Source organism: Pseudomonas sp. DE0010 (genome assembly GCF_007680745.1).
GTDB classification, from domain to species: domain Bacteria; phylum Pseudomonadota; class Gammaproteobacteria; order Pseudomonadales; family Pseudomonadaceae; genus Aquipseudomonas; species Aquipseudomonas parafulva_B.
Genome location: NZ_VEJQ01000017.1, coordinates 57,672 through 112,715, shown reverse-complemented (window position 1 = coordinate 112,715; position 55,044 = coordinate 57,672). Strand labels below are relative to the sequence as shown.

The window sequence follows — 55,044 nt, the reverse complement described above, 5'->3', positions numbered from 1 at the left end:
CATGCAGTTCAATCCGCTGCCGACGGTCACCGTTCTATCGATGATCACCATGAACAACGTCGCAGCCGGCGGCAAGGCCTTGGCAATTCGCGCAGGCATGGCGCAAGTGGCAGGCATGCTTACGGCTTGCGTCTTGCTGGGGGCGGGATTTCAACCCGACGCCACCGCCTTTCAGGTCTATGCTTGCCTGCCGATGCTGACGTTGTACCCGGCGGCGCTAGGGTGGGTTTGCTATCGACTGGCGATCAAGCTGGCCGAGCACAAACGCCGACTCAACACCCTCAGCCTGACCGATAGCCTGACCGGGCTGCTCAACCACGGCGCCTGGAAAGACCTTCTGGCGAGGCGTTTTCACGGCTGCAGGAAACAGCGCGGTGAAGCGGTAGTTGCCCTGATCGACATTGATCATTTCAAGACCATCAACGACACCTTCGGCCATGTAGTGGGCGATCAGGTGCTGCGCCAGGTGAGCATCGAGTTGCGCGGCGCCCTGCGCGAAGGCGACAAGGCCGGTCGCTACGGGGGCGACGAATTTTGCGTGATACTGCCGAGCACCACCGAAGCCCAGGCCTGCCAGGCCATGGAGCGCCTGCGCGAGCGCGTGGCGGCCTACCGCGACCCGCAGACGCCGCACCTGCGCATCAGCTTGAGCATTGGCCTGTGCCCGTTCGACCCCTCGCTGGAGACGCCGGACGGCTGGTTACGCCAGGCGGACACCGCTTTGTATGTAGCCAAGCGCAACGGTCGGGATCGCGTCATGGCCACTCATCAAGCCGATACCAGCATGACGCCTCCTGCCGAGCCCCCCGTCTTCATATCGCTGGCGCGATGACACCTGCCGGGTGCAAGCGCCGCTCGGCCACAATCTCCGGCAGGTCGTGCCGACGAAGGTAGGCCCTGAGCGGCTCACTCACATTCAACCGTTCATCCATGCGTTGCTCCAGCAACAGGCCCAGCCGCTCGCGACACAAGGCCATGCGATGCCCCTGTTCGGGTCGCCATACGAACTCGCTGCAGGGGATGATGCTGTCGTCGGCGATATCCATGCCAAAGGCATCCTCGGAGAAACGCACGATATAAAGGCCGCGTTTACCGTGAAAGCCGACGAAGCCCTTGAGCTGCTCGGCTGCATTGCAGATATCCTGGGATGTAATGGTCATGCCCCACCTCACGATGAATGGAACGTGCTGCGCAGCCATCAAACGGGAATGCTTGCCGCTGCCAGCCACGCCCGCGGGTATCGGCCCACGTCGCCGGAACAAATGCCAGGCAAAAAAATGGGCGACCGAAGTCGCCCTAAATGCCTTGCGTGCTCATGGATCGGGAAGATCAAGGACGCTTGCGCTTGCTCGAGTCCTTCCAGATGAAAATGCCTAGACCGGCGAAGAAAGCCACCATCAACCCCACCGTTACCACCCCTGCGATAACCACGTTGTCGAAGAACATGCCGACCTCTCCATTTGTTTGCCGTTGTCCGATGGGAGAACAGTAACCAATGCCAGGCGGGAGAAAATTGACCAGGGTCAATGACGCCCGGGGACGGGCGCGTGGGGCGGGTGCAGGGTTGACCTGCGTCAAGCATCAGCGCTTCTTGGGCTTGCGCTTGGACTTCTTCTTGACAGCATTCAAGGGCAGTGCCTGCTCGAAGGCATCGCGCATCTCGTTCAGGCGCTTCTCCTTGATGTCATGCACACGGCGTGCACGTTCGGCATCGAAATCAATGAGATTGTCTTGGCTCATACTGGGCTCTACACACTACGGATACTGCATGATGGGGCCAGAACCAGACGCTTGCCAGTCCCGTTTCATACTTCGATGTCCACCAGCAGCCCCTGGCGCACGGGCTCATCCATCAAGGGCACCACTGGCACGGTATTGTCGGCGTTGACCTCATGGCCCGGCAACGCGTCGAATCGCTCATCGTTACCTTTGCCTTTACCCTCGCGTTGCTGCTGTCGGCGCTGCTCCTCGCGCAGCAGCAACTGCTGGTCCTGCGGGTCACGCTGGCGCTTGAGGTCGATTGCACTTTCACCGGACGCAGGCTGCGCCGGCACTACCGGCTTTATATCCGGGGTCGGTTTGACCGGGTCCTGCTGCGAGGTGACCGGGGCAGCGCTGAGCGGAATGATCGGTGGCAGCATGGCGGTTCTCCTGTACCCCTGTATCGGCAGCCCTGCTGCTGCCTTGAAGTCATGGACAACATTTAGCCCGGTTCGTCCGCCGCCTCATCCTGGTCCTGCAAGGCGGTTTCGCTCCAGGGACGCTGGTAGACCTGCTGCCACACTGCATCCATATGGGCCCGAACCCAGGCCGGGGCGGCCTTGAGCGAGGCACTGTCCTGGCGCTCGCCGCCGATCGGGTCTTCGCCTGCCGGGGTGATCAGCGACTGGCCCGTGATGCTGTAGACCCTTTGCCCGTCCCGCATCTCGATGGCGATGTCATGGGGCTCGACACCTCCTCCGCAGAAGGCATGGCTGGCCACCGTCACCTCGGCCGTACCGTTCTGGTCGAGGTCGGCCACGCCGCTGACATCGGTGTAGAAGTCCACATCCAGGTCCAAACCCGGACACGTGGTTTGCTGATCGATCTGCCAGCGCGCCTGGAAGGCTTCCTGCGCTTTGCTTCGGCCGTACAAGGTGGCCTTGAGCACGACCTTGTCCACTTCCTGCTCACTTTCAGGGTCGCTGGCCTGGCCATCGACACGGCTCAAGACCAACAGCCCTTCGCCGTCCCTGTCCCGGTAGTGCACACTCTTGAGCGGTGCCTGCACGCCCAGCACCTCCAGCTGCTCCATGGGGATAGGCGGCAACATTTCGAAGGTCTTCGGCTTGCATCCTGCCAGGAGCAGACCGCCGACCGTGAGGCTCAAGATAACGCAAAGAGGCTTGGCAGGCATGGGATGCATAACCCTCGTCGGCACGGCAGGAAGCGACGAAACGGCTAGACTGATGCACCGGCCGAGACCGTTCGGCACCCTCAGGTGCACTCGGCACTTTGGTCTGCCCGGCCGATCCGTTAACATAATCGGCTTTTTCATCGCGGGAGTGCAGGCAGTATGGCGCAGCAGTATCAACCGGGGCAACGCTGGATCAGCGACAGCGAGGCAGAGCTCGGCCTGGGTACCATCCTGGCGCAGGATGGCCGCCTCCTGACCGTCCTCTACCCGGCCACTGGCGATACCCGCCAATATTCCCTGCGCAATGCGCCGCTGACACGCGTGCGCTTCTCGCCAGGTGACCAGATCACTCATTTCGAAGGCTGGAAACTGACCGTGCGGGAAGTCGAGGACATCGACGGCCTGATGGTCTATCACGGGCTCGACGGGCAGAATCAGCCCCGCACGATGCCGGAGACCCAGCTGTCGAACTTCATCCAGTTCCGCCTGGCCAGCGACCGCCTGTTCGCCGGCCAGATCGACCCGCTGTCCTGGTTCAGCCTGCGCTATAACACCCTGCAGCATACCAGCAAGCAGATGCAGTCCACGCTGTGGGGCCTGGGCGGCTGCCGTGCCCAGCCCATCGCCCACCAGTTGCACATCGCCCGCGAAGTAGCCGACCGCAGCGCACCTCGCGTACTGCTCGCCGACGAAGTGGGCCTGGGCAAGACCATCGAGGCAGGCCTGGTGATTCATCGCCAACTGCTGACCGGCCGCGCCAGCCGGGTGCTGATCCTGGTGCCCGAGAACCTCCAGCATCAATGGCTGGTGGAGATGCGCCGGCGCTTCAACCTGCAGGTCGCCCTGTTCGATGCCGAACGGTTCATTGAAAGTGATGCCAGCAACCCCTTCGAGGACGCCCAGCTCGCGCTGGTCGCGCTGGAGTGGCTGGTCGACGACGAGAAAGCCCAGGATGCGCTGTTCGCGGCGGGCTGGGACCTGATGGTGGTCGATGAGGCGCACCACCTGGTCTGGCACGAGGAACACGCCAGTGCCGAATATGCACTGGTCGAACAGCTGGCCCAGGTCATTCCCGGCGTGCTGCTGCTCACTGCAACCCCTGAACAATTGGGCCAGGACAGCCATTTCGCGCGTCTGCGCCTGCTCGATCCCAACCGTTTCCATGACCTGGCGGCCTTCCGCGCCGAAAGCGAGCATTACCGCCCGGTGGCCGAGGCGGTGCAAGAGCTGCTGGACGAGGGACGCTTGTCGCCAAAGGCCCACGCCACCATCCAGGGTTTCCTCGGGGCCGAGGGCGACGCACTGCTCGCGGCGGTCAACGACGGGGACAGCCAGGCCAGCGCCCGACTGATCCGCGAACTGCTCGATCGCCATGGCACCGGACGCGTGCTGTTCCGCAACACCCGCGCCGCCATCCAGGGGTTCCCTGAGCGGCAGTTGCACCCTCACCCACTGCCCAACCCAGAGCAGTACGCCAGCTTGCCCGAGGGCGAACACGCCGAGCTTTACCCTGAGGTGGCGTTCCAGTCCCAGGCGGACCAGGCGCAGGAAGAGCGCTGGTGGCGCTTCGACCCGCGGGTCGACTGGCTGATCGACACCTTGAAAATGCTCAAGCGTACCAAAGTGCTGGTCATTTGCGCCCATGCCGAGACCGCCATGGACCTGGAGGACGCCCTGCGCGTACGTTCCGGGATTCCGGCTTCGGTCTTCCACGAGGGCATGAGCATCCTGGAGCGCGACCGCGCGGCGGCCTACTTCGCCGATGAAGAATTCGGCGCCCAGGTGCTGATCTGCTCGGAAATCGGCAGCGAGGGGCGCAACTTCCAGTTCGCTCATCACCTGGTGATGTTCGACTTGCCTGCCCATCCCGACCTGCTCGAACAACGTATCGGCCGTCTGGACCGTATCGGCCAGAAGCACACCATCGAGTTGCACGTGCCGTACCTGCAAGGCACGCCGCAAGCGCACCTGTTCCAGTGGTACCACGAAGGTCTCAACGCCTTCCTCAACACCTGCCCCACCGGTAACGCCCTGCAGCATCAGTTCGGCCCCCGCCTGCTGGCACTGCTCGACAGCGATGACAGCAAGGCCTGGGACAGCCTGGTCAACGAAGCGCGTAGCGAACGTGAGCGGCTCGAAGCCGAGTTGCATACCGGCCGTGACCGCTTGCTCGAACTCAATTCCGGTGGTGCCGGCGAAGGTGAAGCGCTGGTCGAGGCCATCCTCGAGCAGGACGATCAGTTCGCCCTGCCGATCTACATGGAAACCCTGTTCGATGCGTTCGGTATCGACAGTGAAGACCATTCGGAAAACGCGCTGATCCTAAAGCCCAGCGAGAAGATGCTCGACGCCAGCTTCCCCTTGGGCGATGACGAAGGTGTGACCATCACCTATGACCGCGGCCAGGCGCTGTCGCGTGAAGACATGCAGTTCCTGACCTGGGAGCACCCGATGGTGCAAGGCGGCATGGACCTGGTGCTGTCCGGCTCGATGGGCAATACCGCCGTGGCGCTGATCAAGAACAAGGCGCTCAAGCCTGGGACCGTGCTGCTCGAGTTGCTGTTCGTCAGCGAGGTGGTCGCGCCGCGCAGCTTGCAACTGGGCCGGTACCTGCCGCCAGCCGCCCTGCGCTGCCTGCTTGATGCCAACGGCAATGACCTGGCGTCGCGGGTCGCATTCGAGACCCTGAACGATCAGCTCGAAAGCGTACCCCGTGCCAGTGCCAACAAGTTCGTCCAGGCTCAGCGCGACGTACTTGCAAAGCGCATCGGCAGCGGCGAAGAAAAGATCGTCCCGCTACACGAGCAACGGGTGGCCGAAGCCCAACGGCGCCTGGCCGCCGAGGCCGACGAAGAGCTCGCCCGCCTGGTGGCACTGCAAGCGGTCAACCCAAGCGTGAGGGACAGTGAAATCGACGCGTTGCGCAAGCAGCGCGAAGAAGGCCTGGCCATGTTGGCCAAAGCAGCGCTGCGCCTTGAAGCGATCCGCGTGCTGGTCGCAGGCTGACCGCAGTGGGCCCGCCTGACCTGCAGCGCCCTTACCCGTCCTGGGATGAGGCCGCTGCAGGTCAGACCGTCCCAACCTCGCGCGGTTTCCCTACCGCGCGCTTGGTCAGCACCTAGTCCTGGCGTTTGACTCGATACTGCTCGACCAAGGTCGAAGGGTCCTGGTCCAGGTAACCCTGACTGCCGTGCAAGCGCATCAATTGGGCAGCCAGACCCGTCAGCGGCGTCGCCGCGCCCTGTTCGCGTGAAAACTTAACGGCACCATCCAGGTCCTTGAGCAGCGTTCGTACATGCCACTTGATGGGAGCGAAACGGCTTTCTGCCATCTGCGGGGCCAATATCTGCAAAGGCTTGGAATCGGCAAATCCGCCTGCCAGGGCCTGGGCGATCAACCCGGCGTCCACCCCGGAACGCTCGGCCAGCGCGATGACCTCGGCAATGACCAGGGCGTTGCACGCCACGATCATCTGATTGCAGGCCTTGGTCACCTGGCCAGCGCCAACGCCTCCCATGTGCGTCACCCGCTGACCAAGCACCTCCAGCACTGGGCGAGCACGCGCCAAGTCAGCTTCCTCTCCGCCCACCATGATAGCCAGGGTACCTGCCTGCGCGCCCACCGTGCCTCCGGACACCGGGGCATCCAGCCAGGCCATCCCACACAAGGCGCCCAGTTGGGCTGCCATTTCCCGGGTAGCGCCAGGCTCCAGGCTGGAAAAATCCACCAGTAGCTGGCCCTGCTGCGCGCCTGCAGCAACGCCCTGATCGCCAAATACCACCTCGCGCACCACGGCGGTATCGGCCAGGCATAGCAATACCATGTCCACCTGCCGTGCAAGCTCGGCGGGGCTTGCGGCCAGTCGTGCGCCTGCGGCAACCAGCGCCTGGCATTTTTCCGGGCTGCGGTTCCATACCCACAACCGATAGCCGGCCGCCAGCAGGCGCTTGCACATCGGCAGGCCCATCAGACCGACACCAGCGAAACCAAGCGAAGGTAATGCGTTGCTCATCAGGTACTCCTGGCTAAAAAGGGGCTGGGGCAACGCCGCGCTGCGTGACTGCGGCGATGACCACCTTTACGCATGCCGTAAACTGTTACCGCCACGCCGAATTGTTACTTACCTCTACCTCAATTGAGCAATCACGAGCACCCAAAAGAGGCGCCTGCGCGTTTTCGCGCACCAAAAAAGCACAAGGCTGCTATTCACTGCCTGACTTGAATGACGATGAACGGCGACACGACCACCGCCCAGATCTCTGGATCGCGGGTTTGCAGTTCACTGGCTTGCTCGGCCGTAACCGGGCCGACAGTGCCATCAGTGCGCCACTTATCGAAGATATCACTGCGGTTTTCGGCCATTGCCGTGGCCACGGTGATCAGATCCAGGGCGGGATCGACCCAAATCAGGTCACCTTTTGCCCAGAACCTTTCCAGGGCTTTCCACTCGATGGTGGCGGTTTCTCCGAGCAGTTTGGCATAGAGGGTGCTTGTTCGATCAGTCATGGGAATATCCGCTGGAAATCTGGCTTTGAAAGGGCCGGCATTTTTGCAGAAAAACCTGGTTTCAAATATGCAATTGGCTGGCAGGCCGCGTCTTTTCGAAGTGCGACTGCCAAGATAGGCCATCTGATGGCGCCTTTTTGTACTTTAGTGTCAAGCAAGCGACAACCGTGAAACCAGGCGCTTTTTGCCCGCTTTTCAAGCGCGCAGACAGCGCTCTACACTGTACCGGTACAGTTCCGGGACATGTTCCGGGGGAAGGTGGGCTTGCGCGTTGGCATGACCACGCCGCAACCCGCCTGGTCTGTAGCCCTGGCCGCCAGGACTATAAGAATTACAACAGAATGAGTGGAGCACTATGATCAAGATTTCCAAGCTGTTCGCCGCAATGGTTCTGGCCGGGGTAGCCAGCCATTCGTTTGCCGCCGATACCATCAAGATCGGGATCGCCGGGCCCAAGACCGGCCCCGTGACCCAGTATGGCGACATGCAGTTCATCGGTGCCAAGCAAGCCATCAAGGACATCAACGCCGCAGGCGGTGTCGATGGCAAGATGCTCGAAGCCAAGGAATACGACGACGCCTGCGACCCTAAACAGGCCGTGGCCGTCGCCAACAAAGTGGTCAACGACGGCGTCAAGTTCGTCATCGGCCACCTGTGCTCCAGCTCCACCCAGCCAGCGTCCGACATCTACGAAGACGAAGGCGTGATCATGATCACCCCGGCGGCAACGTCCCCGGAAATCACCTCCCGCGGCTACAAGCTGATCTTCCGCACTATCGGCCTGGACAGCGCCCAAGGCCCTGCCGCCGGCAACTACATCGCCGACCACGTCAAGCCCAAGGTGGTCGCGGTACTGCACGACAAACAGCAGTACGGTGAAGGCATCGCTACGGCCGTCAAGCAGACCCTAGAGCAAAAAGGCACCAAGGTTGCCGTGTTCGAAGGCCTTAACGCCGGCGACAAGGACTTCTCGTCCATTATCCAGAAGCTCAAGCAGAACAACGTCGATTTCGTGTACTACGGCGGCTACCACCCAGAGCTGGGCCTGATCCTGCGTCAAGCGCAGGAAAAAGGCCTGAAAGCCAAGTTCATGGGCCCGGAAGGCGTGGGTAACGACTCCATTTCGCAAATCGCCCAGAACGCCTCCGAAGGCCTGCTGGTCACCCTGCCCAAGTCGTTCGATGCCGACCCTGAGAACAAGAAGATCGTCGACGCGATCAAGGCTGACGGCAAGGACCCGAGCGGCCCGTTCGTCTTCCCTGCCTACTCGGCCGTCGAGCTGATCGCCCAAGGCATCAAGGCCGCGAAATCCGAGGACACCGATAAGGTGGCCGAGGCCATCCACAGTGGCTCGTTCAAGACCCCTACCGGCACCCTGACCTATGACGACAAGGGTGACCTCAAAGACTTCAAGTTCGTGGTTTACGAATGGCACTTCGGCAAACCGAAGACTGAAGTCTCCCCTCAGTAACAAGCGTGACTAATAGCTGACCGAGAAGCCCACTGTGCGAGCAGTGGGCTTTGTTTTACGAGGTTCATGGGCCCGCCCCCGCGATCCGGGGACGGGCTCACCTGAAAATCTTAAAACCGTCACCCGCGGTTTCCTGGCCGTACCCCGGCCAGCGAAATGCAAATCAGGTTTTTAGGAGCGCTGTAATGCCTGAGATCTACCATTTCTTCCAACAACTGGTTAATGGATTGACCATCGGCAGCACCTATGCCTTGATCGCCATCGGCTACACGATGGTGTACGGCATCATCGGCATGATCAACTTCGCCCATGGCGAGGTCTACATGATCGGCTCGTATGTGGCGTTCATCGCCTTGGCGGGTCTGGCCATGATGGGTATTCATTCGCTGCCGATCCTGATGACCGTTGCCTTCGTCGCGACTATTTTCGTGACCAGTGCCTATGGCTACAGCATCGAACGGGTTGCCTACCGCCCACTGCGCAACAGTAACCGGCTGATTCCGCTGATTTCTGCCATCGGTATGTCGATTTTCCTGCAGAACACCGTGCTGTTGTCCCAAGACTCCAAGGACAAGTCCATTCCCAACCTGATTCCGGGCAGCTTCTCGTTCGGACCAGGCGGCGCAGAAGAAGTCCTGGTGTCCTACATGCAAGTGCTGGTGTTCGTGGTAACACTGGTGGCCATGACCCTGCTGACCCTGTTCATCTCCCGTTCGCGACTGGGCCGCGCATGTCGCGCCTGCGCCGAGGACATCAAGATGGCCAACTTGCTGGGCATCAACACCAACAACATCATCGCCCTCACCTTCGTCATCGGTGCTGCCCTGGCGGCTGTCGCGGCCGTGCTGCTGAGCATGCAATACGGGGTCATCAACCCCAACGCCGGCTTCCTGGTTGGCCTGAAGGCCTTTACCGCCGCGGTGCTAGGCGGTATCGGCAGCATTCCGGGCGCCATGCTCGGTGGGCTGGTGCTGGGTGTGGCCGAAGCGTTCGGCGCCGACATCTTCGGCGACCAGTACAAGGACGTCGTGGCATTCGGCTTGTTGGTTCTCGTCCTGTTGTTCCGGCCGACCGGCATCCTGGGCCGCCCGGAGGTTGAAAAAGTATGAACAAGAATCTCAAACCGGCGTTTTTCAGCGCCTTGCTGGTATGGGCCGTGGCCTTCCCGGTGCTGGGCCTGAAGCTGAGCATCGACGGCATCAGCCTGGTGGTGCATAGCCAGGGCTCGTTCACTATCAGCATCATCGCCGTGTGCTCGGTGCTGATGTTCCTGCGCGTGCTGTTCGACCGGCAGTGGAGCTCGGTGATGGGCCGACGCTCGGACCGCAAGCTGATTCCACCTGCGCTGAGCAACTACCTGACCCTTCCCAAAACCCAGCGCTGGGTGATTCTTGGGCTGGTCGTGGTGGCCCTGATCTGGCCCTTCTTCGGCTCGCGCGGCGCGGTCGACATCGCCACCCTGATCCTGATCTACGTGTTGCTCGGCCTTGGCCTGAACATCGTGGTCGGCCTGGCCGGGTTGCTGGACCTGGGATATGTGGGCTTCTACGCCGTGGGTGCCTACAGCTACGCCATGCTGTCGCACTATCTGGGGTGGAGTTTCTGGGTCTGTCTGCCGATTGCCGGACTGATGGCCGCCACCTTCGGCTTCCTGCTCGGTTTTCCGGTGTTGCGCCTGCGGGGTGACTACCTGGCGATCGTGACGCTGGGCTTCGGCGAGATCATTCGCCTGTTCCTGCGTAACCTCACCGACTGGACCGGTGGCCCCAACGGCATCAGCAACATTCCCAAGCCCGAATTCTTCGGCCTTACCTTCGAGCGACGCGCCGCCGAGGGCATGCAAACGTTCCACGAGTATTTCGGCCTGCCCTACAACTCGATCAACAAGGTCATCTTCCTGTACCTGGTTGCACTGTTGCTGGCACTGCTTGCGCTGTTCGTGATCAACCGCCTGTTGCGCATGCCCATCGGCCGTGCCTGGGAAGCGTTGCGCGAAGACGAGATCGCCTGCCGTGCCCTGGGCCTGAACCCCACCGTGATCAAGCTCTCGGCCTTCACCCTGGGTGCCTGCTTCGCAGGCTTTGCCGGCAGCTTCTTTGCCGCTCGCCAAGGGCTGGTGACGCCGGAATCGTTCACGTTCATCGAGTCGGCCATCATCCTGGCCATTGTGGTGCTCGGCGGCATGGGCTCGCAGCTGGGCGTGATCCTCGCCGCCATCGTCATGATCCTGCTGCCGGAGCTGATGCGCGAATTCAGTGAATACCGGATGCTGATGTTCGGTGCACTGATGGTGCTGATGATGATCTGGCGTCCGCAAGGTCTGCTGCCAATGCAACGTCCCCACATGGAGCTGCGTCGATGAGCCGCGAAATTCTGCAAGTCAGCGGCCTTAGCATGCGCTTCGGCGGCTTGTTGGCGGTCAATGGCGTTGGCCTGACCGTCAAGGAAAAACAAGTAGTGGCGCTGATCGGTCCGAACGGCGCCGGCAAGACCACGGTGTTCAACTGCCTGACCGGTTTCTACCGGCCCAGCGGCGGCACCATCCTGCTCGATGGCGAGCCCATCCAAGGCCTGGCCGGGCACCAGATCGCGCGCAAAGGGGTGGTACGCACCTTCCAGAACGTGCGCCTGTTCAAGGAAATGACGGCGCTGGAAAACCTGCTGATCGCCCAGCACCGGCACTTGAACACCAACTTCTTCGCCGGGCTGTTCAAGACCCCGGGGTTTCGCCGCAGTGAAAAGGAAGCCATGGAGCGGGCGCAGTACTGGCTGGACAAGGTCAACCTGACCGAATTCGCCAATCGCACCGCCGGCACCCTCGCCTACGGCCAGCAACGGCGCCTGGAAATCGCCCGCTGCATGATGACCCGCCCGCGGATCATCATGCTCGACGAGCCGGCTGCCGGGTTGAACCCGAAAGAGACCGAGGACCTCAAGGCATTGATTGCCTATTTGCGTGAATCACACAACGTGACCGTGTTGCTGATCGAGCATGACATGAAGCTGGTGATGAGCATTTCCGATCACATCGTGGTCATCAACCAGGGCACGCCCCTGGCCCACGGCACGCCCCAGGAAATCCGCGACAACCCTGAAGTGATCAAAGCCTACCTGGGGGAAGCGTAAATGCTGAAGTTCGAGAACGTTTCCACTTTCTACGGCAAGATCCAGGCGCTGCACAGCGTCAACGTGGAGATCAATCAGGGCGAAATCGTCACCCTGATCGGCGCCAACGGCGCGGGCAAATCCACTTTGCTCATGACCCTGTGCGGTTCACCCCAAGCCCACAGCGGCAGCATCAAGTACCTGGGCGAGGAACTGGTCGGCCAGCCCTCCTCGCACATCATGCGCAAGAGCATTGCCGTGGTGCCCGAAGGCCGCCGGGTATTCGCCCGGCTGACCGTCGAGGAGAACCTGGCCATGGGTGGGTTCTTCACCGACAAGGGTGACTATCAGGCGCAGTTGGACAAAGTGCTGCAGCTGTTTCCGCGCCTGAAGGAGCGGTATGCCCAGCGCGGCGGCACCATGTCCGGGGGCGAGCAGCAGATGCTGGCCATTGGGCGTGCGCTGATGAGCAAACCCAAGTTGCTGCTGCTCGACGAACCCTCCCTGGGCCTGGCACCGATCATCATCCAGCAGATCTTCGACATCATCGAACAGCTGCGCCGTGATGGCGTGACAGTGTTCCTGGTAGAACAGAACGCCAACCAGGCGCTGAAGATCGCCGACCGGGCCTATGTGCTGGAGAATGGGCATGTGGTGATGCAGGGTACGGGCGAAGGGCTGCTGACCGATCCAAAAGTGCGTGACGCCTATCTAGGCGGTTGATGCCAGCGGGGCCTGCCAGGGCCCCGTTATCTTGGCCCTGCACGCTTGCACCCCCGCTTCACGATCAAACAGCACTGACTGCGCGCAGGTGGCAGCCGTCTATTTATCTTCGCTGGGCTTGTGTTGCCCCTGCCTGCCTCAGTAACGTGACGGCCTCTCGAACACCGGAGCCCGTCATGCGCCTGACCCCTTCCCTGCTACTGACCGCCTTGTTGCCCCTGTTCGCGGGCTGCCAGCTCCTGGCCGAAAAACCCGCCGACCCTGATATCGGCAGCACCCGCATGCAAGGCCAGGTTCACGCTGCCGGTGGGCAGTTGCTATTCAAGCCCTGCAACGAACCACGCAGCTTCGTCATCAACGATGCCGCCGCCACGGGTATCCTGCAGGAAGCAGCGAACCTTGCAACCGGGGCCAACGACACCCTGTTCGCCGACGTGCGTGGCCGGCTTACAGGCAGCAAGCAGGCCAACACCGATGGGCAACTAGACCTGCGCCGCCTGTACCGCCTGGAACACGCCAGCACTGGGTGCATCGACCCCAACTTCAAGCAGCTCACCCTGCGAGCCGGTGGCCACAAGCCTGACTGGGACGTCAAGGCCAATAGCCGGGGCATGGTGCTCAACCGTGCCGACCAACCCCCGCTTGCCCTGCCCTTTCTGGAGGAGCAGGTACCCGGTGGCGGCTTGACGCTGACCAGCGAAGCCAATGGGCAGCGCGTAGAACTCTGGCTGGCGCCACAGCGCTGCATGGACCCGGCCACGGGCGCGTTCAACCATCTGCGCGCCGAGCTGCGCATTGATGGCACGACCCTGCAAGGCTGCGGTTATTACGGTGGCGCGCGCGATGACTGATGACCGGGCGGCTTAATCCTGCCAGTCGAGGCGGCTAAAGCTTTATACTTGGCGGTTTGTGTTAAGCCGCCGGCCGCCCATGGCCGGGATACTGGACCCTGCCATGCTACGAATCACCGAACTCAAGCTGCCCCTGGACCATCCCGATGAAGCACTGCGCGAGGCCATCGTCCAGCGCCTTGGCATCCGCGACGAGCAGCTGATCAGCTTCAACCTGTTCAAGCGCAGCTACGATGCGCGCAAGAAGAACACCGAACTGCTGTTCATCTACACCATCGACCTGCATGCCAGCAACGAAGAAGAGTTGCTGCGCAGGTTCGCCGACGACCATAACGTCGGGCCCGCGCCGGACGTGACCTACAAGTATGTCGCCCATGCCCCTGAGGGCCTGGGCGCACGCCCCATCGTGGTGGGCCTGGGCCCGTGCGGGATTTTCGCCGGTTTGCTGCTGGCGCAGATGGGCTTCAAGCCGATCATCCTCGAACGCGGCAAGGAAGTGCGCCAGCGCACCAAGGACACCTGGGGCCTGTGGCGCAAGAGCGTGCTCAACCCCGAGTCCAACGTGCAGTTCGGCGAAGGCGGCGCCGGGACCTTCTCCGACGGCAAGCTGTACAGCCAGATCAAGGACCCTCAGCATCACGGCCGCAAGGTGTTGGAGGAGTTCGTCAAGGCCGGCGCGCCTGACGAGATCTTGTACATCAACAAGCCGCACATTGGCACCTTCCGCCTCACCGGCATGGTCGAGCAGATGCGCCAGGAAATGATCGCCCTGGGGGCAGAGGTTCGTTTCGAACAAAAGGTCACCGATCTGCTGATCGAAGAAGGCCAGGTTCAGGGCGTGGTGCTTGAAAGTGGGGAGCAGCTGCTTTCACGGCATGTGGTTCTGGCATTGGGCCATAGCGCCCGGGATACCTTCCGCATGTTGCATGCGCAGGGTGTGTACATGGAAGCCAAACCGTTTTCCGTCGGTTTCCGCATCGAGCACCCGCAATCGTTGATCGACAAGGCGCGCCTGGGTAAGTATGCAGGTCACCCCAAGCTGGGTGCGGCGGACTACAAGCTGGTGTATCACGCCAAGAACGGGCGGTCGGTCTACAGCTTCTGCATGTGCCCAGGCGGCACGGTAGTGGCCGCCACCAGTGAACCCGGCCGCGTCGTCACCAATGGCATGAGCCAGTACTCACGCAACGAACGCAATGCCAACTCCGGCATCGTCGTCGGCATCGACCCGGAACGGGACTACCCCGGCGGCCCGCTGGCCGGCATCGAGTTGCAAGAGCGCCTGGAAGCGCACGCCTACGTCATGGGCGGGAGCAACTACCAGGCACCGGCTCAGCTGGTGGGCGATTTCGTGGCTGGCAAGCCTTCGACCGCACTGGGCAGTGTCGAGCCGTCCTATAAGCCTGGCGTGACCCTGGGTGACCTGGCGCCAAGCCTGCCGGCCTTCGCCATTGAGGCAATACGCGAGGCCTTGCCCGCCTTTGATCGGCAAATCAAGGGCTATAACCTGCATGACGCGGTGTTGACCGGGATCGAGACCCGCACCTCTTCGCCGCTTCGCATCACGCGGGGCGAAGATTTCCAGAGCCTGAACGTGAAGGGGCTGTTCCCTGCCGGCGAAGGGGCGGGCTATGCAGGTGGCATTCTGTCTGCAGGGGTTGATGGCATTCGGGTTGCTGAAGCGGTGGCCAAGGCCATGCTGGCCCAGTAACAAGCCCTGAAATGCCGGTACAAAAAAACCCGACCAGGCCAGAAGCCTGATCGGGTTTTTTCAGGGCGTTGATCAGTGCGAGACGCGGCTGGTGCCATCGACCGTCATGATGCGCACACGGTCGCCCACTCGGAAAATCTCGTTTTCCTGCACGGACTGCACATAGGCGCGCATGCTGCCGTCGTCTTCGCGCACCGTGATCTCCACACCCTGGGTACGGGTGATGCCCTCTTCAGCGGCCGAACCGGCCAGGCCACCGGCAACGGCACCAATCACGGCAGCGACGATGCTGCCACGCCCGCCACCGACGGCGCTGCCCGCCAGGCCACCCACTACGGCACCAGCGCCTCCGCCAATCGGCGTCTTGGTACCTTCGATCTTCACAGGGCGCAGCGATTCGATGGTGCCCATGCGCACGGTTTGCACACGGCGGGCCTCATCGCGCGAATAGCTGTCGCCGCTCAAGTTTGACGCACAGCCACCGAGTAGCAGCGCGGTGGCTGTGAAGGTCGCAACCAGCAAAGCGGATTTACGCATGGGTAGAATCTCCATAAGTCAGGTACTCATTAGACGCTGCACATTGACGGCTGTCACGGTACTCACTGCATAAAATTGCTTTCATTCAGCCAGCGTACAGCCAACGCGGTCAGGCAGGGCGCTTACCAATCAGACCAAGGATAACCATGGATTACTTCATCGTCGTGGTCGCCACCCTCGCCGGGTTGGGTTTCCACGCCTGGCTGTACGTGCGCATGCGGCAATGGATGGACCGTGACCTGGCGCTGTCACTGGCAGGTGGCGACCCGCACAAGCAGGCGTACATGCTGCAGCGGTTGCAACATGCGCGTCAGTCGAAGATGGGGCGCAAGGCACTGGCTCAGTGGCTTGCGCAGGAGGCGGCGGCGTATTCGCGCTGAAGAACAGAGCCGATGGGGCTATCTTGTAGCCCCGTGTATCAAGGCGCGAGACGCTCGCGATGCCAGCCTTGGGCCGCCTTGCGGTAGTTGAGGCGGTCATGCAGGCGACTGGCGCGCCCTTGCCAGAACTCGATGCGCTCTGGCAGCAGGCGGTAGCCACCCCAATGCTCGGGGCAGTGAGGCTGGGTGTCGGAGAAACGCGCCTCGGTCGCCTTGACCAGGGTTTCGAGCGCCTCGCGCCCAGCGATCACCTGGCTCTGGGGCGATGCCCAGGCGCCCAGACGGCTGCCCAACGGCCTGACTTGGTAGTAATCGTCCGATTCCTTGGCCGAGACCTTCTCGACACGGCCCTCGATACGCACTTGCCGTTCGAGCGCCGGCCAGAAAAAGGTCATGGCGGCGAACGGGTTGGCCTGCAGCTGCCTACCCTTGGCGCTGTCGTAGTTGGTGAAGAACGTGAAGCCCTGCTCGTCCAGCCCCTTGAGCAACAGCACACGGCAGTGCGGTCGCCCATCGGCATCCACCGTGGCCAGGGTCATGGCGTTGGCTTCCACCGGCACCTGCTCTGTTTGCACGGCATCGCCGAACCATTGGTGAAACAAGGCGAACGGCTCGGCCGGGGCCTGAGCCTCGGTCAGGCCGTCGCGGGTGTAATCGCGGCGCATATCGGCCAGGGATTGGGTCATTGCTGCGTTCCTTGACGATCAGTTGGTCTTCGCAGGGCTGTTGGCAGCTACCTTCTTGTCAGTGGCAGCTTTCTTGGCGGCAGGTTTGGCGGCCGCCGCTTTTTTGCTCGCCGTCTTGGCCGGGGACTTGGCTTTGGCGGCAGGCTTCTTGGCGGCGGTTTTGCCGGCTGGCTTGGCTGCAGCTTTGCTTGGCTGGGCCTTGGCGGCTGGAGCCTTGGTCACAGGTGCCTTGGCATCCTGCACGGCTACCATGGCAGCCGGCGACGGCGTTGGCGTGGCCTGTTGATACTTGCTCAGCAGCGCGACCATGGTGTTCTGTGGGGTCAGCAGCATTTCCACGCGGCGGTTCAGCGCACGGCCTTCGGCACTGTCGTTGGCGGCGCGGGGCATCACCGAGCCCATGCCCTTGAGGATCAGGCGATCACGTTGCAACCCGCTCAGGCGGAAGATGGCCGATACCGAGGCAGCACGCTCAAGGCTCAGCTTCTGGTTGGCAGCCACCACGCCGCTGGTGTCGGCGTGGCCCAGCACCAGCACGGCCGTCTTGGGGTCGCCTTCGACCGTCTTGGCCACGCGGGTGATGGGGCCCAGGGTGACGGGCAACAACATGTTCGGACGGTCAGGGTTGTACGCGCCGTCTACTGGCAAGGTGACTGCCAGTACGTTGTCGCGCCGCTCTAGCTCCAGCTTGCTGTCCTTGATGGCCTCGCGCAGCTTGGGTTCGTATTCGTCCAACCAGGCCTGGGTGGCCTGTTGGTCGATCTTCGGCACCACCGGCCCTTGGGCCTGCTTCTGCTCACCGCCAAATGGCCACCACCAGCGGCTGCTGCTTTCGGATTTGGCGTCGGCCTTGGCGACCTTTTCCGTGACTGCTGCCTTCACTTCCTGTTCGGCGACCTTGTCCGAGCCGAATGGCCACCAGCTTGAACTGGCGCTCTTGGCAGAACCCTCGGGATGGCTGGCGCAGCCGGTGACAGCGGTCAGGCACAGGGCGAGTGCTAAGGTTTTATGTGAAGACATCAGCGATACACCATGAATTAGAAAGAAATTTTGCCCACACTCTTGAGGCGTCGGCATTGAGGATAGTCAAAGAGGCTGGGCAATACCCGCACTAACCGATCAAAGGCATTGCCCAAGTACGCGCACCAGTTTCTGGGCACGAGGGTCCATCAGCACGTAGGGGCCCAAGGTATTGACGACAAAGCCAAAAGCCACATCTCGCTCCGGATCGGCAAACCCGACCGACCCCCCGGCACCGGGGTGACCGAAGGCGCGAGCACCCAAGCCGAAGGTGGCATTGGCTACATCAGGCTGGTCGAGCATGCAGCCCAGCCCGAAGCGCGTCTGGGTCAGCAAGGTCCGGTCCTGGCCCAGGCTGTGTTGGCGAGTGAACGCCTCCAGCAGCTCCGACTCCAGCAGGCTGCCTTCGAGCAGGCCTGCATAGAACCCAGCCAGGCTGCGGGCATTGCCATGGCCATTGGCTGCGGGTTGCTGCATGCGCCGCCATTCAGGTTTGTTGGTACTGGTCAGAATGGCGGGCGGGTTGGTAAACGCCCTTGTAGACAGCGCCTCGGGCTCACGCAGCGTCACCTGCAGCAGGCGCTGGGCAGCGGCGTCACCGGGGTTTCCTTTGCCGCGCGCGATATGGGCCACCCGATGAAACTCCTCGTCGGCCAGCCCCACATGGAAGTCCAGCCCCAGCGGCCGCGCCGTACGCGCCACGATGGAGTCGCCTGGGCCGCGCCCATCTGCGCGCCGAATCAACTCGCCGATCAGCCAACCAAAGGTGATAGCGGCGTAGCCGTGCTCGCTACCCGGTGTCCACCACGGTGTTTGCGCGGCCAGGGCATCGACCATTGCCTGCCAGTCGTAGAGGGCCTCGGCCGGCAGCAGCTCGCGAATCGCAGGCAGACCGGCACGGTGGCTGAGTAATTGTCGAAGCGTGATAGCCGCTTTGCCCGCCTGACCGAACTCAGGCCAATAACGCGCCACCGGGGCATCCAGTTCGAGTTTGCCCTCGCCCACCAGTTGCAAGGCGGTGACGGCGGCAAAGGGTTTGGTGCAGGAAAACAGGTTGGCGATGGTGTCGCTGTGCCAAGGCTGCTGGCCATCCTTGTCGGCGGTGCCCGCCCACAGGTCCACTACCGTTTCACCGCCCACCTGAATGCACAGCGCAGCCCCGCGTTCCTGGGGATCATCGAACAGCGCCGCGAAGGCTTCGCGCACTGCTTCGAATTTCAGCTCAAAATGACCCTGAATCTGCACCCTGTGTTCTCCATGCGGCATGTTGGCAAAAGGGCCTGCATTGTTTCAGTAGTTCGGCCTTTTGCCTACAGGCGCCCATCGCTCGTCACGGCGACGCTGGCGCTTGGCTGTGCGCGCGCAACTGGTCCAATGCCTCGAGATTGCTCTTGCGCACGGCCTGGACGAAGCCTGGGTAGGCGATGTCGGTGATGGCAACCAAACCCAGGTGCCCGTTCTCTGCGTCCAGCAATCGGCCGCTGGCAGGCTGGTCAAGGTACTGGAACCAATGGGCGCCGACGATCGTGGGCTGGGCAAGCGCCGCCTTGAGGAAATTGCCATAGGCAGGCCCGCGGTCTTCCTCGCGTGCGACCTCCACCGGCCCCGGCCAGAACGGCCCGCGATCGCGCGAGCCGAACTGGAACTCGGACACCAGCACCGGCTTGTCCAGCTCCGCCAGGCGCGCGAAGTCATAGCCGTCCTGAGGCTTGAGGGCATAGAAATTGAAGCTGAGCACATCGCAGAACTCGGCGCAGGCCTTGACCGCTTCGGGCGTACTCACGGCAAACCGCCCGCCCAGCAAGAGGTGATTCGGGGCATGCCACTTGAGCGAGTCGGAGAGGGTCTTGAAATAGGTCTGGGCGAACACCTGCTGGAAATACTGATAGTCGCGTTCGATTTCCGGGTGTTCCGGGCTGGGCAGTGGGGCCTCGAAACCGGGGTCTTCCATCAACTCCCAAGCCGACAGCTCGATGCCCCAGGCCTTGGACAAGCCTTCCTGATTTCGGTACTTGTCACGCAGCTGCTTGAGGAATGCGCGCTTGGCCGGTACGTCGGTGGTCAGGCGCAAGGTACCGTAGGCCAGCCCATAGCGCGCTTTCGGGTCATCGCCCGGGGCCGCCCAGGCCAGCTCGTTGTCGGCAAAATAACCGATCAGCCAAGGGTCATCGCGGTGATCGCGGGCGGCGATGGCCACGGCCCTTTCGGTGGCCATCGCAAAGCGTGGGTCGAAGGGATCGGGCATGCGGCCCCACCAGTCCATGCCGGTGCTGATGCTCGCGTAATCGCCCACGATGGACAGCGGCAAGGTGTAAGGCACGCGCTGGTGCTCGCCCAAGGCCGCATCGCTCCAGTTGCCCAATGTGTTGAAGCCCCAGGCCTGCAGCCGGTCGAGTGTATGGCGCTGCCAGCGGGCGCTGTCCAACTTGGCAGGAGGGCAATTGGCCGGCTGCGCTGGCGCCTGCGGGTCGGCCCCCTGGCACGGTGCTCCGTAGGTGCGTTCGAGATTAGCGGCATAGAAGTCGAACCACTGCCCCTTCTTGAAGGCGCGCCCCTGGGACGAGGCATTGCCGTCATCGTTATTGCCCTGGCCATAGAAGGCGGACAGGTGCTCGCCCTGTTGCGGCAGCGCCTTGAACATCCCCTCGCGCCCCGCCACATACGTGCGCCCGCCATCTGCGGCCACGGCATTGACGCCCAGGGAATAGAACGGGTGCCCCAGCGGCGTCACCAGGTACCAGCGACCCTCGCGTTTTTCGGTGCGGAAGAACCCGGTAGCCTCGAAGGGCGTGCCTGCCGTCACGCCGCCATAGGTGTCCAGCGGCTGCTTATCACGTTCGGCCAACCACCCCTTGATCTGCTGCGGTTCACGCCCGGCGCTCGCCTTGAGCTGCTCATCACTGGCCACTTTCTCAGGCCAGGTGCTGCGCGTGGACTGGCCGTAGGCGTCGATGAGTTCGCGGTAGGCCGCCTGCCACGCCTGGTCGTCATCCTGGATGCCCACGCGCTCGATCAGCAGGCTCTGGGCTGCCTTGGGACCAGGGATGCTCAGGCTGACCGCCGCGACCTGTGCCAGGTCCACCGCGCCCGTGCTGCTGCCGAGTAGCACGCGCTGGCCGCCGAAGCTCCACGGCATGGGCGGGCCTGCACGCAGCCCTTGCTGCAGGGGCGAACGCGCTGTCAACGGCACCATCACCGTTTGCGCAGGCCCTGCCGGCAAGTCGATACGGCTGGTCAGCGTACGGCCGTCACTGCCCTGCACCGTCACATCCAAGGTCAGCGCCCAGGCCATCGCGTTTTGCAGACGCAGGGTCAGGAAGCGGCCGGTGGACCAGTCCCAGGTGCCGCTTTGCGGGCTCATGCGCAAGGTCGGCCGCTCGGCGGCGTTGAACACCACGCGTCGCAACACCTCGCCCTGGGCGGTCTGCTCGGCGTTGTACTGGGGCATGCCGGCATCCACGGTTGCGACATTGACCACCGAGGCCGGGCGCACGAAGCTGAACAACGTCTGCTGCCCCGCCAGCAACGGCGGACTCAACAGCAGGGCGATGACAGCGGGCAAGGTACGGCGAACCATAGGGCGGGGTCTCTCCTTCAGGGCCCTCATGGCCCACGACTGAGGTTGGACAACGTGCCGGCGCAAGCGCTCCGGCCGTCAGGAAATCTCCCGCCGAAATGGCGGCAGCGCATTGAGAATAGCCTTGCCGTAGCGCTGGGTGACCAAGCGCCGGTCCAGCAAGGTGATGACACCGCGGTCCTGCTCGGTGCGCAACAGTCGGCCACATGCCTGGATCAGGCGCAACGAGGCATCAGGCACGGCAATTTCCATGAACGGATTGCCGCCTCGCGCTTCGATCCACTCTGCCAAGGCCGCCTCGACGGGGTCGTCAGGCACGGCGAACGGGATCTTGGCGATGACCACGTGCTCGCAATAGGCCCCCGGCAAGTCGACGCCCTCGGCGAAGCTGGCCAGGCCGAACAGCACGCTGTGCTGGCCGTCGTCGACGCGGGCCTTGTGCTTGTTCAGGGTTTCCTGCTTGGACAAGTTGCCTTGGATCAGCACCAGCTTGCGCCAATCCCGGTCCAGGCCATCAAACACGTCCTGCATCTGCTTGCGTGACGAGAACAACACCAGCGCGCCGCGGGCCTCTTCGACGATGCCCGGCAGCTCGCGAATGATGGCCGCGGTGTGGCCGGCGGCGTCACGGGGGTCGGCCTTGAGGTCGGGCACCCGCAGCAGGCCTGCATCACCGTGCACGAACGGGCTGGGCACCACGCAGGAAACCGCATCGCGGGGCAACCCAGAGCGCATGCGGAAGCGGTCGAACTTGCCCAGCGCAGTCAGGGTCGCAGAGGTGACCAATGCGCCGTGTGCCACGTTCCACAAGCTGCGCCGCAGCATCTCGGCCGCCAAAATGGGGCTGGCATTGACCTCGATGTCGAACAGTGCCCCACTCTCGGCCAAGGTCAGCCAGCGGGCCATGGGCGGGCTGTCCTCGGGGTCTTCGGCGGTGAACGCCGTCCACAATTCCCAGTTGCCCTGGGCACGGGTCTGCAGGCTACCGAACAGTGGGTACCACTCCTCGGCCTGGTGGCTGGCGATGCCAATGCTGACCTCGCCGCCCATGCCTTCCTTTAGCAAGTCGGTCAGGCGAGTGAACACATCGTTCAGGCGGGCAAAGCCTTTTTTCAGCTCGACGCCGACCTCGCGGATTTCATCGGGCACCACGCCACCTGGAAAACGGTAGCGGGGGCGTTCACGCCCTTCGTTGTCTTCGCCTGGACGAAAATCGGCCACCTGCTCGCAGAGCGTGAACATGAACTGCTGCTGGGTGCGGATTTCGCGGGCAAGCTCGGGCACCTGTTCGATCAGCTTGCCCAGATCGCCCGGCAGGGGGTGCTGGGCCAGCAGCTTGGTCAGGTTCTTGGCGGTTTGCTCTAGCCAGTCGGCCGTCGAACGCAACCGTGAATAATGGGCGAAGTGGCCGATGGCCTTGTCTGGCAGGTGATGCCCTTCGTCGAACACGTACATGGTGTCCCGGGGGGCCGGGAGCACCGCACCGCCGCCCAGCGCCAGGTCGGCCAGCACCATGTCGTGGTTGGTGACGATTACGTCTACCTTGCCCATGCCTTCACGGGCCTTGTAGAACACGCACTGCTGGAAATTGGGACAGTGGCGGCCGGTGCATTGGCTGTGGTCGGTGGTCAGCCGTGCCCAGTCCTCGTCTTCGAGGCTGTCTGGCCAACTGTCGCGATCACCGTCCCAACGGTTGCCGGCCAGCTTTTCGATCATGCTGTTGAACAGCTTCAGGCTGCGCTCGTCCACGTCGATGCGAAAACCTTCTTCCTCCAGCAACTGCGCCTGGGAGGTCTGGGCGTGGCCTTCCTGGACCAGGATGTCGAGCTTGGACAGGCACAGGTAGCGGCCCCGCCCCTTGGCCAGGGCAAAGCTGAAATTCAGCCCGCTGTTGCGCATCAGGTCAGGCAGGTCCTTGAAGACGATCTGCTCCTGCAGCGCCACGGTCGCAGTGGCGATGACCAGACGCTTGCCTGCCGCCTTGGCCGCCGGAATGGCCGCCAGGCTGTAGGCAACCGTCTTGCCGGTACCGGTGCCCGCCTCCACCGCCACGACGGCGGGCTCGCCGGCACGGCGGCCTTCGTCGTCGCAGGGAATGTCCCCGAGGACCTTGGCTACCTCGGCGATCATCAGGCGCTGGCCGTAACGCGGCTTGAGGCTCTTGGCTTCGAGAAATCGCGTATAGGCGCCCTGGATGGTGGCTTTGAGTTCAGTGCTGATCATGGTGTGCAGGCGCCCGAAGGGCTGGATATATTTTCAGTATCGCGCATAGGGCGGCTATCATACCCCGCTCACGCTGTTTATGCCGCATGGAGATCCGGATGACTGCCTTTGCCCTGCCCTACACCCTGCACGTTCTGGCCGCCCTGGTCTGGGTGGGGGGCATGTTCTTCGCCTGGATGGTACTGCGCCCGGCAACGGTTGCAGCGCTGGACGGGCCTGCCAGGCTACGGTTATGGGTGGAAGTTTTCCGACGCTTCTTCGGCTGGATCTGGGTGGCCGTGGCGATTTTGGCGATAAGCGGCGTGGGCATGATCCACCTGCGCTTCAATGGCTTCGAAACCGCGCCGCGGTATGTCCAGGTGATGATCGGGGGCGGTATCGTCATGTTCGCCCTGTTCATGCGTATCCAGGCGTTGCTGCTTCCACAAATGAAAACGGCAGTCCAGGCCGAGGATTGGCCGGGGGCAGCGGCGGTGCTGGGGCGCATCCGCCGGATGGTGGGGGTGAACCTGCTGCTGGGCCTGGCCGTGGTCGCCGTGGCCAGTGCCCGCCTGATGTTCTGAGCGTACCCGCAGCGATCAGAGTCGCTGCAGGATCAGCTCGCCAGCAGCCCCGGCAAGGCCTGGCTGACCCGGTTGCCCGGCGCGGCCACTGTGGCCCGGCGAGGTGCGGTAGACCAGGCAACCCTTGCTCGCACCGCCCTTGCCCGCCTGGCCTGCTGCACCAGGCTTACCCGGCGCGCCCCCGTCAAGGCGCACCCTGATGCGATCGGCCGGGAAAGCCTCGGGTACGCTCAGGCGAATTCGACCACCCGGCGCACCGTCGTGGCCATTGCCGCCGTCATCCCCGTTGAAACCACGGCTGGCACGGCCCCAGGTGCAGCCACCGGCCTGGCCGTTGGCGCCATCGAGCCCGGCGAACCCTGGCGCACCCGCGCCACCGCGGGCATCGATGGACAGTTGTTCGCCCTCTAGCTGGGCAAGCTTGAGGTCAAGCCCGCGCCCTGAACGCGCGGCACGTTCATAGGTCCCAGGCGCGCCCGGCGCACTGAACTCACTGCCAGCACCCAGGGTGGCACTGGCCGCCTCGATCAGGAGCGGGGTATCGGCCGGTGCCACGGCGATACGGGCATCACGGCCCAGCTCCAGCCGATCGACCGTCAGCGAGGCGAGCGTGGCGGGAAGCAGCAAGGTGGCATCGTCCGCCACCCTGAGCTGCTCCAGGTGCACCTCGGCCGACTTGGTTGGCAGGCGGAGCATGGAATTGGCGGGTACTTCCAGGTTCTGTGCCTGCGCAAGCGGCGCGGCCAGCAGGGCGAACAACATCAGATTACGCATTTCGTGGCGCCTCTTGCGCGCGGGGGATGGACATGATGTGGAAAATGCCCGTCAACAGGATCTGCAGACGGTCGAACCAGCGATGGCTACGGCCGCGCAGACTGGCATTGAACACCAGCATTTCGAGCAGGTGCAGCAGCGCCAACATCAAGCCCGTGGCGTTGATCAACAGGTTCAACGGCACAGGTTGCGGCACCATCTGGTTGTACAGCACTACGCCCCAGAAGACTATGGTCAGGAGCTTGCCCAGGCTCAAGATGAATTTCATGCTCTGCCCCACCGTATGGCGTACTGCCGGGATGGCCAACGCGACCGTTTCACAGTAACTGCTCGGTCGGGAACCGCGCCAGCGCATATCCTGCTTGGCAAGGTCTAGTCCCCCGGCCATTACCGCCCAAGGCGATTGCAGAGCGCCCGCGCTGTAACGGTGCGCGGGCGCCATTGCCTCACCGTTGGATCTTGATTTCCGTACGACGGTTCATCGCGCGCCCTTCGGCGGTGGCGTTGTCGGCCACAGGTTGGGATTCGCCAGCCCCGACCACGGACACGAAGCTGTTGCGCGGGATGCCGCTCTCAACCAGATAGTCGGTGACCGAATGGGCACGGCGCTCGGAGAGTTTCTGGTTATAGCTGTCGGCGCCCACGCTGTCGGTGTGGCCGCTCACGCTCAAGCGGGCCGAAGGCGCTTCCTGCTTCAGGCGTGTAGCGATGGTATTGAGGCGCTGCTTGTCGGCAGCGGTGAGCCTTGCAGAGTCGAATTCGAAATGCACGTCGCGGATGACGATCACTTCTTCTTTCTCGACCACCACCTGCTCGACGACCACAGCTTCGACCTGCGGCGCAGGCGGCGGGCAACCGTTAGCATCGACCTGGACGCCGCGCGGTGTACCTGGGCACTTGTCGCGGCTGTCCGGTACGCCGTCGCCATCTTCGTCGCCATCTCCATGGGCCCAGCAATACCCCGCCGCAAGCCCGCCCCCGAGCAGTGCACCCCAACCTGCCCAACTTGAGCTTTCAATAGCGCCAAGTGCCGCGCCGCCCACACCGCCGACCGCCGCACATTTGGGCCAGTCGGTCTTTTGCAAACCCGCGCAACCAGTCAACACACTGGTGAGCAGAACCAGAGGTACAGCTGTGCGTACTATGCTCATTTCATAGCCTCTTCTAGGGGGGAATCGGCATCGTGGCCGATCAGGGCAGTAAAGACGCTGCTTGCGCAGCCTGCCAGCCATTTGCCATGACCGGATGCCATAGCCCTATGCCGACAGGCGCTGGCCCGATAGTCTTGGCTGATCTTGATGAGGACTGCCAATGACCGACGGTTTTTCCCAACGCACGCCACAGCAGGCGCTCGCCGCCTTGCTCGAGCGCGTCACCCCGCAACGCCTGTTGCTGGTGGGCACGCGGTTCCCGGCACTCGACGCCTTCCTGCTGGCCCACCCTGAGGCGAGCCTGGCGAGCGCGCCGCCGGGCCCGCTGCCGGCTGAACTGGCAGCCCAGCGCTTCGACCTGGCGCTTCTGGTCGATTGCCTGGAGCACCTGCCCAAGCGCAACGGGTTGGAACTGCTTGGTGGCATTCGCAATCTCAACGCCAGTCGAGTCGCAGTGCTGGCCGACCTGACGGCCTGCGGCTGGCAGGACACGGACTTCTTCGCCCTGGCCCTGTCGGCCAGCGAGAAGTTTCAGCGCGACCAGCAGGTGTTGAGCCTGTTCACCTATGATCTACATGACTACAAGCAGGTCCCTGACTGGCTGAACGCGCGGTTCTGGGCCAACCCTGAAAACTTCGGCAAATACTGGTGGTGATGATGAGTGTATCGGTCTGCCCATGTGGCAGTGGCAACCTGCTCGACGCCTGCTGCGGGCATTACCACGCCGGCACGCCTGCACCGGATGCCCAGGCGCTGATGCGCTCACGTTACAGCGCCTATGTGCTGGGGCTGGTCGATTACTTGGTGGCGACCACCTTGCCAGCCCAGCAGGCCGGCCTTGATCGCGCCGCCATGGCCGCCTGGAGTGCCCAGAGCACCTGGCTGGGCCTGGAGGTCGAAGATGCCGAGCTGATCGGTGGCCAGCCCGAGCACGGCTTCGTGACCTTCACTGCCCGCTGGCATGACCAGAACGGCGATCATCAGCACCGCGAACGCTCGGCCTTCGTGCAGCACGAAGGCCGCTGGTATTTCATCGACCCCACCGTGGGCCTGAACGCCACGCGCAACGATCCCTGCCCTTGCCAAAGCGGGCAGAAATTCAAGAAATGCTGCGCCAGCTATGTGGGTGGCTGAGCATGATGACCCGCCTGCGTGTCCTGCTGCCTGCCTTGCTGGTGATGCTTCTGGGCGGCTGCGTCAGTTGGGGCGGTGAGCCCTGGCGGCAACCGGAGATCCACCTGGTCAGGGTGGAAACGGTCAAGGCTCGCCTGCTGCAACAGGAATTCGTGCTCCATGTGCGGGTGGAAAACCCCAACGACAGTCGTCTGTTCATCCGCAACCTGTCCTATGCCCTGCGGTTGAACGATGTGCTGCTGGCAGAGGACGAAGCCAGCCTGTGGCGCAGCGTTGGCGGACACGACCAGCGCACCTTCAAGATCACCGCCCGTACCAACCTGTGGCAGCGCCTCAAGCCACTGGCCAAGATGCTCAAGAGCCACCAGCCTTTGAAATACACGCTCAAGGCCGAACTGGGCACCGGCCTGTTGATCCATCGGAACCTGCACTTGTTGCGCGGTGGTGAGATAATGCCCGGCGATCATTACCTGGAGTAACCCTGCAATGTCCCAACAGCCTCACGTTCACGGCCCTGACTGCGACCACGACCACGATCATCACCATGATCACGGCCATGTCCATGGGCCGCACTGCAACCACGGTCACCAGGAGCCGGTGCGCAACGCCCTCAAGGATGTTGGCCGCAACGACCCGTGCCCGTGCGGCAGCGAGAAGAAATTCAAGAAGTGCCACGGCGCCTGACCGCCGCCCCGCCGTTCGACGGCACCGCGCCTGTCCGTTAGCGCTGGCGCGGCGCGGTCTGCAGCTTGGGCGCCGAGGTGCCCGGCTTGGCTGGCAACCCTAGCGCGGTGGCCAGCAACAGCCCCAGGCACAGCACCATGCACAGACCGTTGGTGCCCTTCCAGCCTGCCGTGTCCAGTAACAAGGAAGGCGTAAAGGCCCCGAGCGTGGCACACACGGCAATGGCCAGGTCATTCTTGCCCTGCAGGCGCATCGCGCACGGGCTGTCCTGCAATGCCTGCGCCAGCAGCGCGCCCCCGCCCACATAGGTCAGGTTCCAACCCAGGCCCAGGGCTATCAGGGCCGCGGTCATCACTGCATAACTGCTGGGCCCCATGTTCAAGGCCGTGCTCACCACGAACAGGCCCAACCCTGCGCAGATCGTCACCTTGATGCCCAACCGTTGAATGATGCTGCCTGTGAAGAACGACGGCGCAAACATCGCCACAACATGCCACTGGATGGCCATGCGCACGTCGGCGAAGTCCTGGTGCATACCTTTCATGTGCAGCGAAGCCTGAATCATCAACAGGTTCATGATGCCGTATCCCAGCGCCGCCACGCTCATTGCCACCATCAACACCTTGCGTGGCGCAGGTCGCACCGTCTCGGACGCTTGCAGGCCCTGCTGCGGGCGATTCACCGGCATCTCCTTGGGCAAGCAAAGGGCTATCAACCACGACACGAGCGCCAGACCAATAAAGGCGGCATAGCACAGCGAGAACAGTGGATACCCGCCCACATCCCTGAGCCATCCGGTCAAGGCCGGCCCCACCACGGCCGCGATCACGCCGCCTGCCACCACCAGTGAAAGCGCTCGCGCCTTGAGGTGTTGCGTCAGGTTGTCGGTAGCGGCAAACCGGTTGAAGTTGGCGAACGCGATGTACACCCCCAAGGCACAGTGGCTGAGTATCAAGGCGAAAAAGTGCTGGTGCTGCACGGCCAGGAACCCGCTGACGCCGGATACGGCCAAGGGCAGAGCACCCAGCATGAATGCGCGGCGACGACCGATGCGCCCCATCAGCCACGACACCGGGTAGGTCGCCAGCATCACGCAGAGAAACTGAAACCCGTAGGGCACCGTCGACCACGCAGGATCGGGTGCCAGGGCAGCACCGACAAGCGCTGCCATGGTCACGGACATCACAGCCGTGGTGAGGTTGACCGATTGTGCGATGAAATACAGGTAGGTGCGTGCTGGCAGGGTTTCGCTCATGGCGTGCTCGCTGAAGGCGCAGTAAATGAATGCGCCAAAGCTTCTCACTGATCGGCTGACCACGGGCGAACAGTCGACGCGGTTTCCAGCTAACTGTTAGGCTGTTTTTTCTAACACTGACGGGCCAGTCGATGCGTGCTGACACTCTCCTTCATCAACTCCGGCAGCGTCTGGCTGCCAGCGAATGGCTGCCGGGGCAACGCATGCCGTCGATTCGCAAGCTCACGGCCAGCACGGGTGCCACCTACCACGAGGTCGTGTCCAGCTATGGGCGCCTGGTCAGTGAAGGGTTGTTGACGGCCGTGCCAGGGCGTGGCTACTTCGTGGCCGGTACCACTCGGCCGCCCGCCAAGGACGAGGCGCCCGGGCATATGGCCGGGGACGCGCTGTTCAAGCTGCTGCAAGGCGGCCCGCACTACACCAAGCTCGGCTGCGGCTGGCTGCCCCCTGCCTGGCGCGACACCGAGCTGCTGGCCAAGGCCGTGCGGCGTACGGCGCGCCTGGAGCAAAGCTCGCTGGCCGACTATGGCGACATCCAGGGTTACCTGCCCATGCGCAAGCAGCTGTGCGTGCACCTGCGGCGCATGACCCAGATCGATGTAGGCCCGCAGCAATTAATCAGCACCTTGGGCGCCACCCAGGCCCTGGACCTGGTGGCCCGCCTGCTGATCGCCCCTGGCGATCACGTGTTCGTCGACGAGCCTTGCAACGGCAACCTGGTCAAGCTGATCGAGCTGGCCGGGGGGCACGTGGTCGGCATCCGTCGACTGCAGGACGGTCCCGACCTTGAAGACATGCAGCGGCACCTGGCCCAGCACAAGGTCAAGGCCTTCTTCTGCAACAGCACATTCCACAACCCCACCGGCAGTAACGTCAGCCCGCACAACGCCTTCGGCGTACTGAGACTGGCGATCGAACACGGCTTCTACGTAGTCGAAGACGACGTGTACGGCGACTTCAGCCCGGGTGTGCGCCAGACCTTCGCCGGCTTGGATAACCTGCAGCAGGTCATCTATATCGGCAGCTTCTCCAAGTGCCTGTCCGCCTCCCTGCGCGTGGGTTACATCGCCTGCCCGGCTGCACTGGTCGAACCGCTCATGCGCCTGAAACTGCTCACCTGCGTGGCCGTGCCTGCATTCTGCGAGCGCTTCGTCAATACGATCCTCACCGACGGCACCTACGCCAGGCACATGAGCGATTTGCAGCAACGCCTGATTCGACAGCAGGTTCAGACCCAGCGCACGCTGATAGACCGCGGCTGGCGCTTCGATATCACGCCGCACGGCGGCATGTTCCTGTGGGTCCATCACCCCGACATTGCCAACCTGCATCCTTTCTTGCGCCAACTCGAACAGCACGATGTGCTGCTGATGCCTGGCGAATCCTTTGCGATCACGCGCAACTACGTTCGGTACACCCGCATCAACTGCACGCACTTTTCCGACGCCATGGCTGTGCATTTCGAAGTTTGACCCGCTGCAACGCGCCCCTGGATACCCCGGCGTCACGGCCGGGGATTGGCAAATGGCCGACAGGGTCTTGCCACTCATCCAGCGCTGGGCCGATGTGTCGAAATAAAGCCAGGGCAGGCCTTGCACCCAGGCGGCCTGCTCACTACCTTAGCGCCTTTCCATACCCGCTACGCCTTGCAGGAGCCTTGCCATGGCCGCCCCCGCCCTTTTCTTTTTCCGCCCGCGCGCTGCAACGGCTGCCCTGCTGCTCGGTTCACTTGGCCTGGCCGGTTGCCAGACCACTGCCCAACAGGACAGCCTGCCGCCGGCCAGCGGCGTGCAGCCGCTCAAGGGCCTGGCCCAGAACGTGTCAGTCAGGCGCAATGCCATGGGCGCTCCGCTGATCGAGAGCAGCACATTCCATGACGCGCTGTTCACCTTGGGCTACGTGCATGCCGGGGACCGGATCGAGCAAATGGTTGCCATGCGGTTGCTGGCCCACGGGCGGCTGGCTGAAGTGGCGGGCCGCGATGCACTGGATATCGACCGTTTGATGCGCGCCGCCAACCTCAAGCAAAGCGCGGCACAGCTGTACGCCGACGCATCGCCACGGCTCAAGCGCTTCTTCGACGTCTATGCGCGCGGGGTCAACGCCTATCTGTTCCGCTACCGTGACAAGCTGCCGGCGGACCTGGCCAACAGCGGCTACCGCCCCGAATACTGGAAGCCTGAAGACTCCGCGCTGATATTCGCGTTGTATGCCTTCAGCCAGTCGGTCAACCTACAAGAAGAGATCAGCGCCTTGACCCTGGCGCAGAAAGTCGGCAGTGACAAGCTGGCCTGGCTGCTGCCCGGCGCCGCCGACGAACCGCTGGCCGAAGGCGAAGCAGCCAAGCTCAAGGGCCTGGACCTTGCCAGTCAGCTGCCGGGGTTGTCTGCCCTGGCAGCTGCCAGCCAGAAACTGGTGGACCTTGACCTGCTGGGCAGCCCCGGTTCGGCCAACCTGGCCATCGGCCCGCAACGCAGCCGCAGCGGCAAGAGCCTGCTGGCCAGCGACAGCCGTGCAGTCTGGGCGCTGAGCCCGGTACAGATCCACACCAGCAAGTACCAGGTGGCAGGCCTGTCGCTGCCGGGCCTGCCGATCGTGCTGGCTGGCTACAACGGCCAGCTGGCATGGACCAGCAGCGCGGTGATGGCCGACAACCAGGACCTGTTCCTGGAAAAGCTGCGCCACCAAGGCAACCAGGTCAGTTACCTGGCGGACGGCAAATGGGTTGCAGCCAGGGCACACACCGAGACCTTCCTGGTGCGCGGCGAGCGCCCACAGCGCGAAGTGATGCATGACACGCGTCATGGCACGCTACTCGGCCAGCCAGGCAATGCCAGCCTGGGCCTTGCCCTGAACTTGCCGCAGTTCAAAGGTGATCGCAGCCTTGATGCACTGTTCGACCTGACCCGTGCCAAGACCGTGGAGCGCGCGTTCGACAGCACCCGTGATGTCACGGCTGCTGCGCTGAACTTCGTCTTTGCCGAACCTTCGCACATTGGCTGGCAGGTGAGCGGGCGCTACCCCAACCGCCGAGAAGGCCAAGGCCTGTTGCCTTCGCCGGGATGGGATGGGCGCTATGACTGGGATGGCTATGCCGACCCCATGCTGCACCCGTACGACCAGGACCCGACCGCTGGCTGGATCGGCCACGCCAACCAGCGCAGCCTGCCGCGCGGCTACGGCATGCAGCTGTCGAGCAGCTGGTACTACCCGGAGCGTGCCGAGCGCCTGGGCCAACTCGCTGGCAATGGCCGCCTTGATGGCCGCAGCCTGATGGCGTTGCAGAACGACCAGGTCACCTTGTTGGCCGGCAAGCTCAAGCAGATGTTCGACGCGCCAGGCATGGCAGGCCCGCTGCAGCAGGCCATCAATGCCTTGCCCGCCGATCAGCGCGACAAGGCCCGTACGGCGCTGGCCAGGCTCAAGGCGTTCGATGGCCGCTTGAGCCCAGTGTCGTCCGATGCTGCGCTGTACGCTCTGTTCCTCCAGGCCCTTGCCCGTCAGACGTTCCTCGATGAACTGGGGCCGGAGTCCGGGGCGGCCTGGCAGGCATTCGTGAGCAATGCACGCCTGTCGTTCTCGGCCCAGGCCGACCACCTGCTGGGCCGGGATGACAGCCCGTTCTGGGACGACCGCGGTACGCCTCAGAAGGAAGACAAACCCGCCATCCTGGCCCGCAGCCTGGTTGCGGCAATGGACACGGGCATTGCCCAACTGGGCGCCGATCGCAGCGCCTGGCAATGGGGCAAGCTGCACCAATACCAATGGCCTGCACCGGCCTACCACGGGCTGGGTGATGCCATCGGCCGTCCTGCACAGCCTGCAGGCGGCGACTTCAGCACGCTCGCCTTTACCCCCTACGCCTGGGGAAGCGACTTCGTCACCCGCCTGCCGGCATCGGCGCGGCTGATCGTGGACTTCAGCCAGGCTGAACCCCTGCAGGTGCTGACCAGCAGCGGCCAGTCAGGCAACCCGGCCAGCCCGCATCATGGAGATGGCCTCGATGCCTGGTTCAAGGGCCGCTTCGCGGTCATGCCGCTTGCGCCCCAGCATTTCGCACGTGCCTATGGCACCCAGCGCCTGACCCTGGTACCGGGCAAGTAGAAAAGGCCGGCGCCGTGCAGCAGCTGCGACGGTCAAGGGATGAACAAACCACCGGTCGAACTTCCCTTGGCCGCTGCGGCTCCTAACTGGTAACTCCCTACCAGTGCGTGTGCCATGGACCTCGTCATCGCTCGACCCGAAGGCCTGTACTGTCCGCCCGGCGATTTCTACATCGATCCCTGGCGGCCGGTAGACCGCGCCGTGATTACCCACGGCCACGGTGACCACTCGCGTTCCGGCAATCGCCATTACCTCACCGCAGACCCCGGCGCCGGTATCCTGCGCAGCCGCCTGGGCATGGACATCAACTTGCAGACCCTGCCTTACGGCGAGCGCCTGTTGCACCACGGCGTGACCCTGAGCCTGCACCCTGCCGGGCATGTGCTGGGATCGGCACAGGTGCGCCTGGAATATCAGGGCGAGGTCTGGGTGGCCTCGGGCGACTACAAGGTCGAGCCAGACGGCACCTGCGCGCCCTTCGAGCCAGTGCGCTGCCACACCTTCATCACTGAATCGACGTTTGGTCTGCCCATCTACCGCTGGCCGACCCAGGCGGATGTGTTCGCCGGCATCAATGCCTGGTGGCGGGCCAACAGCGAACAGGGCAAGGCCAGCGTGCTGTTCTGCTACGCCTTCGGCAAGGCGCAGCGCATCCTGCATGGCCTGGACCCCAGCATTGGCTCGATACTGGTGCACGGTGCCGTCGAGCCGCTGAACAGGGTGTATCGCGAAGCGGGGGTGTACCTGCCCGAAACCCGCTATGCCGGCGACATTGCACGCAACGACCCGCTGTTGCGCACGGCCCTGGTGATGGCCCCGCCGTCCGCTGGGGGCAGCAGCTGGATGCGGCGCTTCGGCGATTACAGCGACGCGTTCGCCAGTGGCTGGATGCTGCTGCGCGGCACCCGGCGCAGACGCGGTGTAGACAAGGGCTTCGTGCTCTCGGACCACGCCGATTGGCCTGGGCTGCTGTGGGCCATCGGCCAGACGGGCGCCGAACGGGTCATGGTCACCCATGGGTCGGTGGGCGTGCTGGTGCGTTACCTGAATGAACAGGGGCTCGACGCCCGTGCATTCGTCACCGAATACGGTGAGGAAGATGACGCCACAGCCGGGGAGACAGGCGCATGAAAGCCTTTGCCGAATTGTACTTGCGCCTCGATGGCACCACCTCCAGCAATGCCAAGCTTCAGGCCCTGCGCGAATACTTCGCCAGCGCGCCGCCCCATGACGCCGCCTGGGCCGTGTATTTCCTGGCGGGCGGACGCCCGCGTCAACTGGTGCCCACCCGGGTATTGCGCGAACTGGCCGGCGCGATGGCAGGGCTGCCGGACTGGCTGTTCGAAGAAAGCTACCAGGCGGTGGGCGACCTGGCCGAGACCATTTCGCTGCTGCTGCCCGACACCCAGCAGGGCGCTGACGAAGGTCTGGCGCACTGGGTCGAAATCTACCTGCTGCCGTTGCGCGGCTTGCCACCGGAGGAACTCCAGCAACGTCTGCCCCCTCTGTGGGCACGGCTGGATCGCCCCAGCCTGATGCTGTGCCTGAAGCTGATCACCGGCAGTTTCCGCGTCGGCGTATCGAAACTGCTGGTCACACGCGCCCTGGCTCAGTTGGCGGAACTGGACGCCAAGCGGGTAGCCCAGCGGTTGGTCGGGTATACCGATATCAGCCATCGGCCAACCGCCGAGCGCTACCTTCAACTGATAGGGCCCGAATCTGCCGATGAGCATAGTCAGCGTGGCGGGCAGCCCTATCCGTTCTTTCTCGCCCACCCCCTGCAAGCCCCAGTCGAACAGTTCGATACGCTGCTTGGGCCGCCCAGCGCGTGGCAAATCGAATGGAAGTGGGATGGCATCCGGGCTCAGGTGGTCAAGCGCGACGGGCAGCTGTGGGTATGGTCGCGCGGCGAGGAGCTGGTCACCGAACGTTTTCCCGAGTTGCAGAGCCTGGCCCAGACCCTGCCCGATGGCGTGGTGCTCGACGGCGAGATCCTGGTCTGGAAAGCGAGCGATGCCAAGGCAGAGGCGTCCGTTCAGCCCTTTGCCCTGCTGCAGCAACGCCTGGGTCGCAAGACCTTGGGCAAGAAATTGTTGAACGATGCCCCGGTGGTGTTGCAGGCCTATGACTTGCTGGAGTGGCAAGGCGAGGACTGGCGCAGTCGCCCGCAGCATGAGCGGCGCGCGCAACTCGAACGTGTGCTTGAAGCCTGCCCATTGGCACCCGTACTGCTCTCCCCGCTGCTGCAAGGGCCCGACTGGGCAGACCTTGCCCGGCAACGGGAGCAGTCACGCAGCCTGGGCGTGGAAGGCATGATGCTCAAGCAGCGCGAGGCACTGTATGGTGTTGGCCGCACCAAGGACATGGGCACCTGGTGGAAGTGGAAGATCGATCCGTTCAGCGTCGACGCCGTGCTGATCTACGCCCAGCGTGGCCACGGACGGCGCGCCAGCCTGTACAGCGACTACACCTTCGCGGTCTGGGACGGCCCTGCCGGCACCCCGGACCGCACGTTGATCCCCTTCGCCAAGGCCTATTCCGGCCTGACCGACGAGGAGATGCGCAAGGTCGATGCCATCGTGCGCAAGACCACCCAGGAAACCTTCGGCCCCGTGCGCAGCGTAACGCCCACGCTGGTGTTCGAGTTGGGCTTTGAAGGCATTGCTCTGTCCAAGCGCCACAAGAGCGGCATCGCCGTGCGCTTTCCACGCATGTTGCGCTGGCGCCTGGACAAGCCTGTCGAGGAAGCCGACGACCTGGCGACCTTACAGGCCTTGCTGGCCTGATCAGGGATCACAGCCAGCTGTGAGGGGCTGGCGTGAGGCGCTGGCAGCGAAATTGTGCTTTCATCTGAAGGCTCAGCCCGTGCTCCAGACCGTTCCAGCCCCGTATTCAGGACCATCATGCACCACTCGACCCATGACATCCTCTCCCCTGTTCCGGGGGTAACCCGCCAACTGCACAGCTTCCACTTCGGGCCACGCGGTGGCCGCAAGGTGTACATCCAGGCCTCGCTGCATGCTGACGAACTGCCCGGCATGCTAGTGGCCTGGCACCTCAAGCGCCAGTTGCTGGAACTGGACCAGCAAGGCCGCCTGCAGTGCGAGATCATCCTGGTGCCGGTTGCCAACCCGGTAGGCCTTGAGCAGGTGCTGCTCGACGCCCCGCTGGGCCGGTTCGAGTTGCAAAGTGGCGAGAACTTCAACCGCAATTTCGTCGACCTGTCAGACAGCATCGGTGATCAGGTCGAGGCCCACCTGACCCAGGACCCGCTCCACAATCAGGCCCTGATCCGCGAATACCTGCGCCGCGGCCTGGATGCTCATCCGGCGCGTACCCCGCTGCAAGCGCAGCGCCTGATCCTGCAGCGCCTGGCGTGCGATGCCGACTTGGTCCTGGACCTGCACTGCGACTTCGACGCTGTCGAACATCTCTATACCACCCCGGACGCCTGGCCGCAGTTCGAGCCCTTGGCCCGTTACCTGGGTGCCCAGGCCAGTCTATTGGCGACCGATTCGGGCGGGCAGTCTTTCGACGAGTGCTTCAGCCTGCTGTGGTGGCAGCTGCAACAGCGCTTTGGCAAACGCTTCCCCATCCCGGCGGGCACGTGTTCAGTCACCCTCGAATTGCGCGGCCAGGCGGATGTGAGCCACGACTTGGCGCGCCAGGACTGCCAGGCCATTCTCGACTTCCTGACCCATGCCGGCGTGATACAGGGCCATACCCCTGCCCTGCCGCCCTTGCGCTGGCCAGCCACCCCACTGGCTGCCGTGGAGCCAATCACGGCCGCTGCGGGCGGGTTGCTGGTTTACCACGCCAAGCCAGGGCAGTACTTGGAGGCGGGGCAACTGATTGCCGAGGTCATCGACCCGCTCAGTGATCGCGTCATGCCCTTGCGCAACAGCCAGCCTGGCCTGCTGTATGCGCGTAGCGTGCGGCGTATGGCCACGGCAGGCATGGTGATCGCCCATGTTGCCGGCGAGCAGGTGTGCCGCAGCGGCAATCTGCTGGCCAACTGACAAGTAAACCAATGCCTTGCAGCGGTGGTCTCTAGAAGCACAGCCTTCGAGGGACTGCCCGCCTGATGCCCACCGCCACCGATCTTGCCAATGCCTGGTTCGCTCAACGCGGCTGGAAGCCGTTCGCTTTCCAGCGCAAGGTGTGGGCCGCCGTCGAGCGTGGGGAGTCGGGCCTGCTCTATGCCAACACTGGCGCTGGCAAGACGTATGCGGTCTGGCTGGCGGCACTGCGGGCGTTCAAGGCCCAGGCCCAGGGGCGCCACGCGGCGCCGCTTCAGGTCATCTGGATCACCCCCATGCGCGCCCTGGCCGCCGATACGGCAAGAGCGCTGCAGGCACCCATCGACGAGATGGGCTTGCCCTGGAGCGTTGGCGTGCGCAGCGGCGATACCGGCAGCGCCGAGCGCGCACGCCAGGCCCGGCGCATGCCCAGCGTGCTGGTCACCACACCTGAAAGCCTGACCCTGCTACTGACAAGGGCCCAGGCCAGCAATGACTTCGCGACGCTGCGCATGGTGGTGGTGGATGAGTGGCACGAACTGCTCGGCAACAAGCGGGGGGTTCAGCTGCAACTGGCGTTGGCCCGCCTTCGGCGTTGGCACCCTGGCCTGCCGACCTGGGGGCTGTCGGCCACCCTCGGCAACCTGCAGCATGCCCTGGACGTGTTGCTGCCCCAAGGTGGTCAGTTGGTCCGCGGGCGCCAGGACAAGGTGCTGCAGGTCGATACGCTGGTGCCCGAGCACATCGAGCGCTTCCCATGGGCAGGGCACATCGGCCTGAAGATGTTGAAGCAGGTAAGCCGGGAAATCGACGCCAGCAGCAGTTGCCTGGTGTTCACCAACACCCGGGCGCAGGCCGAGCTCTGGTATCAGGCCCTGCTCGAAGAGCGCCCCGACTGGGCGGGCCTGATCGCGCTACATCACGCCAGCCTGGCACGGGACACCCGCGACTGGGTCGAACGCAGCCTCAAGGAGGGCACGCTCAAGGCCGTCGTCTGTACATCGAGCCTGGACCTGGGCGTGGACTTCCTGCCGGTCGAGCGCGTCCTGCAGATCGGTTCGGCCAAAGGAATCGCCCGGTTGATGCAGCGCGCAGGCCGCTCAGGGCATGCGCCTGGACGGCGCTCGCGTATCACCCTGGTGCCCACCCACAGCCTGGAGCTGGTGGAAGCCGCCGCCATGCGCCAGGCCCTGGCGGCCGGCCACCTGGAGGGCCGCCGGTCGCCGCGCCTGTGCATGGATGTACTGGTCCAGCACCTGGTCAGCATGGCCCTGGGCAGCGGGTTCGAGCCGCAGCAACTGCTCGCAGAAGTGCGCAGCACCTGGGCCTTCGCCGACCTGCGTGACAGCCAGTGGCAATGGGCACTGGACTTCGTTTGCCATGGCGGCAGCTCGCTCAGCGCCTACCCCGATTATCAACGTGTTGAAATGCACCCAGACGGCTTATACCGGGTCGCCAGTGAGCGCCTGGCGCGCCGCCATCGCATGGGCATCGGCACCATCGTCAGTGACGCCTCGCTGCACCTGAAGTACTGGAGCAAAGGCGGTGGCGGCAAGAACCTGGGCAGCGTGGAAGAAGCGTTCATCTCACGCTTGAGGCCCGGGGACACATTCGTCTTCGCCGGCCGCGTGCTGGAGCTGGTTCGCGTGGAAAACATGACCGCCTATGTGCGCCGCAGCAATGCGCGCAAGGCGGCGGTGGCCCGCTGGAACGGCGGGCGCATGCCGCTTTCCAGCGAACTGGCAGACGCTGTGGTCCAGCAACTTGACGCCGCAGCGCACGGTCGCTTCGACAGCCCTGAAATGCGCGCAGTAAGGCCGTTGCTTACGGTACAAGCCCAGTGGTCGGCGCTGCCGACGACAGGGACCCTGCTGGCAGAGACATTCAAATCCAGGCAGGGCTGGCACCTGTTCGTGTACCCGTTTGCCGGGCGCATGGCCAACATGGGGTTGGCCAACCTGATCGCCTGGCGTGTCAGCCGAGAGCAACCGCTGTCGGTTTCCATCGCCGTCAACGACTACGGCTTCGAGCTGCTAAGCCCTGGGCCGGTGGATTGGGCCAGCTACTTGCCCCGTGCGTTGAGTACCGAAAATCTTCTGGAGGATGTGCTTGCCAGCCTCAATGCCGGGGAAATGGCGCTGCGCCGGTTCCGGGAAATCGCCCAGATCGCTGGGCTGGTGTTCGGTGGCTATCCTGCAGCGCAAAAGAGCATGCGCCAGATCCAGGCCTCGAGCGGGTTGTTCTATGAGGTGTTCCGCAAGCACGACGCAGGCAACCTGCTGCTGGGCCAGGCACGTGATGAGGTACTTAGCGAAGAGTTGGAAATCGATCGGCTTCGGGCCCAGTTGCTGAAACTGACCGACCTTAGGCTGGACTTGCGTGTGATGGAGCGCACCGGGCCGTTGGCGTTCGCACTGCTGGTCGAAGGACTGCGTGAAACCCTGAGCACGGAAAAACTGGCAGACCGCATTGCGCGAATGGTAGCGGAATTGGAGAGCATTGCAGGTTGAACCCGATAACGATCAGACGCATTTATGGGGCAGCGATTATCTCGCTTGCCATTGACGGCCTGGCGATCCGCACATGACGACACATTGCGCCATCGAACTGGCCGGGCAGAAACTCTGGCTGCTGCCGGACAAAGCCGTGTATTGGCCAGCCCGCAAGGCGTTGCTGCTGGCCGATGTGCACATCGGCAAGGCGGCGAGCTACAGGGCCTTGCACCAACCCGTTCCCAGAGGCACTACCGAAGCCACGTTGGCCCGGCTCGACACGCTGCTGGCCGAGCATGACTGCGAGCAACTGATCGTGCTGGGTGATTTCCTGCATGCCCGGACTGCGCGGGCGCCAGCTACACTGGCCCGGGTGCAAGCCTGGCGAGAGCGTCATCCGGGGTTGAGCATCGTGCTGATACGCGGCAACCATGACCGCAACGCAGGCGATCCACCTGTTGAGCTGGGGATCGACGTGGTAGACGAACCTTACGTGGTGGGGCCGTTCGCCCTGCAACACGAACCCAAGGCGCATCCGGCGCTCACGGTGCTTTCAGGGCACGTCCACCCGGTCTTCGTGCTGCGCGGCAGGGCTCGCCAACGGCTGCGCCTGCCGTGCTTTCTGATCGACGAAAAAGTCAGCCTGCTGCCAGCTTTCGGAGAATTCACAGGCGGTTGGGAGATCGAGCCCGCCGGCACCAGCCAGGTCTATCTGGCCGGTGCCGGCCGGGTGTGGCCGCTATGAAATGAATCAGGCTACAGGCGCTGGAGGCGGCTCGTCGGGAAGGGTGGGCTCGCCGGGCTCCATGGGCGTATCACCCGGCTGGCCAGGCTGCGGCGTGTCCGGGTCAGGCTGCCCTGGCACACCGCCAGCATGCAGCGGCAATGGGTCAGCCAACAGCGACCAGGAAAGCAGCCCGATGTGATTGGGCTGCAAGCCAGCCAACTTCGCACTGATCGTTGGGTGGAGTTTCATTGGCACCTCCTGACAACAGCCGACCCGCTTTATGCAAATCGGCAGGGTTACCACTTGGAGCGTCAAAAGCCGATGAAATTCCCGACGCCTGTCGGTCAGGTGCGTGGCAGGGTGACGCCACGTTGGCCCTGGTACTTGCCGCCGCGGTCCCGGTAGGACACTTCACAAGGCTCGTCCGATTGCAGGAACAGCATCTGTGCTACCCCTTCGTTGGCGTAGATCTTGGCCGGCAACGTGGTGGTGTTGGAGAACTCCAGCGTCACGTGGCCTTCCCACTCGGGCTCGAGCGGGGTCACGTTGACGATGATGCCGCAACGCGCATAGGTGCTCTTGCCCAAGCAGATGGTCAGCACGTCGCGCGGGATGCGGAAGTACTCCACGGTGCGCGCCAGTGCAAAGGAGTTGGGCGGGATGATGCACACGTCGCTCTTGATGTCGACGAAGCTGCCGGCATCGAAGTTCTTCGGGTCGACGGTGGCCGAGTTGATATTGGTGAAGACCTTGAATTCGTCGGCGCAGCGCACGTCGTAGCCGTAGCTGGAAACGCCGAAAGAGATGACCCGGTTATCCTGTTCGCCACGCACCTGGCGCTCCACGAACGGCTCGATCATGCCGTGTTCCTGCGCCATGCGGCGAATCCACTTGTCCGATTTGATGCTCATGGCGGGATGTCCTGAAGAGTCTGCAAGGTAAAGATAGACGCGCATCTTACCGGTCCCGGCGCGGTCTTCAAAGTTCCATCCAGCGTTTGCCGCCCGCCGCGGCTACAGTGCCCGCGAGGCGTGGCTTGCAGCCGCCGTCGATCTCTTTTCGGGGAAAGCGGCGTCTGGCCATTGGCAGCTTGGGCAAAGTGGGGTAAGGTGTTGCCACTGTGCTGCACGTGACACCGAGAATCTCTAGTTTGATGCACGATCCTGATCGGCCCATCGCTGAATTTTCTGCTCTCTTTGCGCTCAGTCCCGGGCAGGGTTTTTCCTGACCGAAATCAAATTGTCCAAGGAGACAGAAAAATGTCCAATCGTCAAAGCGGTACCGTCAAGTGGTTCAACGATGAGAAAGGCTACGGCTTCATCACCCCTCAGTCGGGCGACGACCTGTTCGTGCACTTCAAAGCCATCCAAGCTGACGGCTTCAAAACCCTGAAAGAAGGCCAGGCTGTTACTTTCGTCGCTACCCGCGGCCAGAAAGGCATGCAGGCTGAAGAAGTTCAGATCGCCTAAGTCGATCGAGCTTTCTAGCTTTCAAAAAAACCCGCTTCGGCGGGTTTTTTTATGCCTGCTACTCAGTCAGCAGGCGCCAGGGCGCGCTGACCATGGTCAAGGATCGCCCGTTGAACAGATACACGCCTATGAGCACGACCTGTCAGCACGAGCGGCTCACCGAGCCGCCCTCTGGTCTTGATCTGAAAGGCTGCGGTACTACAGCCGACTAGTCTTCGCTGATGGTGATGCTCGGCATCGCTGGCGCTGCCGCTTCACGCAGTACGATACGCGCTCCCACCTTGCGCGCCAGCTCCTGGTACACCATGGCGATCTGGCTCTCAGGCTCGGCGATGGCCGTAGGCTTGCCGTTGTCGGCCTGCTCGCGGATCAACATCGAAAGCGGCAACGACGCCAGCAGATCGACGCCGTACTGGCTGGCGAGTTTCTCACCGCCACCCTCGCCGAACAGGTGCTCAGCGTGGCCGCAGTTCGAACAGATGTGTACGGCCATGTTCTCGACCACGCCCAACACCGGGATGTTGACCTTGCGGAACATTTCCACGCCTTTTCTGGCATCGAGCAGCGCCAGGTCCTGGGGCGTGGTCACGATGACCGAACCTGCCACCGGCACTTTCTGCGCCAGCGTCAGCTGGATGTCGCCGGTGCCAGGCGGCATGTCGATGACCAGGTAATCGAGATCATTCCAGGCCGTCTGGGTTACCAACTGCAGCAGCGCCCCCGAGACCATGGGGCCGCGCCACACCATGGGGGTATTGTCATCGGTCAGGAATGCCATCGACATCACTTCGACCCCATGGGCCTGGATAGGCACGAACCATTTCTGATCACGAATCTGCGGCCGCGTACCTTCGGCGATGCCGAACATCACGCCTTGGCTGGGGCCGTAGATATCCGCATCGAGGATGCCTACGCGCGCACCCTCACGGGCCAGTGCCAGCGCCAGGTTGGCGGCGGTGGTGGATTTGCCCACGCCGCCCTTGCCCGATGCCACGGCGATGACGTTCTTCACGTTGGCCATGCCGGGCACTTGGGCTTGGCCCTTGTGGGCCGCGATCACGCACTCGATGCTCACCTGGGCACGGGTTACGCCCTCAAGGTTACCGATCGCCGTTTCCAGCACCTGCGCCCAGCCCTGCTTGAACAGGCCTGCGGCATAGCCGAGCTGCATCTGTACGCTGACACACCCATCCTGGATTTCGATGGCACTCACGCAACCGGCAGTGACCGGATCCTGGTCGAGATAGGGGTCTGTGTACTGGCGAAGCACGCCTTCGATGGCGGCGCGATTGAGGGCACTCATGGACACTCCCATTGGCAAACTGAATGTAAAACAAGCGCCTATCCTAACCCGTCAATCGTCAGCAGATGCGTGCGCGGGGTGAAATATATTCGTCAGCCCTTTATAGTGGCCGATCATCCTCATTTTCACCCGTCGCCAGATAAGTAGCCGAGCCACCATGTCCGAGCCACGTCAGATTCTCGTCACCAGCGCCCTGCCCTATGCCAACGGATCCATCCATCTTGGCCATATGCTCGAGTACATCCAGACAGACATGTGGGTCCGCTTTCAAAAGCTGCGCGGCAATCAGTGCATCTATGTCTGTGCCGATGATGCGCACGGCTCGGCCATCATGCTGCGAGCCGAAAAGGAAGGCATCACGCCAGAGCAACTGATCGCCAACGTACAGGCCGAGCACAGCGCCGACTTTGCCGATTTCCTGGTGGACTTCGATAATTTCCACTCCACCCACAGCGAAGAAAACCGTGAACTGTCGGGCATGATCTATACCCGGCTACGCGAGGCGGGGCATATCTCCACTCGCTCGGTGACCCAATACTTCGACCCTGAAAAGGGCATGTTCCTGGCAGACCGCTTCATCAAGGGCACGTGCCCGAAGTGCGCGGCCGAAGACCAGTATGGCGATAACTGCGAAAAATGCGGCGCGACCTATGCACCGACCGAATTGAAAGACCCCAAGTCTGCTATTTCAGGGGCTACACCGGTGCTGCGCGACTCCCAGCACTTCTTCTTCAAGCTGCCCGACTTCCAGGCCATGCTCCAGCAGTGGACGCGCAGCGGCACGTTGCAGGACGCCGTGGCCAACAAGCTCGCCGAATGGCTGGATGCCGGTCTGCAGGAGTGGGACATCTCCCGCGACGCGCCGTACTTTGGTTTCGAGATCCCTGGGGAGCCTGGCAAGTACTTCTACGTCTGGCTGGACGCGCCGATCGGCTACATGGCGAGCTTCAAGAACCTGTGCGCGCGTCGCCCGGACCTGGACTTCGATGCCTTCTGGAACCAGGGCTCCAGCGCTGAGCTTTACCACTTCATCGGCAAGGACATCGTCAATTTCCACGCCCTGTTCTGGCCCGCCATGCTCGAAGGCGCTGGCTTGCGCAAGCCGACCGCGGTCAACGTGCACGGCTACCTCACCGTCAACGGTGCGAAGATGTCCAAGTCGCGGGGCACGTTCATCAAGGCCCGTACCTACCTCGACCATTTGCAACCTGAATACCTGCGTTACTACTACGCCGCCAAACTAGGTCGTGGGGTCGATGACCTGGACCTGAATCTTGAGGACTTTGTGCAGAAGGTCAACTCCGACCTGGTGGGCAAGGTGGTCAACATCGCCAGCCGGTGTGCCGGTTTTATCCATAAAGGCAATGACGGCGTGATGGTGGCCGGTGATGCGGCTCCAGAGCTGACCGAAGCCTTCCTGGCAGCTGCACCGTCCATTGCAGAAGCCTACGAGGGCCGAGACTTCGCACGCGCCATGCGCGAAATCATGGCACTGGCCGACCGCGCCAATGCATGGATTGCCGAAAAGGCGCCTTGGTCGCTGGCCAAGCAGGAAGGTAAGCAAGATGAGGTGCAAGCCATCTGCGCCCAGGGCATCAACCTGTTCCGTCAGTTGGTGGTCTTCCTCAAGCCTGTGCTGCCAGTGCTTGCGGCTGATGCCGAGGCCTTCCTGAATGTTGCACCCTTGACCTGGGACGATCACCGCTCGCGCCTGGAAAATCACACGCTCAACCCGTTCAAGGCCCTGCTCAGCCGCATCGAACCTGCCAAGGTGCAAGACATGATCGCGGCCAGCAAGGAGGACCTGCTGGCCGCCGAGGAGCCAAAGGCACCTGTGGGTAATGGCGAGCTGCACAAGGACCCGCTGTCGGCGGAAGTCGACTTCGACACCTTTGCCGCAGTCGACCTGCGCGTGGCATTGATCGTCAAGGCCGAGGCCGTACCGGGTGCTGACAAGCTGCTGCAGTTGACCCTGGACATCGGTGATGAGCGCCGCAACGTCTTCTCCGGCATCAAGTCAGCCTACCCTGACCCCGCTCAGCTCGAAGGCCGGCTGACCATGATGGTCGCCAACCTCAAGCCACGTAAAATGCGCTTTGGGGTTTCCGAGGGAATGGTGATGGCCGCCGGCCCTGGCGGTGAAGAAATCTACCTGCTCAGCCCCGACAGCGGCGCCAAACCCGGTCAGCGCATCAAGTAACCCACAAGCGGGGCCTGCATCAGGCCCCTGCCTTACGACAATGGCGCGCAGCCACCAGCTGCTGCGCTTTGCCTAGAGCGGCCAAGTCCAACTGCATGCTTACGCTCTCCAGGAACGCTACGAATTCATGAATGCCGTCAAACGTCGAGAAATCTTCCGTCGACTGCACGAAGACAACCCGACACCCAAAACCGAGCTGGCTTACACCACACCCTTCGAGCTGTTGGTCGCCGTGACCCTCTCCGCGCAATCCACCGATGTGGGTGTGAACAAGGCGACAGCGCGGCTTTTTCCAGTTGCCAACACCCCTGAGGCTATCTACGCGCTGGGTGTCGACGGACTGAGCCAGTACATCAAGACCATTGGGCTCTACAACAGCAAGGCCAAGAACGTCATCGAGGCCTGTCGCCTGCTCATTGAGCGGCATGACGGGCAGGTGCCGGACACGCGCGAGGCTCTCGAAGCCTTGCCGGGCGTTGGCCGCAAGACAGCCAACGTGGTGCTCAATACGGCGTTTCGCCAACCGGCCATGGCGGTGGATACCCATATATTTCGCGTCAGCAATCGCACGGGCATCGCCCCGGGCAAGACGGTGCTGGAGGTGGAAAAAAAGCTGATCAAGTTCGTCCCCAAGGATTACTTGCTCGACGCACACCATTGGTTGATCTTGCACGGCCGCTATGTCTGTCAGGCCCGCAAGCCCAGGTGCGGCAGTTGCCGAATCGAAGACCTGTGCGAATACAAGCACAAGACCACTGATGATTGAAGCAATAGTAAAAACACTGCGCTTCGATTGAAAAAATCTTTTTTACCAGCGCTCACTTTATGGTTATAAGGTCGGCCATTGGCCCTTGCCGTGGAGCGACTCATGAGCACTGATAAAGACGACCTCGCGATTGAAGATGATTTTGTGACAGCTGAAGAAGAAGTCGAGCCGCAAGTGGAACCGGCGAAGACCAATCTGAGCAAACGTCGCACCATTGACAATCTGTTGGAAGAACGTCGACTGCAGAGGCAGCTGGCCGATTTCGATTACGATCTCTAGGTAGGTGCTTGCTGGCGGGCCTCCGAAAGACCCGTTCCCTCTCCGTTCAGGCCTCGAATTCGGTGCAGAGCCCTCCTGCCGGAGGCTCTGCATACCCTCAGTTCAACCCGTGTCGCTGCGCCAGTTCGATCAGGTCCACCAGAGACCGCGCGTTGAGTTTGAGCAGCAACCGAGATTTGTAAGTACTGACCGTCTTGTTGCTCAGGTACATGCTGTCGGCGATTTCCTTGTTTGATCGGCCCCGCGCCAATTGCTGAAGCACTGTCATCTCCCTTGCCGAAAGGCGGTTGACCATTTCCGCTTCACTGCTGCCACTGCGCCCTCGCGAGGCATGCAGCGCCTGGTTGGGGAAGTAGCTATAGCCCGACAACACCGCCTTGATCGCGCTGAGCAGTTCGGTCAGTTCCTGTTGCTTGCACACGTACCCTGCCGCCCCTGCCTGCATGCACCGCATCGAGAAGTTGCCGGGTGCCTGGGAGGTCAGTACGAGTACTTTGCTGCATGGGCTTGAACTGGCCATGCGGCCGATGACTTCGAGGCCGTCGAGCTTGGGTATGCCGATGTCCAGCACGACGATATCGGGAAGATGTTGCCGTGTCAGTTGCAGCGCGGCCACTCCGTTGTCCGTTTCAGCGACGACATCGTACCCATGCCGCTCCATCAGCATGCGTACGGCCAGACGTATCACCGGGTGATCATCCACGATAAGCACTTTGTTCATGCGATATCCATTCATTGCTGTTGCATTGGCAGGCCACGATAACCGAGAGAAGAACTCATGGCGCGGCGTTTTCGCCTAGAAACGGACGTACAGACACGGCTTACTAAACTTACGGAAGTTTCCTACGCACAAGATGAAGAGTTGTTACAAGCTAATTATTAAAAGCGGATAAGAACTCCAAGAGGGCAACTCCCGACAACTTTCACATCAACCACTGACACCCTGCTCATGGCGCTTGAAGCGCATGGCAGGCTCAGGCCCGGCATGGGAAACAGTGCAGGGTTTAGCTGAGCAAGGTCCTAGGTTATAGATGTACGAAAGCGCAGGAGAAGGCTCCATGAATCAAGCACAACCCGTTGCTCCGCTGACAATCGTCGCCATCTTTGCGGGGATAATCGAAGCCTCCGCCCTGGCTACCTTGCCCTTTCTTAGTGAAGCCAGCCAGACGCTGTATACATGGTTCCTGGTTGGTTTTCCCTTCTTTCTGACCGCCCTGTTCTTCTTGACGCTGAACTTCAATTACAAGTCCTTCTATACGCCTGCTGGATCGCGCGTTGAATCAGTGGACAGTGCGCAGAGCGCCCGGAAGATCACGTCCACGACCCTGCCGACCGCCAGCGCAATCGTGCACGGCGAGCCGGTGACCTTCATGTTCAGCGGGCCAGAGGCAAGTCAGTTGATGGAAAAGGAGTTGTTGCAAGCGCTCGCCCAAGCGCCTGAGCCGGCTCGCACCTGGCAGTTCTGCAATGTGCCAAGAGGGCAATGTGTCCGGCTTTCAGTCAGCCCGCTCGAGTAAAGGCAAAAACCCGGCACTAGGCCGGGTTTTTGCAGAGCGGCGTGCTGAATCAGAGCAACGAGCGGCCCTTGTTCGCAGCGATACGCATACGCAGCGCATTGAGCTTGATGAAGCCCGCCGCGTCTTCCTGGTTGTAGGCACCGCCGTCTTCTTCGAAGGTGGCGATGTTGGCATCGAACAGCGAATCGTCGGACTTGCGGCCGACCACGGTAACGTTGCCCTTGTAGAGCTTCAGGCGCACGACACCGTTCACATTGACCTGGGACGCGTCGATCATCTGCTGGAGCATGACCCGCTCCGGGCTCCACCAGTAGCCGGTGTAGATCAGGCTGGCGTACTTGGGCATCAGCTCGTCTTTGAGGTGAGCGACTTCGCGGTCCAGGGTGATCGACTCGATGGCGCGGTGCGCCTTGAGCATGATGGTGCCGCCAGGGGTCTCGTAGCAGCCACGCGATTTCATGCCCACGTAGCGGTTTTCGACGATGTCCAGTCGACCGATGCCGTTGGCGCCGCCGATACGGTTCAGATCGGCCAGCACGGTGGCCGGGCTCTTCTCTACGCCGTCAATTGCGACGATGTCGCCGTTGCGGTAGGTCAGTTCCAGGTAGGTTGCCTGGTCTGGGGCGTTTTCGGGCGAAACGCTCCAGCGCCACATGTCTTCTTCATGCTCGGTCCAGGTATCTTCCAGGACGCCGCCTTCATAGGAGATGTGCAGCAGGTTGGCGTCCATCGAGTACGGCGACTTCTTCTTGCCATGACGCTCGATCGGGATACCGTGCTTCTCGGCGTAGTCCATCAGTTTCTCGCGCGAGAGCAGGTCCCATTCACGCCATGGCGCGATGACCTTGACGCCGGGCTTGAGGGCATAGGCGCCCAGTTCGAAACGAACCTGGTCGTTGCCTTTGCCGGTAGCGCCGTGGGAGATGGCGTCGGCACCGGTTTCGTTGGCGATTTCGATCAGACGCTTGGCGATCAGCGGACGGGCGATGGAAGTACCCAGCAGGTACTCGCCCTCATACACGGTGTTGGCGCGGAACATCGGGAATACGAAATCGCGCACGAATTCTTCGCGCAAATCGTCGATGTAGATCTCTTTGACGCCCATTGCCTGAGCCTTGGCGCGCGCCGGCTCGACCTCTTCACCCTGCCCCAGGTCGGCGGTGAACGTCACCACTTCGCAGTTGTAGGTATCTTGCAGCCACTTGAGAATCACCGAAGTATCAAGGCCGCCGGAATACGCCAGTACGACCTTTTTTACGTCCGCCATGCCATCACTCCACGGGGTTGTACGGAAAAGGCCCGATTCTAACGGCGTTGAGGCTCAATTTATAGAGGCGCGACAGCTTCTGACGACAAAGCGACAAGAATTGTCGATGGCGCGACGGCCGCTACTTGGCAGTGGCGGGTTTGTCCGGGACCGGCTTGGTGGCACTTGCAGCCTGCGCGGGGGCCGCAGGGTCCTCGACCGCCTTTTGCGCGGGCTGCGCCTGGACAGGGCCTCGCTCAAGCTCGATGTTGACCCGCCGGTTACGGGCGCGATTGCCGGCGCTATTGTTCTTGGCCAGCGGATAACGCTCGCCGTGGAAACGCACGGTTATCTGGCTTTCAGGCACGCCGTGGGCCATGAGGTAATCGGCGACCGCCAGTGCCCGCCGGCGGGACAGGTCGCGGTTGGTCAACCGATTGCCGCTGTTGTCGGAATGCCCGTCCAAGGCCACCTGATTGACGCTGGGGTCGGCCTTCATGTATTCGAGCAGCACATCGAGGCGGGCCTTGGCCGCCTGATCCAGCACGATGCCGCCACCGGGGAAGCCCACCTGGGTCTGACGCACCTGGTCGTAGTTCATGGGCAGCAGCTTGCTGGCGCAGGTCTGGTAGTCACTGTAGGCCTTGGCGAAACTGACCGGCAGCACGCGCACTTCCATTGCCCGCCCGCCCTCCCCGGCGAAGTTGCGCACCACGGCGCTGCGGCCATCGAGCAGGCCGTTGATCAAGCGGCTGGCCTGGCCTTGGGAGGAGTTGAACAGCACGCCGGTACGTGCCATGCGCACATTGCCCAGGTTGATGTCCCCGCGCCCAGGTTGCCAGGGCGCTGCGGCAGCCAGCAAGGTGGCACCGCCGGCACCCATCGCATTGGTCTGTGAGCGCAGGCGGAACACCGGTTGCTCACCGGCACGGCGTACGAACTCACCGCTTCCGAAACCGTCTATCGGCTGGGTCAGCCGGCATTCGAACGCGTCACCCTCCACCGTCCAGGCAATGCTCTCCATGCGTGTCTGGAACGTTAAGGCACCGGCCGGCACGCTGGCAAACACGATAAACAGGGCTAGGTAACGCTGGCGCACGGCGGGCTCCACATAATTCGACACTCACCTTTACGCTATCGGGCGGCCGCGGGAAAACTTGATACCTGTGCTCTGGAGGGGCTTTTCCGGTAGCATTACGGCTTGAGTTCGACCCGCCTGGAATCCTCAATGTCCGATCGCCTGACCCTCCTGCGCCCCGACGACTGGCACATCCATCTGCGTGATGGTGCCGTCCTGCCTCACACCGTTGGTGATGTGGCGCGCACCTTCGCCCGTGCCATCATCATGCCCAACCTGGTGCCGCCGGTGCGCAATGCCGCCGAAGCCGGGGCCTATCGTGACCGTATTCTGGCTGCTCGCCCGGCTGGCAGTCGGTTTGAGCCGTTGATGGTGCTGTATCTCACCGACCGCACCACCCCACAAGACATCCGAGATGCCAAGGCCAGCGGTATCGTGCATGCCGCCAAGCTCTACCCGGCAGGCGCCACCACCAATTCCGATTCTGGCGTGACCAGCATCGACAACATCTTCCCGGCTATCGAGGCGCTGGCTGAAGTCGGCATGCCATTGCTGGTGCACGGCGAAGTCACGCGCAGCGAGATCGACGTGTTCGACCGTGAAAAGCGCTTCATCGACGAGCATATGCGCCGCCTGGTCGAGCGCTTCCCCTCGCTCAAGGTGGTCTTCGAGCACATTACCACCAGCGATGCGGCCCAGTTCGTGACCGAGGCTTCGGCCAACGTTGGCGCCACCATCACCGCGCAGCACTTGCTGTACAACCGCAACCATATGCTGGTGGGCGGCATACGGCCGCATTTCTATTGCCTGCCCATCCTCAAGCGCAACACGCATCAGGTGGCGTTGCTGGATGCCGCCACCAGCGGCAACCCGAAGTTCTTCCTCGGCACCGACTCGGCTCCCCACGCCCGCCACGCCAAGGAAGCGGCGTGTGGATGCGCTGGCTGCTACACCGCGTATGCGGCCATCGAGCTCTATGCAGAGGCGTTCGAACAGCGCAACGCTCTGGACAAGCTCGAAGGCTTTGCCAGCCTGCACGGCCCTGCTTTCTACGGCTTGCCAGCCAACACCGACACCATCACCCTGGTTCGTGATCAATGGACGGCCCCAGAAAGCCTGCCCTTCGGTGAGCAAACCGTGATTCCGCTTCGCGCCGGCGAAACACTGCGCTGGCGCCTGCTGGAGGAACACGCGTGAGCGAAGACCTGTACGAAGATGAACTTGAATCCTCTGGCAGCGGTGGTCACCGTCACCCGATGGCCGAACGCTTTCGGGGTTACCTGCCCGTGGTGGTGGATGTGGAGACTGGTGGTTTCAATAGCGCCACCGACGCCTTGCTGGAAATTGCTGCCGTCACCATTGGCATGGACGAAAAGGGTTTCCTGTTCCCCGAACATACCTATTTTCACCGGGTAGAGCCCTTCGAAGGCGCCAACATCGAGGCCGCGGCGCTGGAGTTCACCGGCATCAAACTCGACCACCCGCTGCGCATGGCGGTGAGCGAGGAAACGGCCCTGACGGATATCTTCCGAGGCATCCGCAAGGCGCTCAAGGCCAATGGTTGCAAGCGCGCCATCCTGGTGGGCCACAACAGCAGTTTCGACTTGGGTTTCCTTAACGCGGCGGTAGCGCGCAACGACCTCAAGCGTAACCCGTTCCACCCGTTCTCGAGCTTCGACACGGCCACCCTGGCAGGGCTCGCCTATGGGCAGACCGTACTGGCTCGCGCTTGCCAGAGCGCCGACATCGACTTCGATGGTCGCGAGGCGCACTCGGCACGCTACGACACCGAAAAAACGGCTGAGCTGTTCTGCGGTATCGTCAACCGCTGGAAAGACATGGGCGGCTGGCGCCAGGATTGATCCGCGCGTTCCAGGTTCAGGCCAAGCCAGTGCGGCTGGCCAAAAAAAACCGGCCATCATGGCCGGTTTTTTTGTGCTCGACGCGGGCTTACAGCTTGCCGGCGTTCTCGCTCAGGTAGGCAGCAACGCCTTCTGGCGATGCGTTCATGCCCTTGTCGCCTTTTTTCCAGTTGGCAGGGCAGACTTCGCCGTGCTCTTCGTGGAACTGCAGGGCGTCGACCAGGCGCAGCAGCTCGTCCATGTTACGGCCCAGCGGCAGGTCGTTGATGATCTGCGAGCGCACGACACCGTTGGTGTCGATCAGGAAGGCGCCACGGAAGGCCACGCCGCCTTCGGACTCTACGTCGTAGGCCTTGCAGATTTCGTGGGTCATGTCGGCAGCCAGGGTGTACTTGACCGGGCCGATGCCGCCGTTGTTGACGGGGGTGTTGCGCCATGCGTTGTGGGTGAAGTGCGAATCGATCGATACGCCGATCACTTCCACGTTGCGCGCCTGGAAGTCAGGAATGCGGTTGTCCAGAGCAATCAGCTCGGACGGGCAGACGAAGGTGAAGTCCAGCGGGTAGAAGAACACCAGGCCGTACTTGCCCTTGATGGCCGAGGCCAGGTTGAAGCTGTCGACGATCTCGCCGCTGCCCAGTACGGCAGGTACGGTGAAATCGGGGGCTTTCTTGCCAACGAGTACGCTCATTGTTATCTCCTGATGTGAGTGAAGAACCATTGCCAGGCCGAGTCGCCGACCCGACATGCAACAAAGGTTGACCATCATACACAGGTTACGGTGACAGGCCGAATGCTGAGCGCACGACCGCTGGTCACCCGGAGCAAATGCCTTCTGAAACCACTTTGACAAGCATTCTCATTCACATTAAGCTCCAACCCATCGAACCCGCCAGCGATGGTCAGCCCTATGTATGTGTGTCTTTGTGTCGGCGTCACCGACGGACAGATCCGCGATGCGATCTATGAAGGATGCTGCAGCTACAAGGAAGTCCGAGCCGCCACTAATGTCGCCAGCCAGTGTGGCAAGTGCGCTTGCCTGGCTAAGGAAGTGGTGCGCGAGACACTGACCAAACTTCAGGTCAGCCAGGCCGCCCTGCCCTATCCGGTAGAATTCACCACTGCCTAATACCCAGATTTGACGAAAACCGGACCATGCGTCCGGTTTTTTTTCGCCTTAATTCAACGAGTTAGCGCGCCAACGCGGTTCACAAACATTCTTATTCCTATTAATTTTCATTTATTATTCAATTACTTAGGTTTGACAGGCCCGGGCATCAGGCTCAAACTTCCCTGTATTGGCACACTTCGACAGGGCAGGAACCCCAATGAAAGGCGACATCAGCGTCATCCAGCATCTCAACAAGATCCTCGGAAACGAGCTGGTCGCAATCAACCAGTATTTCCTCCATGCCCGCATGTACGAAGATTGGGGCCTGAACAAGCTCGGCAAGCACGAATACAAAGAATCGATCGACGAAATGAAACACGCTGACAAACTGATCAAGCGTATTCTGTTTCTCGAAGGTATTCCCAATGTTCAGGACTTGGGCAAGCTGCTGATCGGCGAGCACACCAAAGAGATGCTCGAGTGCGACCTGCGAATCGAGCAGAAAGGCCTGATCGACCTGAAGGCGGCCATTGCCCACTGCGAAACAGCGGGTGACTTTGGTTCGCGTGACGTGCTGGAAGATATTCTGGAGTCTGAAGAAGAGCACATCGACTGGCTGGAAACCCAGCTGGGCTTGATCGACAAGATTGGTATCGAAAATTACCTGCAGTCGCAGATGGGCGAAGAATAAGACGCCAACACAAAAAAACCCGCCAATGGCGGGTTTTTTTTGGAGCGCATTTCTTACGCTTCGGCAGCCTTCGCCTTGGCGGCGGCATCCTTGATCAGGGTCTGCAGCTCACCCTTTTCGAACATTTCCAGCACGATGTCGCTACCGCCGACCAGCTCACCACCGACCCACAGCTGGGGGAAGGTTGGCCAGTTGGCATATTTGGGCAGGTTGGCGCGAATTTCCGGGTTCTGCAGGATGTCGACGTAGGCGAACTTCTCGCCGCAACCCATCACTGCCTGGGAGGCACGGGCCGAAAAGCCGCACTGCGGCGCATTCGGCGAGCCCTTCATGTAAAGCAGAATGGTGTTGTTGGCAATCTGCTCTTTGATCGTTTCGATGATATCCATGTAGCACCTCGGCTTGACTTTCCGACACGGGCGTCGGCACGGTGACGCATTGTAACGGAAAGCCGAGCTGCATGCTCGGCCTTGCCAAGGCTCAAGCGGCTTCCACGTGCACCGGAACGCCATTGAGCGCAGCATTGCCGCAGACCGAGTCGCGCAGCAGCTCGTCAGTGAGATCGTTGGCGCTGACGCCGGGCTGTGCCTGGGCGGTCTGAAGGCGCACACCGTGACGACCATGCCCGAAGCCATGGGGTAGGCTTACCACCCCTGGCATCATGCTTTCGCATGCCTGTACCTGCACCTGCACCGCCCCTGCTCGCGAGCGCACCCTGACCTGCTGGCCATCCTGCAGTTGGCGCTGGCGCAGGTCATCGGGGTGCATCAACAAGTGATGGCGCGGTTTCCCTTTGACCAGCCTGTGATAGTTGTGCATCCAGGAATTGTTGCTGCGTACGTGACGCCGCCCTATGAGCAGCAGTTGCCCGGTTTCTGGCGGCGCCTGCTGGGCCAGACGCTGCAAGTCATCGAGCAGCACACGCGGCGCTGC

Annotated in this window: 57 protein-coding genes (2 of these 57 running past the window's edge); 31 read left to right on the top strand and 26 right to left on the bottom strand. The window is 62.5% G+C overall.

Features of this window, described 5'->3' with window-relative positions; all coding sequences use genetic code 11:
• Positions 1-832 carry the 3' portion of a diguanylate cyclase gene (locus FS767_RS14470; RefSeq protein ID WP_144966411.1) on the top strand. 266 nt of this gene lie to the left of the window's left edge, so 832 of the gene's 1,098 nt are visible here — the last part of the coding sequence; its start codon lies off the left edge, out of view; its stop codon occupies positions 830-832.
• Here FS767_RS14470 and FS767_RS14465 read toward each other — a convergent pair.
• The 5 genes from FS767_RS14465 to FS767_RS14455 form a co-directional block, all read right to left on the bottom strand.
• Complete coding sequence (locus FS767_RS14465; protein ID WP_144966409.1) at positions 813-1,160, bottom strand: DUF2025 family protein; 348 nt, start codon at positions 1,158-1,160, stop codon at positions 813-815. The genes FS767_RS14470 and FS767_RS14465 overlap by 20 nt on opposite strands.
• 169 nt (positions 1,161-1,329) lie before the next feature.
• The gene (gene ccoM / locus FS767_RS23350) at positions 1,330-1,446 is read right to left on the bottom strand and encodes a cytochrome c oxidase subunit CcoM (RefSeq protein ID WP_023535213.1); all 117 of its coding nucleotides are present in this window, start codon (positions 1,444-1,446) and stop codon (positions 1,330-1,332) included.
• A 135-nt stretch (positions 1,447-1,581) separates the two neighbouring features.
• A complete protein-coding gene (locus FS767_RS22870) occupies positions 1,582-1,740 on the bottom strand; it encodes a hypothetical protein (RefSeq protein ID WP_167339851.1) in 159 nt (52 codons plus the stop codon).
• 65 nt (positions 1,741-1,805) lie between these two features.
• Positions 1,806-2,141 carry an aspartate-semialdehyde dehydrogenase gene (locus FS767_RS14460; RefSeq protein WP_144966407.1) on the bottom strand — a complete coding sequence of 112 codons (336 nt, stop codon included), beginning with the start codon at positions 2,139-2,141 and terminating at the stop codon, positions 1,806-1,808.
• Between the two features lie 62 nt (positions 2,142-2,203).
• Positions 2,204-2,896, bottom strand: a complete 693-nt coding sequence (locus tag FS767_RS14455) for a M949_RS01915 family surface polysaccharide biosynthesis protein (protein WP_144966405.1) — start codon at positions 2,894-2,896, stop codon at positions 2,204-2,206.
• A 159-nt stretch (positions 2,897-3,055) separates the two neighbouring features.
• On the opposite strand from FS767_RS14455, the gene rapA reads away from it, so the two are divergent.
• A complete protein-coding gene (rapA, locus tag FS767_RS14450; RefSeq protein WP_058606028.1) occupies positions 3,056-5,902 on the top strand; it encodes an RNA polymerase-associated protein RapA in 2,847 nt (948 codons plus the stop codon).
• Between the two features lie 112 nt (positions 5,903-6,014).
• On the opposite strand, the gene FS767_RS14445 is transcribed toward rapA, so the two are convergent.
• Complete coding sequence (locus FS767_RS14445; RefSeq protein ID WP_144966403.1) at positions 6,015-6,908, bottom strand: NAD(P)-dependent oxidoreductase; 894 nt, start codon at positions 6,906-6,908, stop codon at positions 6,015-6,017.
• Between the two features lie 194 nt (positions 6,909-7,102).
• The gene (locus FS767_RS14440; protein WP_144966415.1) at positions 7,103-7,402 is read right to left on the bottom strand and encodes a DUF2288 domain-containing protein; all 300 of its coding nucleotides are present in this window, start codon (positions 7,400-7,402) and stop codon (positions 7,103-7,105) included.
• A 355-nt stretch (positions 7,403-7,757) separates the two neighbouring features.
• Here FS767_RS14440 and FS767_RS14430 point away from each other — a divergent pair, with 355 nt between their 5' ends.
• From FS767_RS14430 to FS767_RS14400, 7 genes are all read left to right on the top strand, one after another.
• Positions 7,758-8,873: a branched-chain amino acid ABC transporter substrate-binding protein gene (locus tag FS767_RS14430; RefSeq protein ID WP_058606031.1), complete on the top strand. Its 1,116-nt coding sequence runs from the start codon at positions 7,758-7,760 to the stop codon at positions 8,871-8,873.
• A 185-nt stretch (positions 8,874-9,058) separates the two neighbouring features.
• A complete protein-coding gene (gene livH / locus FS767_RS14425) occupies positions 9,059-9,982 on the top strand; it encodes a high-affinity branched-chain amino acid ABC transporter permease LivH (RefSeq protein ID WP_023535272.1) in 924 nt (307 codons plus the stop codon).
• Entirely contained in the window at positions 9,979-11,235 is a 1,257-nt protein-coding gene (locus FS767_RS14420; protein ID WP_023535261.1) for a high-affinity branched-chain amino acid ABC transporter permease LivM, read from the top strand. Before livH ends, FS767_RS14420 begins: the two co-directional genes overlap by 4 nt.
• Complete coding sequence (livG, locus tag FS767_RS14415) at positions 11,232-11,999, top strand: high-affinity branched-chain amino acid ABC transporter ATP-binding protein LivG (RefSeq protein WP_023535212.1); 768 nt, start codon at positions 11,232-11,234, stop codon at positions 11,997-11,999. Before FS767_RS14420 ends, livG begins: the two co-directional genes overlap by 4 nt.
• Positions 12,000-12,701, top strand: a complete 702-nt coding sequence (locus tag FS767_RS14410) for an ABC transporter ATP-binding protein (protein WP_023535231.1) — start codon at positions 12,000-12,002, stop codon at positions 12,699-12,701.
• A gap of 176 nt (positions 12,702-12,877) precedes the next feature.
• The gene (locus FS767_RS14405; protein WP_144966401.1) at positions 12,878-13,552 is read left to right on the top strand and encodes a COG3650 family protein; all 675 of its coding nucleotides are present in this window, start codon (positions 12,878-12,880) and stop codon (positions 13,550-13,552) included.
• Between the two features lie 103 nt (positions 13,553-13,655).
• Positions 13,656-15,263: an NAD(P)/FAD-dependent oxidoreductase gene (locus tag FS767_RS14400; RefSeq protein WP_078478109.1), complete on the top strand. Its 1,608-nt coding sequence runs from the start codon at positions 13,656-13,658 to the stop codon at positions 15,261-15,263.
• 72 nt (positions 15,264-15,335) lie between these two features.
• Here the strand turns inward: FS767_RS14400 and FS767_RS14395 are convergent, their stop codons facing one another.
• On the bottom strand, positions 15,336-15,800 hold the full coding sequence (locus FS767_RS14395) for a glycine zipper 2TM domain-containing protein (protein WP_023535237.1): 465 nt from the start codon (positions 15,798-15,800) through the stop codon (positions 15,336-15,338).
• A gap of 146 nt (positions 15,801-15,946) precedes the next feature.
• Here FS767_RS14395 and FS767_RS14390 point away from each other — a divergent pair, with 146 nt between their 5' ends.
• Positions 15,947-16,180 carry a hypothetical protein gene (locus tag FS767_RS14390; RefSeq protein WP_058606036.1) on the top strand — a complete coding sequence of 78 codons (234 nt, stop codon included), beginning with the start codon at positions 15,947-15,949 and terminating at the stop codon, positions 16,178-16,180.
• A 38-nt stretch (positions 16,181-16,218) separates the two neighbouring features.
• Here the strand turns inward: FS767_RS14390 and pdxH are convergent, their stop codons facing one another.
• The 5 genes from pdxH to dinG all read right to left on the bottom strand — a co-directional run bounded on the left by pdxH (position 16,219) and on the right by dinG (position 23,686).
• Positions 16,219-16,866 carry a pyridoxamine 5'-phosphate oxidase gene (pdxH, locus tag FS767_RS14385; protein WP_144966399.1) on the bottom strand — a complete coding sequence of 216 codons (648 nt, stop codon included), beginning with the start codon at positions 16,864-16,866 and terminating at the stop codon, positions 16,219-16,221.
• Between the two features lie 18 nt (positions 16,867-16,884).
• Positions 16,885-17,886 carry an OmpA family protein gene (locus FS767_RS14380; RefSeq protein WP_144966397.1) on the bottom strand — a complete coding sequence of 334 codons (1,002 nt, stop codon included), beginning with the start codon at positions 17,884-17,886 and terminating at the stop codon, positions 16,885-16,887.
• A 99-nt stretch (positions 17,887-17,985) separates the two neighbouring features.
• Positions 17,986-19,131, bottom strand: coding sequence for a serine hydrolase domain-containing protein (locus tag FS767_RS14375; protein WP_058637968.1), 1,146 nt, complete (start codon positions 19,129-19,131; stop codon positions 17,986-17,988).
• An 85-nt stretch (positions 19,132-19,216) separates the two neighbouring features.
• The gene (locus tag FS767_RS14370) at positions 19,217-21,463 is read right to left on the bottom strand and encodes a beta-galactosidase (protein ID WP_144966395.1); all 2,247 of its coding nucleotides are present in this window, start codon (positions 21,461-21,463) and stop codon (positions 19,217-19,219) included.
• Between the two features lie 78 nt (positions 21,464-21,541).
• Positions 21,542-23,686: an ATP-dependent DNA helicase DinG gene (gene dinG / locus FS767_RS14365; protein WP_058606041.1), complete on the bottom strand. Its 2,145-nt coding sequence runs from the start codon at positions 23,684-23,686 to the stop codon at positions 21,542-21,544.
• A gap of 98 nt (positions 23,687-23,784) precedes the next feature.
• Between dinG and FS767_RS14360 the strand changes: the two genes are divergently transcribed.
• Positions 23,785-24,249, top strand: coding sequence for a CopD family protein (locus FS767_RS14360; RefSeq protein ID WP_144966393.1), 465 nt, complete (start codon positions 23,785-23,787; stop codon positions 24,247-24,249).
• A 15-nt stretch (positions 24,250-24,264) separates the two neighbouring features.
• Here FS767_RS14360 and FS767_RS14355 read toward each other — a convergent pair whose 3' ends face one another.
• From FS767_RS14355 to FS767_RS14345, 3 genes are all read right to left on the bottom strand, one after another.
• Positions 24,265-25,023, bottom strand: coding sequence for a collagen-like protein (locus tag FS767_RS14355; protein WP_144966391.1), 759 nt, complete (start codon positions 25,021-25,023; stop codon positions 24,265-24,267).
• Positions 25,016-25,291 (bottom strand): DUF1145 domain-containing protein, encoded by a 276-nt coding sequence (locus tag FS767_RS14350; RefSeq protein WP_058606062.1) that lies wholly within the window; start codon positions 25,289-25,291, stop codon positions 25,016-25,018. Before FS767_RS14350 ends, FS767_RS14355 begins: the two co-directional genes overlap by 8 nt.
• A gap of 178 nt (positions 25,292-25,469) precedes the next feature.
• Complete coding sequence (locus FS767_RS14345; protein ID WP_027915328.1) at positions 25,470-26,174, bottom strand: OmpA family protein; 705 nt, start codon at positions 26,172-26,174, stop codon at positions 25,470-25,472.
• 160 nt (positions 26,175-26,334) lie between these two features.
• On the opposite strand from FS767_RS14345, the gene FS767_RS14340 reads away from it, so the two are divergent.
• The 4 genes from FS767_RS14340 to FS767_RS14325 are packed head-to-tail and all read left to right on the top strand — an operon-like array spanning position 26,335 to position 27,992.
• The gene (locus tag FS767_RS14340) at positions 26,335-26,829 is read left to right on the top strand and encodes a DUF6231 family protein (protein ID WP_058637963.1); all 495 of its coding nucleotides are present in this window, start codon (positions 26,335-26,337) and stop codon (positions 26,827-26,829) included.
• Positions 26,830-26,831: 2 nt separating this feature from the next.
• Positions 26,832-27,308 (top strand): YchJ family protein, encoded by a 477-nt coding sequence (locus FS767_RS14335; protein WP_144966389.1) that lies wholly within the window; start codon positions 26,832-26,834, stop codon positions 27,306-27,308.
• Between the two features lie 2 nt (positions 27,309-27,310).
• Complete coding sequence (locus FS767_RS14330) at positions 27,311-27,787, top strand: LEA type 2 family protein (RefSeq protein ID WP_100851003.1); 477 nt, start codon at positions 27,311-27,313, stop codon at positions 27,785-27,787.
• A gap of 7 nt (positions 27,788-27,794) precedes the next feature.
• Positions 27,795-27,992, top strand: coding sequence for an SEC-C metal-binding domain-containing protein (locus FS767_RS14325; protein ID WP_023535239.1), 198 nt, complete (start codon positions 27,795-27,797; stop codon positions 27,990-27,992).
• A 37-nt stretch (positions 27,993-28,029) separates the two neighbouring features.
• On the opposite strand, the gene FS767_RS14320 is transcribed toward FS767_RS14325, so the two are convergent.
• Positions 28,030-29,247 (bottom strand): MFS transporter, encoded by a 1,218-nt coding sequence (locus FS767_RS14320; RefSeq protein WP_144966387.1) that lies wholly within the window; start codon positions 29,245-29,247, stop codon positions 28,030-28,032.
• Positions 29,248-29,378: 131 nt separating this feature from the next.
• Between FS767_RS14320 and FS767_RS14315 the strand changes: the two genes are divergently transcribed.
• The 7 genes from FS767_RS14315 to pdeM all read left to right on the top strand — a co-directional run bounded on the left by FS767_RS14315 (position 29,379) and on the right by pdeM (position 40,607).
• The gene (locus tag FS767_RS14315; protein ID WP_144966385.1) at positions 29,379-30,719 is read left to right on the top strand and encodes a PLP-dependent aminotransferase family protein; all 1,341 of its coding nucleotides are present in this window, start codon (positions 29,379-29,381) and stop codon (positions 30,717-30,719) included.
• Positions 30,720-30,909: 190 nt separating this feature from the next.
• Positions 30,910-33,351, top strand: coding sequence for a penicillin acylase family protein (locus tag FS767_RS14310; RefSeq protein WP_144966383.1), 2,442 nt, complete (start codon positions 30,910-30,912; stop codon positions 33,349-33,351).
• A gap of 114 nt (positions 33,352-33,465) precedes the next feature.
• Complete coding sequence (locus FS767_RS14305) at positions 33,466-34,482, top strand: ligase-associated DNA damage response exonuclease (RefSeq protein ID WP_144966381.1); 1,017 nt, start codon at positions 33,466-33,468, stop codon at positions 34,480-34,482.
• Positions 34,479-36,137, top strand: a complete 1,659-nt coding sequence (locus FS767_RS14300) for an ATP-dependent DNA ligase (protein ID WP_144966379.1) — start codon at positions 34,479-34,481, stop codon at positions 36,135-36,137. The genes FS767_RS14305 and FS767_RS14300 overlap by 4 nt, the downstream gene beginning before the upstream one ends.
• 117 nt (positions 36,138-36,254) lie before the next feature.
• Entirely contained in the window at positions 36,255-37,370 is a 1,116-nt protein-coding gene (locus FS767_RS14295; RefSeq protein WP_144966377.1) for a succinylglutamate desuccinylase/aspartoacylase family protein, read from the top strand.
• A gap of 65 nt (positions 37,371-37,435) precedes the next feature.
• Positions 37,436-39,880 carry a ligase-associated DNA damage response DEXH box helicase gene (locus FS767_RS14290; protein ID WP_144966375.1) on the top strand — a complete coding sequence of 815 codons (2,445 nt, stop codon included), beginning with the start codon at positions 37,436-37,438 and terminating at the stop codon, positions 39,878-39,880.
• 73 nt (positions 39,881-39,953) lie between these two features.
• Positions 39,954-40,607 (top strand): ligase-associated DNA damage response endonuclease PdeM, encoded by a 654-nt coding sequence (gene pdeM, locus FS767_RS14285; RefSeq protein ID WP_144966373.1) that lies wholly within the window; start codon positions 39,954-39,956, stop codon positions 40,605-40,607.
• Positions 40,608-40,613: 6 nt separating this feature from the next.
• Here the strand turns inward: pdeM and FS767_RS14280 are convergent, their stop codons facing one another.
• Together FS767_RS14280 and dcd are read right to left on the bottom strand one after the other, a co-directional pair.
• Entirely contained in the window at positions 40,614-40,838 is a 225-nt protein-coding gene (locus FS767_RS14280; RefSeq protein ID WP_058606055.1) for a hypothetical protein, read from the bottom strand.
• Positions 40,839-40,933: 95 nt separating this feature from the next.
• On the bottom strand, positions 40,934-41,500 hold the full coding sequence (dcd, locus tag FS767_RS14275; protein ID WP_023535255.1) for a dCTP deaminase: 567 nt from the start codon (positions 41,498-41,500) through the stop codon (positions 40,934-40,936).
• 348 nt (positions 41,501-41,848) lie between these two features.
• On the opposite strand from dcd, the gene FS767_RS14270 reads away from it, so the two are divergent.
• Entirely contained in the window at positions 41,849-42,058 is a 210-nt protein-coding gene (locus FS767_RS14270; protein WP_016488765.1) for a cold-shock protein, read from the top strand.
• A gap of 208 nt (positions 42,059-42,266) precedes the next feature.
• On the opposite strand, the gene apbC is transcribed toward FS767_RS14270, so the two are convergent.
• Positions 42,267-43,361, bottom strand: a complete 1,095-nt coding sequence (gene apbC / locus FS767_RS14265) for an iron-sulfur cluster carrier protein ApbC (protein WP_058637953.1) — start codon at positions 43,359-43,361, stop codon at positions 42,267-42,269.
• A 157-nt stretch (positions 43,362-43,518) separates the two neighbouring features.
• Between apbC and metG the strand changes: the two genes are divergently transcribed.
• The 3 genes from metG to FS767_RS22865 all read left to right on the top strand — a co-directional run bounded on the left by metG (position 43,519) and on the right by FS767_RS22865 (position 46,606).
• Positions 43,519-45,561: a methionine--tRNA ligase gene (metG, locus tag FS767_RS14260; RefSeq protein WP_144966371.1), complete on the top strand. Its 2,043-nt coding sequence runs from the start codon at positions 43,519-43,521 to the stop codon at positions 45,559-45,561.
• 127 nt (positions 45,562-45,688) lie between these two features.
• Positions 45,689-46,327, top strand: coding sequence for an endonuclease III (nth, locus tag FS767_RS14255; RefSeq protein ID WP_144966369.1), 639 nt, complete (start codon positions 45,689-45,691; stop codon positions 46,325-46,327).
• 102 nt (positions 46,328-46,429) lie between these two features.
• On the top strand, positions 46,430-46,606 hold the full coding sequence (locus tag FS767_RS22865) for a PA3496 family putative envelope integrity protein (RefSeq protein WP_167339837.1): 177 nt from the start codon (positions 46,430-46,432) through the stop codon (positions 46,604-46,606).
• Positions 46,607-46,703: 97 nt separating this feature from the next.
• Here the strand turns inward: FS767_RS22865 and FS767_RS14250 are convergent, their stop codons facing one another.
• Positions 46,704-47,327, bottom strand: a complete 624-nt coding sequence (locus tag FS767_RS14250; protein ID WP_144966367.1) for a response regulator transcription factor — start codon at positions 47,325-47,327, stop codon at positions 46,704-46,706.
• A gap of 337 nt (positions 47,328-47,664) precedes the next feature.
• Between FS767_RS14250 and FS767_RS14245 the strand changes: the two genes are divergently transcribed.
• Entirely contained in the window at positions 47,665-48,123 is a 459-nt protein-coding gene (locus tag FS767_RS14245) for a hypothetical protein (protein WP_144966365.1), read from the top strand.
• Positions 48,124-48,172: 49 nt separating this feature from the next.
• On the opposite strand, the gene FS767_RS14240 is transcribed toward FS767_RS14245, so the two are convergent.
• Positions 48,173-49,390: an argininosuccinate synthase gene (locus FS767_RS14240; RefSeq protein ID WP_058606061.1), complete on the bottom strand. Its 1,218-nt coding sequence runs from the start codon at positions 49,388-49,390 to the stop codon at positions 48,173-48,175.
• Positions 49,391-49,511: 121 nt separating this feature from the next.
• Positions 49,512-50,468 carry an OmpA family protein gene (locus FS767_RS14235; protein ID WP_144966363.1) on the bottom strand — a complete coding sequence of 319 codons (957 nt, stop codon included), beginning with the start codon at positions 50,466-50,468 and terminating at the stop codon, positions 49,512-49,514.
• A gap of 129 nt (positions 50,469-50,597) precedes the next feature.
• Here FS767_RS14235 and pyrC point away from each other — a divergent pair, with 129 nt between their 5' ends.
• The gene (gene pyrC / locus FS767_RS14230; protein WP_144966361.1) at positions 50,598-51,644 is read left to right on the top strand and encodes a dihydroorotase; all 1,047 of its coding nucleotides are present in this window, start codon (positions 50,598-50,600) and stop codon (positions 51,642-51,644) included.
• A complete protein-coding gene (rnt, locus tag FS767_RS14225) occupies positions 51,641-52,309 on the top strand; it encodes a ribonuclease T (protein WP_027915348.1) in 669 nt (222 codons plus the stop codon). The genes pyrC and rnt overlap by 4 nt, the downstream gene beginning before the upstream one ends.
• 88 nt (positions 52,310-52,397) lie before the next feature.
• Here rnt and FS767_RS14220 read toward each other — a convergent pair whose 3' ends face one another.
• Positions 52,398-53,000, bottom strand: a complete 603-nt coding sequence (locus FS767_RS14220; RefSeq protein ID WP_023535284.1) for a peroxiredoxin — start codon at positions 52,998-53,000, stop codon at positions 52,398-52,400.
• A gap of 219 nt (positions 53,001-53,219) precedes the next feature.
• On the opposite strand from FS767_RS14220, the gene FS767_RS14215 reads away from it, so the two are divergent.
• Positions 53,220-53,438, top strand: coding sequence for a bacterioferritin-associated ferredoxin (locus FS767_RS14215; protein ID WP_027915349.1), 219 nt, complete (start codon positions 53,220-53,222; stop codon positions 53,436-53,438).
• Positions 53,439-53,637: 199 nt separating this feature from the next.
• Entirely contained in the window at positions 53,638-54,111 is a 474-nt protein-coding gene (gene bfr, locus FS767_RS14210) for a bacterioferritin (RefSeq protein WP_058605176.1), read from the top strand.
• Between the two features lie 53 nt (positions 54,112-54,164).
• Here the strand turns inward: bfr and grxD are convergent, their stop codons facing one another.
• Both grxD and FS767_RS14200 read right to left on the bottom strand, forming a co-directional pair.
• Positions 54,165-54,500 carry a Grx4 family monothiol glutaredoxin gene (grxD, locus tag FS767_RS14205; protein ID WP_023535214.1) on the bottom strand — a complete coding sequence of 112 codons (336 nt, stop codon included), beginning with the start codon at positions 54,498-54,500 and terminating at the stop codon, positions 54,165-54,167.
• A 91-nt stretch (positions 54,501-54,591) separates the two neighbouring features.
• Positions 54,592-55,044, bottom strand: the final stretch of a protein-coding gene (locus FS767_RS14200; RefSeq protein ID WP_144966359.1) for a molybdopterin-dependent oxidoreductase. It continues 1,656 nt past the right edge of the window; only the last 453 of its 2,109 coding nucleotides appear in the window; its start codon lies beyond the right edge, outside the window; it ends in the stop codon at positions 54,592-54,594.

Coding starts and splice junctions, on each gene's coding strand:
- FS767_RS14465 (WP_144966409.1), bottom strand. CDS start 1,160: ATGACCATTACATCCCAGGATATCTGCAATGCAGCCGAGCAGCTCAAG.
- ccoM (WP_023535213.1), bottom strand. CDS start 1,446: ATGTTCTTCGACAACGTGGTTATCGCAGGGGTGGTAACGGTGGGGTTG.
- FS767_RS22870 (WP_167339851.1), bottom strand. CDS start 1,740: ATGAGCCAAGACAATCTCATTGATTTCGATGCCGAACGTGCACGCCGT.
- FS767_RS14460 (WP_144966407.1), bottom strand. CDS start 2,141: ATGCTGCCACCGATCATTCCGCTCAGCGCTGCCCCGGTCACCTCGCAG.
- FS767_RS14455 (WP_144966405.1), bottom strand. CDS start 2,896: ATGCCTGCCAAGCCTCTTTGCGTTATCTTGAGCCTCACGGTCGGCGGT.
- rapA (WP_058606028.1), top strand. CDS start 3,056: ATGGCGCAGCAGTATCAACCGGGGCAACGCTGGATCAGCGACAGCGAG.
- FS767_RS14445 (WP_144966403.1), bottom strand. CDS start 6,908: ATGAGCAACGCATTACCTTCGCTTGGTTTCGCTGGTGTCGGTCTGATG.
- FS767_RS14440 (WP_144966415.1), bottom strand. CDS start 7,402: ATGACTGATCGAACAAGCACCCTCTATGCCAAACTGCTCGGAGAAACC.
- FS767_RS14430 (WP_058606031.1), top strand. CDS start 7,758: ATGATCAAGATTTCCAAGCTGTTCGCCGCAATGGTTCTGGCCGGGGTA.
- livH (WP_023535272.1), top strand. CDS start 9,059: ATGCCTGAGATCTACCATTTCTTCCAACAACTGGTTAATGGATTGACC.
- FS767_RS14420 (WP_023535261.1), top strand. CDS start 9,979: ATGAACAAGAATCTCAAACCGGCGTTTTTCAGCGCCTTGCTGGTATGG.
- livG (WP_023535212.1), top strand. CDS start 11,232: ATGAGCCGCGAAATTCTGCAAGTCAGCGGCCTTAGCATGCGCTTCGGC.
- FS767_RS14410 (WP_023535231.1), top strand. CDS start 12,000: ATGCTGAAGTTCGAGAACGTTTCCACTTTCTACGGCAAGATCCAGGCG.
- FS767_RS14405 (WP_144966401.1), top strand. CDS start 12,878: ATGCGCCTGACCCCTTCCCTGCTACTGACCGCCTTGTTGCCCCTGTTC.
- FS767_RS14400 (WP_078478109.1), top strand. CDS start 13,656: ATGCTACGAATCACCGAACTCAAGCTGCCCCTGGACCATCCCGATGAA.
- FS767_RS14395 (WP_023535237.1), bottom strand. CDS start 15,800: ATGCGTAAATCCGCTTTGCTGGTTGCGACCTTCACAGCCACCGCGCTG.
- FS767_RS14390 (WP_058606036.1), top strand. CDS start 15,947: ATGGATTACTTCATCGTCGTGGTCGCCACCCTCGCCGGGTTGGGTTTC.
- pdxH (WP_144966399.1), bottom strand. CDS start 16,866: ATGACCCAATCCCTGGCCGATATGCGCCGCGATTACACCCGCGACGGC.
- FS767_RS14380 (WP_144966397.1), bottom strand. CDS start 17,886: ATGTCTTCACATAAAACCTTAGCACTCGCCCTGTGCCTGACCGCTGTC.
- FS767_RS14370 (WP_144966395.1), bottom strand. CDS start 21,463: ATGGTTCGCCGTACCTTGCCCGCTGTCATCGCCCTGCTGTTGAGTCCG.
- dinG (WP_058606041.1), bottom strand. CDS start 23,686: ATGATCAGCACTGAACTCAAAGCCACCATCCAGGGCGCCTATACGCGA.
- FS767_RS14360 (WP_144966393.1), top strand. CDS start 23,785: ATGACTGCCTTTGCCCTGCCCTACACCCTGCACGTTCTGGCCGCCCTG.
- FS767_RS14355 (WP_144966391.1), bottom strand. CDS start 25,023: ATGCGTAATCTGATGTTGTTCGCCCTGCTGGCCGCGCCGCTTGCGCAG.
- FS767_RS14350 (WP_058606062.1), bottom strand. CDS start 25,291: ATGAAATTCATCTTGAGCCTGGGCAAGCTCCTGACCATAGTCTTCTGG.
- FS767_RS14345 (WP_027915328.1), bottom strand. CDS start 26,174: ATGAGCATAGTACGCACAGCTGTACCTCTGGTTCTGCTCACCAGTGTG.
- FS767_RS14340 (WP_058637963.1), top strand. CDS start 26,335: ATGACCGACGGTTTTTCCCAACGCACGCCACAGCAGGCGCTCGCCGCC.
- FS767_RS14335 (WP_144966389.1), top strand. CDS start 26,832: ATGAGTGTATCGGTCTGCCCATGTGGCAGTGGCAACCTGCTCGACGCC.
- FS767_RS14330 (WP_100851003.1), top strand. CDS start 27,311: ATGATGACCCGCCTGCGTGTCCTGCTGCCTGCCTTGCTGGTGATGCTT.
- FS767_RS14325 (WP_023535239.1), top strand. CDS start 27,795: ATGTCCCAACAGCCTCACGTTCACGGCCCTGACTGCGACCACGACCAC.
- FS767_RS14320 (WP_144966387.1), bottom strand. CDS start 29,247: ATGAGCGAAACCCTGCCAGCACGCACCTACCTGTATTTCATCGCACAA.
- FS767_RS14315 (WP_144966385.1), top strand. CDS start 29,379: ATGCGTGCTGACACTCTCCTTCATCAACTCCGGCAGCGTCTGGCTGCC.
- FS767_RS14310 (WP_144966383.1), top strand. CDS start 30,910: ATGGCCGCCCCCGCCCTTTTCTTTTTCCGCCCGCGCGCTGCAACGGCT.
- FS767_RS14305 (WP_144966381.1), top strand. CDS start 33,466: ATGGACCTCGTCATCGCTCGACCCGAAGGCCTGTACTGTCCGCCCGGC.
- FS767_RS14300 (WP_144966379.1), top strand. CDS start 34,479: ATGAAAGCCTTTGCCGAATTGTACTTGCGCCTCGATGGCACCACCTCC.
- FS767_RS14295 (WP_144966377.1), top strand. CDS start 36,255: ATGCACCACTCGACCCATGACATCCTCTCCCCTGTTCCGGGGGTAACC.
- FS767_RS14290 (WP_144966375.1), top strand. CDS start 37,436: ATGCCCACCGCCACCGATCTTGCCAATGCCTGGTTCGCTCAACGCGGC.
- pdeM (WP_144966373.1), top strand. CDS start 39,954: ATGACGACACATTGCGCCATCGAACTGGCCGGGCAGAAACTCTGGCTG.
- FS767_RS14280 (WP_058606055.1), bottom strand. CDS start 40,838: ATGAAACTCCACCCAACGATCAGTGCGAAGTTGGCTGGCTTGCAGCCC.
- dcd (WP_023535255.1), bottom strand. CDS start 41,500: ATGAGCATCAAATCGGACAAGTGGATTCGCCGCATGGCGCAGGAACAC.
- FS767_RS14270 (WP_016488765.1), top strand. CDS start 41,849: ATGTCCAATCGTCAAAGCGGTACCGTCAAGTGGTTCAACGATGAGAAA.
- apbC (WP_058637953.1), bottom strand. CDS start 43,361: ATGAGTGCCCTCAATCGCGCCGCCATCGAAGGCGTGCTTCGCCAGTAC.
- metG (WP_144966371.1), top strand. CDS start 43,519: ATGTCCGAGCCACGTCAGATTCTCGTCACCAGCGCCCTGCCCTATGCC.
- nth (WP_144966369.1), top strand. CDS start 45,689: ATGAATGCCGTCAAACGTCGAGAAATCTTCCGTCGACTGCACGAAGAC.
- FS767_RS22865 (WP_167339837.1), top strand. CDS start 46,430: ATGAGCACTGATAAAGACGACCTCGCGATTGAAGATGATTTTGTGACA.
- FS767_RS14250 (WP_144966367.1), bottom strand. CDS start 47,327: ATGAACAAAGTGCTTATCGTGGATGATCACCCGGTGATACGTCTGGCC.
- FS767_RS14245 (WP_144966365.1), top strand. CDS start 47,665: ATGAATCAAGCACAACCCGTTGCTCCGCTGACAATCGTCGCCATCTTT.
- FS767_RS14240 (WP_058606061.1), bottom strand. CDS start 49,390: ATGGCGGACGTAAAAAAGGTCGTACTGGCGTATTCCGGCGGCCTTGAT.
- pyrC (WP_144966361.1), top strand. CDS start 50,598: ATGTCCGATCGCCTGACCCTCCTGCGCCCCGACGACTGGCACATCCAT.
- FS767_RS14220 (WP_023535284.1), bottom strand. CDS start 53,000: ATGAGCGTACTCGTTGGCAAGAAAGCCCCCGATTTCACCGTACCTGCC.
- FS767_RS14215 (WP_027915349.1), top strand. CDS start 53,220: ATGTATGTGTGTCTTTGTGTCGGCGTCACCGACGGACAGATCCGCGAT.
- bfr (WP_058605176.1), top strand. CDS start 53,638: ATGAAAGGCGACATCAGCGTCATCCAGCATCTCAACAAGATCCTCGGA.
- grxD (WP_023535214.1), bottom strand. CDS start 54,500: ATGGATATCATCGAAACGATCAAAGAGCAGATTGCCAACAACACCATT.